The 55,684-nt window shown below is 68.2% G+C and carries 48 protein-coding genes and 1 pseudogene (2 of these 49 only partly in view); 29 read left to right on the top strand and 20 right to left on the bottom strand.

The features are described from left to right. Positions 1-361, bottom strand: the beginning of a protein-coding gene (locus AC1G9C_RS23390) for an ABC transporter ATP-binding protein (protein ID WP_480408940.1). The gene continues 425 nt to the left of window position 1, outside the view; the window shows 361 of its 786 coding nt (coding positions 1-361); the start codon lies at positions 359-361; its stop codon lies off the left edge, out of view. Next, a complete protein-coding gene (locus AC1G9C_RS23385; RefSeq protein WP_480408939.1) occupies positions 358-1,497 on the bottom strand; it encodes an MlaE family ABC transporter permease in 1,140 nt (379 codons plus the stop codon). The genes AC1G9C_RS23390 and AC1G9C_RS23385 overlap by 4 nt, the downstream gene beginning before the upstream one ends. Positions 1,498-1,646: 149 nt before the next feature. Between AC1G9C_RS23385 and AC1G9C_RS23380 the strand changes: the two genes are divergently transcribed. The 5 genes from AC1G9C_RS23380 to AC1G9C_RS23360 all read left to right on the top strand — a co-directional run bounded on the left by AC1G9C_RS23380 (position 1,647) and on the right by AC1G9C_RS23360 (position 6,352). After that, complete coding sequence (locus AC1G9C_RS23380; RefSeq protein ID WP_021444215.1) at positions 1,647-1,988, top strand: cupin domain-containing protein; 342 nt, start codon at positions 1,647-1,649, stop codon at positions 1,986-1,988. A 79-nt stretch (positions 1,989-2,067) separates the two neighbouring features. After that, the gene (locus tag AC1G9C_RS23375) at positions 2,068-3,555 is read left to right on the top strand and encodes a flavin-containing monooxygenase (protein WP_480408938.1); all 1,488 of its coding nucleotides are present in this window, start codon (positions 2,068-2,070) and stop codon (positions 3,553-3,555) included. Between the two features lie 161 nt (positions 3,556-3,716). Next, the gene (locus tag AC1G9C_RS23370; protein ID WP_480408937.1) at positions 3,717-3,884 is read left to right on the top strand and encodes a hypothetical protein; all 168 of its coding nucleotides are present in this window, start codon (positions 3,717-3,719) and stop codon (positions 3,882-3,884) included. 244 nt (positions 3,885-4,128) lie between these two features. Beyond that, positions 4,129-5,049: an aldo/keto reductase gene (locus tag AC1G9C_RS23365; protein WP_480408936.1), complete on the top strand. Its 921-nt coding sequence runs from the start codon at positions 4,129-4,131 to the stop codon at positions 5,047-5,049. A gap of 1 nt (position 5,050) precedes the next feature. Further along, positions 5,051-6,352, top strand: coding sequence for an NTP/NDP exchange transporter (locus tag AC1G9C_RS23360; RefSeq protein ID WP_480408935.1), 1,302 nt, complete (start codon positions 5,051-5,053; stop codon positions 6,350-6,352). A 45-nt stretch (positions 6,353-6,397) separates the two neighbouring features. Here AC1G9C_RS23360 and AC1G9C_RS23355 read toward each other — a convergent pair whose 3' ends face one another. Then, positions 6,398-7,297, bottom strand: coding sequence for a LysR family transcriptional regulator (locus AC1G9C_RS23355; protein WP_480408934.1), 900 nt, complete (start codon positions 7,295-7,297; stop codon positions 6,398-6,400). A 98-nt stretch (positions 7,298-7,395) separates the two neighbouring features. On the opposite strand from AC1G9C_RS23355, the gene AC1G9C_RS23350 reads away from it, so the two are divergent. From AC1G9C_RS23350 to AC1G9C_RS23325, 6 genes and pseudogenes are all read left to right on the top strand, one after another. Further along, positions 7,396-8,637 carry a 3-hydroxyacyl-CoA dehydrogenase gene (locus AC1G9C_RS23350; RefSeq protein ID WP_480408933.1) on the top strand — a complete coding sequence of 414 codons (1,242 nt, stop codon included), beginning with the start codon at positions 7,396-7,398 and terminating at the stop codon, positions 8,635-8,637. Next, complete coding sequence (locus AC1G9C_RS23345; RefSeq protein WP_480408932.1) at positions 8,634-10,424, top strand: acyl-CoA dehydrogenase C-terminal domain-containing protein; 1,791 nt, start codon at positions 8,634-8,636, stop codon at positions 10,422-10,424. The genes AC1G9C_RS23350 and AC1G9C_RS23345 overlap by 4 nt, the downstream gene beginning before the upstream one ends. A 59-nt stretch (positions 10,425-10,483) precedes the next feature. Next, on the top strand, positions 10,484-11,647 hold the full coding sequence (locus AC1G9C_RS23340) for an iron-containing alcohol dehydrogenase (protein ID WP_480408931.1): 1,164 nt from the start codon (positions 10,484-10,486) through the stop codon (positions 11,645-11,647). Between the two features lie 55 nt (positions 11,648-11,702). Then, the gene (locus AC1G9C_RS23335; protein WP_480408930.1) at positions 11,703-12,137 is read left to right on the top strand and encodes an acyl-CoA thioesterase; all 435 of its coding nucleotides are present in this window, start codon (positions 11,703-11,705) and stop codon (positions 12,135-12,137) included. A gap of 63 nt (positions 12,138-12,200) precedes the next feature. Beyond that, a pseudogene (locus AC1G9C_RS23330) lies at positions 12,201-13,275 on the top strand (DUF2157 domain-containing protein). Further along, on the top strand, positions 13,272-14,042 hold the full coding sequence (locus AC1G9C_RS23325; RefSeq protein ID WP_480408929.1) for a DUF4824 family protein: 771 nt from the start codon (positions 13,272-13,274) through the stop codon (positions 14,040-14,042). The pseudogene AC1G9C_RS23330 and the gene AC1G9C_RS23325 overlap by 4 nt, the downstream one beginning before the upstream one ends. On the opposite strand, the gene AC1G9C_RS23320 is transcribed toward AC1G9C_RS23325, so the two are convergent. Both AC1G9C_RS23320 and AC1G9C_RS23315 read right to left on the bottom strand, forming a co-directional pair. Next, complete coding sequence (locus AC1G9C_RS23320; protein ID WP_397495742.1) at positions 14,036-14,503, bottom strand: YMGG-like glycine zipper-containing protein; 468 nt, start codon at positions 14,501-14,503, stop codon at positions 14,036-14,038. The two genes, AC1G9C_RS23325 and AC1G9C_RS23320, sit on opposite strands and share 7 nt — an antisense overlap. A gap of 145 nt (positions 14,504-14,648) precedes the next feature. Next, the gene (locus AC1G9C_RS23315; protein ID WP_480408928.1) at positions 14,649-15,737 is read right to left on the bottom strand and encodes a substrate-binding domain-containing protein; all 1,089 of its coding nucleotides are present in this window, start codon (positions 15,735-15,737) and stop codon (positions 14,649-14,651) included. A 202-nt stretch (positions 15,738-15,939) separates the two neighbouring features. Here AC1G9C_RS23315 and AC1G9C_RS23310 point away from each other — a divergent pair, with 202 nt between their 5' ends. From AC1G9C_RS23310 to lysM, 6 genes are all read left to right on the top strand, one after another. Further along, entirely contained in the window at positions 15,940-16,434 is a 495-nt protein-coding gene (locus AC1G9C_RS23310) for a formate dehydrogenase subunit gamma (RefSeq protein ID WP_480408927.1), read from the top strand. Beyond that, complete coding sequence (locus AC1G9C_RS23305; protein WP_480408926.1) at positions 16,431-18,002, top strand: formate dehydrogenase beta subunit; 1,572 nt, start codon at positions 16,431-16,433, stop codon at positions 18,000-18,002. The genes AC1G9C_RS23310 and AC1G9C_RS23305 overlap by 4 nt, the downstream gene beginning before the upstream one ends. 15 nt (positions 18,003-18,017) lie before the next feature. Next, positions 18,018-20,861 carry a formate dehydrogenase subunit alpha gene (gene fdhF / locus AC1G9C_RS23300; RefSeq protein ID WP_480408925.1) on the top strand — a complete coding sequence of 948 codons (2,844 nt, stop codon included), beginning with the start codon at positions 18,018-18,020 and terminating at the stop codon, positions 20,859-20,861. A gap of 94 nt (positions 20,862-20,955) precedes the next feature. Then, positions 20,956-21,201 (top strand): formate dehydrogenase subunit delta, encoded by a 246-nt coding sequence (locus AC1G9C_RS23295; protein ID WP_397495746.1) that lies wholly within the window; start codon positions 20,956-20,958, stop codon positions 21,199-21,201. Between the two features lie 172 nt (positions 21,202-21,373). Then, on the top strand, positions 21,374-22,201 hold the full coding sequence (gene fdhD / locus AC1G9C_RS23290) for a formate dehydrogenase accessory sulfurtransferase FdhD (RefSeq protein ID WP_480408924.1): 828 nt from the start codon (positions 21,374-21,376) through the stop codon (positions 22,199-22,201). A gap of 93 nt (positions 22,202-22,294) precedes the next feature. Beyond that, positions 22,295-22,732 (top strand): peptidoglycan-binding protein LysM, encoded by a 438-nt coding sequence (gene lysM / locus AC1G9C_RS23285; protein WP_021443837.1) that lies wholly within the window; start codon positions 22,295-22,297, stop codon positions 22,730-22,732. Between the two features lie 35 nt (positions 22,733-22,767). Here lysM and yrfG read toward each other — a convergent pair whose 3' ends face one another. Continuing rightward, a complete protein-coding gene (gene yrfG, locus AC1G9C_RS23280; RefSeq protein WP_480408923.1) occupies positions 22,768-23,448 on the bottom strand; it encodes a GMP/IMP nucleotidase in 681 nt (226 codons plus the stop codon). 125 nt (positions 23,449-23,573) lie between these two features. Between yrfG and nudE the strand changes: the two genes are divergently transcribed. Both nudE and cysQ read left to right on the top strand, forming a co-directional pair. Beyond that, entirely contained in the window at positions 23,574-24,140 is a 567-nt protein-coding gene (gene nudE, locus AC1G9C_RS23275) for an ADP compounds hydrolase NudE (protein ID WP_021443835.1), read from the top strand. Continuing rightward, entirely contained in the window at positions 24,137-24,958 is an 822-nt protein-coding gene (cysQ, locus tag AC1G9C_RS23270) for a 3'(2'),5'-bisphosphate nucleotidase CysQ (protein WP_457788645.1), read from the top strand. The genes nudE and cysQ overlap by 4 nt, the downstream gene beginning before the upstream one ends. Positions 24,959-25,022: 64 nt before the next feature. On the opposite strand, the gene AC1G9C_RS23265 is transcribed toward cysQ, so the two are convergent. From AC1G9C_RS23265 to gshB, 8 genes are all read right to left on the bottom strand, one after another. Then, a complete protein-coding gene (locus AC1G9C_RS23265; RefSeq protein WP_480408922.1) occupies positions 25,023-26,930 on the bottom strand; it encodes a beta-ketoacyl synthase in 1,908 nt (635 codons plus the stop codon). A gap of 309 nt (positions 26,931-27,239) precedes the next feature. Then, positions 27,240-28,511 carry a dihydroorotase gene (locus AC1G9C_RS23260; RefSeq protein ID WP_480408921.1) on the bottom strand — a complete coding sequence of 424 codons (1,272 nt, stop codon included), beginning with the start codon at positions 28,509-28,511 and terminating at the stop codon, positions 27,240-27,242. Continuing rightward, a complete protein-coding gene (locus tag AC1G9C_RS23255) occupies positions 28,511-29,518 on the bottom strand; it encodes an aspartate carbamoyltransferase catalytic subunit (protein WP_021444027.1) in 1,008 nt (335 codons plus the stop codon). The genes AC1G9C_RS23260 and AC1G9C_RS23255 overlap by 1 nt, the downstream gene beginning before the upstream one ends. A gap of 10 nt (positions 29,519-29,528) precedes the next feature. Continuing rightward, positions 29,529-30,032: a bifunctional pyr operon transcriptional regulator/uracil phosphoribosyltransferase PyrR gene (pyrR, locus tag AC1G9C_RS23250; RefSeq protein WP_122109341.1), complete on the bottom strand. Its 504-nt coding sequence runs from the start codon at positions 30,030-30,032 to the stop codon at positions 29,529-29,531. 30 nt (positions 30,033-30,062) lie between these two features. After that, complete coding sequence (ruvX, locus tag AC1G9C_RS23245) at positions 30,063-30,500, bottom strand: Holliday junction resolvase RuvX (RefSeq protein ID WP_021444025.1); 438 nt, start codon at positions 30,498-30,500, stop codon at positions 30,063-30,065. After that, entirely contained in the window at positions 30,500-31,069 is a 570-nt protein-coding gene (locus tag AC1G9C_RS23240) for a YqgE/AlgH family protein (protein ID WP_397495753.1), read from the bottom strand. The genes ruvX and AC1G9C_RS23240 overlap by 1 nt, the downstream gene beginning before the upstream one ends. 175 nt (positions 31,070-31,244) lie before the next feature. Then, positions 31,245-32,141 carry a TonB family protein gene (locus AC1G9C_RS23235; RefSeq protein ID WP_480408920.1) on the bottom strand — a complete coding sequence of 299 codons (897 nt, stop codon included), beginning with the start codon at positions 32,139-32,141 and terminating at the stop codon, positions 31,245-31,247. An 87-nt stretch (positions 32,142-32,228) separates the two neighbouring features. Then, positions 32,229-33,185, bottom strand: a complete 957-nt coding sequence (gene gshB / locus AC1G9C_RS23230) for a glutathione synthase (protein WP_480408919.1) — start codon at positions 33,183-33,185, stop codon at positions 32,229-32,231. Between the two features lie 242 nt (positions 33,186-33,427). On the opposite strand from gshB, the gene pilG reads away from it, so the two are divergent. The 8 genes from pilG to AC1G9C_RS23190 all read left to right on the top strand — a co-directional run bounded on the left by pilG (position 33,428) and on the right by AC1G9C_RS23190 (position 46,645). Beyond that, positions 33,428-33,835, top strand: coding sequence for a twitching motility response regulator PilG (gene pilG, locus AC1G9C_RS23225; RefSeq protein WP_031302687.1), 408 nt, complete (start codon positions 33,428-33,430; stop codon positions 33,833-33,835). A 47-nt stretch (positions 33,836-33,882) separates the two neighbouring features. After that, entirely contained in the window at positions 33,883-34,248 is a 366-nt protein-coding gene (pilH, locus tag AC1G9C_RS23220) for a twitching motility response regulator PilH (protein ID WP_013713612.1), read from the top strand. 45 nt (positions 34,249-34,293) lie between these two features. Beyond that, positions 34,294-34,830 (top strand): chemotaxis protein CheW, encoded by a 537-nt coding sequence (locus AC1G9C_RS23215; protein ID WP_021442252.1) that lies wholly within the window; start codon positions 34,294-34,296, stop codon positions 34,828-34,830. An 84-nt stretch (positions 34,831-34,914) separates the two neighbouring features. Beyond that, positions 34,915-36,951: a methyl-accepting chemotaxis protein gene (locus AC1G9C_RS23210; protein ID WP_031302686.1), complete on the top strand. Its 2,037-nt coding sequence runs from the start codon at positions 34,915-34,917 to the stop codon at positions 36,949-36,951. A 60-nt stretch (positions 36,952-37,011) separates the two neighbouring features. Beyond that, positions 37,012-37,872, top strand: coding sequence for a protein-glutamate O-methyltransferase (locus tag AC1G9C_RS23205; RefSeq protein ID WP_031302685.1), 861 nt, complete (start codon positions 37,012-37,014; stop codon positions 37,870-37,872). A gap of 25 nt (positions 37,873-37,897) precedes the next feature. Continuing rightward, on the top strand, positions 37,898-45,148 hold the full coding sequence (locus AC1G9C_RS23200; protein ID WP_480408918.1) for an Hpt domain-containing protein: 7,251 nt from the start codon (positions 37,898-37,900) through the stop codon (positions 45,146-45,148). After that, on the top strand, positions 45,145-46,164 hold the full coding sequence (locus AC1G9C_RS23195; RefSeq protein WP_480408917.1) for a chemotaxis protein CheB: 1,020 nt from the start codon (positions 45,145-45,147) through the stop codon (positions 46,162-46,164). The genes AC1G9C_RS23200 and AC1G9C_RS23195 overlap by 4 nt, the downstream gene beginning before the upstream one ends. A gap of 10 nt (positions 46,165-46,174) precedes the next feature. Then, positions 46,175-46,645, top strand: coding sequence for a chemotaxis protein CheW (locus AC1G9C_RS23190; RefSeq protein ID WP_457788652.1), 471 nt, complete (start codon positions 46,175-46,177; stop codon positions 46,643-46,645). A 147-nt stretch (positions 46,646-46,792) separates the two neighbouring features. Here AC1G9C_RS23190 and AC1G9C_RS23185 read toward each other — a convergent pair whose 3' ends face one another. Further along, the gene (locus AC1G9C_RS23185; RefSeq protein WP_480408916.1) at positions 46,793-47,512 is read right to left on the bottom strand and encodes a 16S rRNA (uracil(1498)-N(3))-methyltransferase; all 720 of its coding nucleotides are present in this window, start codon (positions 47,510-47,512) and stop codon (positions 46,793-46,795) included. Between the two features lie 104 nt (positions 47,513-47,616). Further along, complete coding sequence (locus AC1G9C_RS23180; RefSeq protein WP_480408915.1) at positions 47,617-49,020, bottom strand: adenosylmethionine--8-amino-7-oxononanoate transaminase; 1,404 nt, start codon at positions 49,018-49,020, stop codon at positions 47,617-47,619. Between the two features lie 239 nt (positions 49,021-49,259). Here AC1G9C_RS23180 and AC1G9C_RS23175 point away from each other — a divergent pair, with 239 nt between their 5' ends. After that, a complete protein-coding gene (locus AC1G9C_RS23175) occupies positions 49,260-49,805 on the top strand; it encodes a cytochrome b (RefSeq protein ID WP_480408914.1) in 546 nt (181 codons plus the stop codon). Positions 49,806-49,872: 67 nt separating this feature from the next. Further along, entirely contained in the window at positions 49,873-50,448 is a 576-nt protein-coding gene (locus AC1G9C_RS23170; RefSeq protein ID WP_021443239.1) for a YceI family protein, read from the top strand. A gap of 127 nt (positions 50,449-50,575) precedes the next feature. On the opposite strand, the gene rhlE2 is transcribed toward AC1G9C_RS23170, so the two are convergent. From rhlE2 to metF, 4 genes are all read right to left on the bottom strand, one after another. Then, positions 50,576-52,459, bottom strand: coding sequence for an RNA helicase RhlE2 (gene rhlE2, locus AC1G9C_RS23165; RefSeq protein WP_480408913.1), 1,884 nt, complete (start codon positions 52,457-52,459; stop codon positions 50,576-50,578). Positions 52,460-52,647: 188 nt separating this feature from the next. After that, on the bottom strand, positions 52,648-53,406 hold the full coding sequence (locus AC1G9C_RS23160; protein ID WP_480408912.1) for a substrate-binding periplasmic protein: 759 nt from the start codon (positions 53,404-53,406) through the stop codon (positions 52,648-52,650). Between the two features lie 51 nt (positions 53,407-53,457). Further along, positions 53,458-54,831, bottom strand: a complete 1,374-nt coding sequence (gene ppnN, locus AC1G9C_RS23155; RefSeq protein WP_021444395.1) for a nucleotide 5'-monophosphate nucleosidase PpnN — start codon at positions 54,829-54,831, stop codon at positions 53,458-53,460. A 120-nt stretch (positions 54,832-54,951) separates the two neighbouring features. Then, positions 54,952-55,684, bottom strand: partial view of a methylenetetrahydrofolate reductase [NAD(P)H] gene (gene metF, locus AC1G9C_RS23150; protein WP_457788659.1) — the 3' portion only. 113 nt of this gene lie beyond the right edge of the window; only the last 733 of its 846 coding nucleotides appear in the window; its start codon lies off the right edge, out of view — the gene reads right to left on this strand; the stop codon is at positions 54,952-54,954.

Here is a 55,684-nt window from a genome sequence, read left to right as displayed (position 1 = left end):
GCTCGGCGGCGGCGCGCGACAGGCCGGCGTGCTCGATCAGCGGCAGGGCGATGTTTTCGCTGACGGTCAGCGAGGAGAACAGCGCGCCACGCTGGTAGAGCACGCCGAAGCGCCGCTCCAGCTGCGAGCGGCGCTCGGCTGGCAGGCTCAGCAGCTCTTCGCCGAACACCCGCACGGTGCCGGCATCGGGCTGGCGCAGGCCGACGATGCTGCGCAGCAGCACCGACTTGCCGGTGCCCGAGCCGCCGACCACGCCGAGGATCTCGCCGCGATAGAGGTCGAAATCCAGGTGCTGGTGCACCACCTGGCTGCCGAACCGGTTGCACAGCTCGCGCACTTCGATGACGGTCTCGCGGCTCACCAGCCCATCTCCATCAGAAACAGCGCGGCGAGGGCGTCAAGCAGGATCACCACGAAGATCGACTGAACCACCGCCGAGGTGGTGTGCTCGCCCACCGACTGCGCGCTGCCGCTGACCTTGAAGCCCTCCAGGCAACCGATCAGGGCGATCAGGAAGGCGAAGATCGGCGCCTTCAGCAGGCCGACCAGAAAGTGCCGCAGCAGGTCGCTGTCGTGCAGGATCGACAGGTACATGGTCGGCGAGATGTCCAGGCTCAGGGCGCAGACCAGGGCGCCGCCGAGCATGCCGCTGAGCATGGCGATAAAGGTCAGGATCGGCAGGGCGATGAGCATGGCGAACACCCGCGGCAGCACCAGCAGCTCCACCGGGCTCAGGCCCAGGGTGCGGATGGCGTCGATCTCCTCGTTGGCCTTCATCGAGCCGATCTGCGCGGTGAAGGCGCTGGCGGTGCGCCCGGCCATGAGGATGGCGGTAAGCAGCACGCCGAACTCGCGGAGGAAGGAGTAGGCCACCAGGTTGACCGTGTAGATGCTGGCGCCGAACTCGGCGAGGATGGTGGCGCCGAGAAAGGCCACCACGGCGCCGACCAGGAAGGTCAGCAGGGCGACTATGGGCACCGCGTTGAGCCCGCACTGCTCCAGGTGCGCGGCCAGCGAGGTCAGGCGCCAGCGCGTCGGGCGCAGGGCGATGGCGAGCATGCTGGCCAGGGTCAGGCCCATAAAGCCCAGCAGCGCCCGGCCCTGGTGCCACAGGCCCTCGACCACCTCGCCGATATGCCCGAGCACCTCGCGCAGCACCGAGGGCGCAGGCGGCGGTTGCGTCTGGCGGCTGCCGGCCATGGCATCGGCCACCGCCAGCAGCAGGGCGCGGCGCTGCGCGCTGAGTTCGGCCTGCTGCGCCAGCTGGCGCAGACGCGCGCTGCCGAGCAGCTCCAGCAGCAGCGCGGCGCCGGCGGTGTCCAGCGCCGCCAGCTCGCCCAGGTCGACGGGCGTCTCGGCCGCCAGGCGCTCGCGCAGCGCCAGCACCTGGGGTTCGAGGCGGCTGTAGTGGGCCAGCGTCCAGTCGCCGCCGATGCGCAGGCCGGTGGCGGCATCCGTGGGGCTGCTCTGGGACGGGGTCAGGTAGGGCCGGGTCATGGCCCACAGCTTAGCCTTGCCCGGGCTCGCCCGGCCAGTGGCGCGCGGCGAGCGCGCATACAGGCAGTTGCAGGTCGAGTTCAGACAATCGCGCTGCGGGTTGCGGCCCTAGGCTGGGCGGGCTTTGTCATCCGTCTCAAGGAGCTCCCATGCAACCTATCACCGTATTGCGCGACACCCAGCCCGTTCCCGTGCTCGACGCCTGCAAGTGGCAGCGTCTGGACGGCGAGCCGCACACCGTCAACCTCAACGCCTACACCTCGGAAGACGGCAAGAAGATCATGGGCACCTGGATCTGCACCCCGGGCAAGTGGCGGGTGGCCTACGACAAGTGGGAGTACTGCCACTTCCAGGAGGGCTACTGCATCATCACCCCGGACGGCCAGGAACCGATCCACCTGCGCGCCGGCGACATCTTCATCGTCGAGCCGGGCATGTGCGGCACCTGGGAGGTGGTGGAGACGGTGCGCAAGTATTTCGTCTTCGCCTGAGCCGGCAACACCAAAGATCGGCTGACAGCACGATGGGCTAAGGTAAAGCTCTGTCACCCATAGTGCAGGGCGAGCCCCCATGTCCATCGAACACCTGGATGTCCTGATCGTCGGCGCCGGCCTGTCCGGGGTCGGCGCCGCCTGTCACCTCAAGCGCCTGTGCCCGGGCAAGCGCGTCGCCGTCCTCGAAGGACGCGAGGCGCTGGGCGGCACCTGGGACCTGTTTCGCTACCCGGGCATCCGTTCCGACTCGGACATGTACACCCTGGGCTACAACTTCAAGCCCTGGAGCGACCCGCAGGCCATTGCCGACGGTCCGGCGATCCGCCGCTATATCGAGGACACCGCGCGCGAGCACGGCGTCGACCGGCTGATCCGCTACCGCCACCGCGTGCTCGAGGCCGACTGGTGCAGCGCCAGCGCCACCTGGCAACTGCTGGTGCAGCGCGGCGACGAGGCCGAACCGCTGCGTATGAGCTGCCAGTTCCTGATGATGTGTACTGGCTACTACCGTTACGAGGCCGGCTACACCCCGGATTTCGCCGGGCGCGAGGATTTCCAGGGCAGCTTCATCCACCCGCAGCTATGGCCGCAGGACTTCGATTACGCCGGCAAGCGCGTGCTGGTGATCGGCAGCGGCGCCACCGCGGTGACCCTGGTGCCGGCGCTGGCCGAGCGCGCCGCGCAGGTGACCATGTTGCAGCGCTCGCCCAGCTACGTGATCAACCTGCCGCAGCGCGATGGCCTGTCCAACGCCCTGCGCCGGGTGCTGCCGGAAACCTGGGTGTACCGTCTGGCGCGCGGGCGCAACGTGAGCCTGCAGCTGCTGTTCTACAAGCTGGCCAAGGCCTGCCCCAACCTGGTCCGCCGGCTGTTGCTGGGGCTGGTGCGGCGCCAGCTCGGCGCCGGTTTCGACATGCGCCATTTCAGCCCCTCGTACAAACCCTGGGATCAGCGCGTCTGCGCGGTGCCGGACGGCGACCTGTTCCGCGTGCTGCGTCAGGGCAGGGCGACGGTGGTCACCGCCGAGATCGAGCGCTTCACCGCCGGCGGCGTGCGGCTGAAGAGCGGTGAGGAGCTGCCCGCCGACGTCATCGTCAGCGCCACCGGCCTGCAGCTGCAGCTGTTCGGCGGCATCGCGGTGCGCGTCGACGGCGCGCCCTTCGAGGCGCCGCGCAGCATGGGCTATCGCGGCATCATGCTGCGCGACCTGCCCAACCTGGCGGTGATACTGGGTTACACCAACGCCAGCTGGACGCTCAAGGCGGACCTGTCCAGCGAATACTTCTGCCGCCTGATCCGCCACCTGGATGCCATCGGCATGCGCCAGGCGACCCCGCGCGATAGCACGGGCGACGTACGCCCGGCCCCCTTTCTCGACCTCAAGTCCGGCTATATCGAGCGCGCCGCCCACCTGCTGCCGGCGCAGGGCGACCGCGCGCCGTGGAAGCTGCACCAGAACTACGCTCTCGACTTGGCGCTGCTACGCTACGGCAAGCTGGAGGACGGCTACCTGCAGTTTTCCCAGCCGAGCGCCGCGCAGGACGAGGCGTTGGCGCCTTCCTGAACGGCGCCGTCCATGGCGATTTTCCTACAGCGACTGACGCCGTTTAGCGGCTTAACGGCCTGGCACTGCGCCACTACACTTTTGTCGACTGTGTCACGGATGAACCTAGCGGCGTCATAGCACTTTGCCTTGCGCCAAACCCGCCTGAGAAGGACCCGGCCATGAAGGAACAGCGTCACCTGCCCGCCCTGCGCGCCCATATCGAGCAACTGCTGAACAAGGGCTGGGTCATTGCCAGCCGCAGCCCGCTGACCCTGCAGAACGGTCACCGCTGCTACCTGGTATCCCACGGCATGCTGATCAGCGAGTCCGCCGGCCGGGCCGCCTGAGCCGTCCCGCGCATTTTTCCCAACCGCTGCGCCGCCTTCCCCCCTTGGCGCGGCGGGGCTTTTGGTTACCGGATATTGCATCCGCTGCCCGCCCGTTCGCCTCTGCGCCTCCCTGAACAGGGGCCTGTAGCCCTTTCGCCTCCCCCTGCACCTGCCCTTCCGCGCCCGGCAACGCCTTGGTCTGCGTGGCGTCTGTGCCTATAACGAACGGACTGCGTTCGTCCCGTCACAGAGGAGCCACGCCATGCCCAGTCGCCGCCGCTTTCTCCAGCACAGCGCCAGCCTCGCCGCGCTGACCGCGTTGACGCCCTGGCTGCCCGCCGGCGCATTCGCCGCCGCCAGCCTGTCGCAGCGCCAGATTCCCAGCAGCGGCGAGCTGCTGCCGGTGATCGGCCTGGGCACTTCGCGCACCCACGACGTGGCCCTGAGCGAGGCGGCGCTGGCGCCGCTGCGCGAGGTGCTGCGGACCCTGGTCAACGGCGGCGCCAGCCTGATCGACACCGCGCCCAGCTACGGCCGCGCCGAGGCGGTGTGCGGCGCGCTGGCGGCCGAGGACGGCCTGCGGCGCAAGCTGTTTCTCGCCACCAAGGTGTCCTCCACCGGGCGATCTGCCGGCGAGCGCCAGCTGGCGGCCAGCTTCGCCGCGCTCAAGACCGACACCCTCGACCTGGTGCAGGTGCACAACCTGCAGGACACCGCCACCCAGCTCGGCCTGCTGCGCGAGCTGAAGCAGCAGGGGCGGGTGCGCTATATCGGCATCACCCACTATCTCGACTCGGCCCACGAGCGCCTGCTCGAGGTGCTGCGCCGCGAACCGGTGGATTTCGTCCAGTTCAACTACTCCATCGGCGAGCGCAACGCCGAGCGCGAGCTGCTGCCTTACTGCGCCGACAAGGGCATCGCCACCCTGATCAACCGCCCCTTCCAGCGCGCCGCCCTGTTCGACCGGGTGCGCGGCCAGGCGCTGCCGGACTGGGCCGCGGTGGAGCTGGACGCCAGCTCCTGGGCGCAGCTGATGCTCAAGTACATCCTCGCCCACCCGGCGGTGACCGCGGTGATTCCGGCCACCTCCAACCCGCGCTACATGGCCGACAACCTGCTGGCCGGCCAGGGCCGCCTGCCCGACGCGGCGCAGCGTAAGCGCATCGCCGAGCTGTTCGCCTGAGATGACGGCGCTCGAGCGGCGCCTGGCGCGGGCGATCAATGCCGAGGCGCAGGAGCTGGTCGCGGTGCTGGCCGGCTTCGCCCTGTTCTTCTGCCTGTTCGCCGGCTACTTCATGTTGCGGCCGATTCGCGAAGCCATGGGCATCGCCGGCGGGGTAGAGAACCTGCAGTGGCTGTTCAGCGCCACCTTCGTCGCCATGCTGCTGGCGGTGCCGCTGCTGGCCTGGCTCAACTCCAGGGTGCCGCGCATCCATTTCATCGACTGGGTGTACGGCTTCTTCGGCCTCAATCTGCTGGTTTTCGTCCTGCTGTTTCGCCTCGATCACGACAGCGTCTGGCTGGCGCGGGTGTTCTATGTGTGGATCTCGGTCTACAACCTGTTCGTCATCTCGGTGGCCTGGAGCCTGATGGCCGACGTGTTCGACGGCGCCCAGGCGCGCCGGCTGTTCGCTTTTATCGCCGCCGGGGCCAGCGTCGGCGGGCTGTGCGGCCCTTTGCTGAGCGCGCTGCTGATCGGCGCGCTGGGCGAGGCCGGGCTGATGTTGCTGGCCGCCCTGCTGCTCGGCGCGGCCATGGCGCTCAAGCGCTACCTGATGGCCTGGCGCGCACGCGCCGGCGCCGGGCGCCCCGGCGCGACGCCCAGCGAAAGCCCGCGGCGGCCGGTGCCGGGCAATCCCTTCAGCGGTCTGACCCGGGTGCTGGGCTCGCGCTATCTGCTGGGCATCGCCGCTTTCGTCCTGCTGCTGACCTCGGTCAGCACCTTCCTCTACTTCGAGCAGGCGCGTCTGGTGGCCGAATTGTTCCCGGATCGCGCCGCCCAGGTGCGGGTGTTCGGCGTGATCGATTTCCTCGTGCAGGCCGGCGCGCTGACCGCGCAGCTGTTCGTCACCGGGCGGGTGGCGCAGCGGCTCGGCGTGCGCGCGCTGCTGTCCGCCGTGCCGGCGCTGGTGTGCCTGGGTTTTCTCGGCCTGGCGCTGGCGCCGACCTTCGCCGTGCTGGCGGCGCTGATGATAGTGCGGCGCATCGGCGAGTACGCCTTCGTCCGGCCGGGGCGCGAGATGCTCTTCGCCCCGCTGGACGCCGAGAGCAAATACAAGGCGAAGAACTTTATCGACACCGTGGTCTATCGCGGCGGCGATGCCCTGAGCGGCTGGGCCAAGGCCGGGCTGGACCTGCTCGGCCACGGCGCCTGGCTGGTGGCGCTGGTCGGCGCGCTGTGCGCCGCGCTATGGAGCGCGCTCGGCTGGTACCTGGGCAGCCGCGCGGATCGCCAGGTTGGTGCCGAGCGCAGCGGGCGGTGGTGATGGCGTCGGCGCCGTTGGGCTTGGTCGCGGGCTCCTCAGCCCAACCTACTCGGCCAGCGCGAGGATTTCCTCGATCAGCCACTGCAGCGCGGCGTCGCGCTGACGTTGCGCCAGGCTGACGATCTCCAGGTGGAAGGGGCCCAAGGCGAAGGGCAGGTCGAACAGCTCAAGCGGCAGCAAGGTGGCGAAATGCCGGGCCAGGGCGGTGGGCAGCACCACCGCCAGCTCGCTGCCGGCGACTATGTGCGCCGCCTGCAGGTAGTTCGGCGTGGTGTAGAAGATCTGCCGCGACAGGCCCTGTTCGCCCAGCCACTGATCGACCATGCCGCGGGTCTGCCCGCCATGCACCCAGAGGTGACGCAGGCGCAGGAAAGTCTCCAGATCCAGGCTGCCCTGGCGCAGCCGCGGATGCTCGCGGCGCACCGCCAGCTTGAGCGTCTCGCTCATCCAGTGACGGCGGGCGAAACGCGCCGGCATCTCGTCGAAACGGCCCAGCACCAGGTCCAGCTCGCCCTTGTCCAGCGCCTCCATCGGCAGGCTGGGGCTGAGGTGGCGGATGTCGATGCCGATGCCCGGCGCCTTCTGGCTGAGACGGTCGAGCAGGCGCGGCATGCACACCAGCTCGACGTAATCGGTGACGGCGATGCGAAAGCGCTGACGGCTCTCGCCCGGCTCGAAGGCCTCGCCGGCGCTCAGGCTCTGCTCCAGCTGACGCAGCGCGCTGCGGATCGGCGCCTCCAGCGCCAGCGCCCGCGGCGTCGGCTGCATGCGCCGGCCGACGCGCACCAGCAGCGGATCGCCGAGCAGTTCGCGCAGACGCCCCAGGGCATTGCTCACCGCCGGCTGGCTCAGCGCCAGGCGTTCGGCGGCGCGCGAGACGTTCTGTTCGCGCAGCAGGGCGTCGAGCACGCGCAGCAGGTTGAGATCGAAGTTGGTGAAATTCATCTACTGAATACGTCGTATCACAAGACTAAATTTCAAAAATAGTAGCGGCTTGCTTATGGTGACCCAAGCTTTTTCCTGCGTACCCGAGAGGAACAACAATGACTCAAGTCGTCTCGCCGCTTCGCTGTGCCGCCGTGATCGGCGCCGGCACCATGGGCCGCGGCATCGTCATCAGCCTGGCCAACGCCGGCCTGCGCGTGCTGTGGCTGGACAACAACCCGCAGATGGTCGAGCAGGGCCTGGCGATGGCCGCAGACACCTGGGCGCACAACGTCGCCAAGGGCCGCATCGATGCGGCCGAGGCCGCAGCGCGGCGGGCGCGTGTCGAGGCGGTGGACGGCTACGCGGCGCTGGCCGATGCCGACCTGGTGATCGAGGCGGTGTACGAGAATCTCGAGCTCAAGCAACGCATCTTCCGCGAGCTGGACGGGCTGATGAAGCCCCGCGCCATCCTCGCCAGCAACACCTCGGCGCTGGATATCGACGCCATCGCCGCCGTCACCGCGCGGCCGGAGGCGGTGCTGGGCCTGCATTTCTTCAGCCCGGCGCACATCATGAAGCTGCTGGAGATCGTGCGCGGCGGCAAGACCGCGCCGGTCGTGCTGCAGGCCGCGCAGGAGCTGGGCGCGCGTATGGGCAAGGTGGCGGTGGTGGCCGGCAACTGCCACGGCTTTATCGGCAACCGCATGCTGCACACCTACGTGCGCGAGGCGCGCCTGCTGCTGCTCGAGGGCGCCTGGCCGCAGCAGGTGGATGCGGCGCTGCAGGGCTTCGGCTTCGCCATGGGGCCGTTTCGCATGTACGACGTGGTCGGCATCGACCTGGAATGGCGCGCCCGCGAGCTGGCCGGCCGGGGCCAGGACGACCCGGCGGTGCAGGTGGACAACCGCCTGTGCGAGCTGGGCCGCTTCGGCCAGAAGAGCGGCCAGGGCTATTACCGCTACGCACCCGGCAGCCGGCAGGCCGAGCACGATCCGCAAGTGGACGCGCTGGTGCAGGCCGAGGCCGAACGCCTGGGCTTCACCCGCCGCGATATCGGCACCGAGGAAATTCTCGAGCGCTGCCTGCTGGCGCTGGTCAACGAGGGGGCGAAGATTCTCGAAGAGAACATCGCCGCCAACAGCCGCGACATCGATCTGGTCTATCTGAACGGCTACGGCTTTCCTGCCGAGCGCGGCGGACCAATGGCCTGGGCCGACGGCGAGGGTGTCGCGGCGATTCATCGGCGCCTGCTGCAACTGACCGAGCGTTTCGGCGCGCACTGGCAGCCGGCGGCGCTGATCGAGCGGCTGGTCAGTCAGAACAAGCGATTCTCCGACGTACAGGAGGGCCGGGTATGAGCTATCAGGCGCCATTGCGCGATATGCGCTTCGTGCTGCACGAACTGTTCGACGCCGCCGGCCACTGCGAGCGCCTGGGCAACGGCCTGGATCGCGAGCTGATCGACGGCGTGCTGGAAGAGGCCGCGGCCTTCGCCGCGGGCGAGGTCGCGCCGCTCAATCGCAACAGCGACGAGGAGGGCTGCCGCCTGGAGAATGGTCAGGTCAGCACGCCCAAGGGCTTTGCCGAGGCCTACCGGCAATACGTGGACAACGGCTGGGCGAGCATGACCGGGCCGGTGGAGTACGGCGGCCAGGGCTTTCCGCAACTGGTGGCCTTCGCCTTCCACGAGATGCTGATGGGTGCCTCGCTGTCCTTCCGCGTCTACTCCGGGCTGACCGAGGGCGCCGTGCTGGCGTTGCACAAGCATGGCAGCGAAACGCTGAAGCAGCAGTACCTCGGCAAGCTGGTCAGCGGCCAGTGGACCGGCACCATGTGCCTGACCGAGCCGCAGGCCGGCACCGACCTGGCCCTGCTGCGCACCCGCGCCGAGCCGCAGGCCGACGGCAGCTACAAGGTCAGCGGCAGCAAGATCTTTATCAGCGGCGGCGAGCAGGATTTCTCCGAGAACATCGTCCACCTGGTGCTGGCGCGCCTGCCCGATGCGCCTGCTGGCGTGAAGGGCATTTCGCTGCTGCTGGTGCCGAAATTTATCGCCGCCGCCGATGGTACGCCTGGCGAACGCAATAGCCTGTCGTGCGGGGCCATCGAGCACAAGATGGGCATCAAGGGGGCCTCCACCTGCGTGATGAACTTCGACGGCGCCACCGGCTGGCTGGTGGGCGAGGCCAACCAGGGCCTGGCCTGCATGTTCACCATGATGAACGACGCGCGCTTTCAGGTCGGCCTGCAGGGCCTCGGCATTGGCGAGGCGGCCTACCAGGGTGCGTTGCGCTACGCCCGTGAACGCCTGCAGTCGCGTGGTCTGGCGGGCGTGCAAGCGCCGGACAAGGCGGCCGATCCGATCATCGTTCATCCCGACGTGCGGCGCATGCTGCTGACGCAGAAGACCCTGGTCGAGGGCTGCCGCATGCTCGCCGCCTACACCGCGCGCCAGCTCGACCTGGAGCACGGCGCCGAGTCGGCCGAGGCGCGTAAGGCCGCCGGCAAGCGCGCGGCGCTGCTAATCCCCATGGTCAAGGCGTTCTTCACCGACATGGGCCAGGAAGTGGCCAGCCATGGCGTGCAGGTCTACGGCGGGCACGGCTTTATCCGCGAGTGGGGCATGGAGCAGCTGATGCGCGATAGCCGCATCACACAGCTCTACGAAGGCACCAACGGCATCCAGGCGCTGGACTATATCCGCCGCAAGCTGCTGGGCGACGGCGGTGCCGAATTGAGCGCGCTGCAGGCCGAATTTAGCGCGCTGTGCGATGCCCAGGCCACGCGCCCGGCGCTGAAGGGAATGGCGACCGTCGTGCAGGGCCGTCTGGGCGAATGGCGCGAGCTGAGCACGGAAGTGCTAGCCGCCTGCCAGCGCGACCCACAGGAGATCGGTGCCACTTCGGTGGATTTTCTCCAGTACTCGGCCTACGTGCTGCTCGCCGGTTTCTGGCTGCAGGCCGCGGCGCGGGCGCAGGATGCGCTGGAGGCAGGTAGCGGCGAGGCGGCGTTCTACCAGGCCAAGCTGCACAGTGCCGAGTTCTACCTGCGCCGCGTGCTGCCGCGCGCCAGTGCGCACCGCGAAGCCCTGCTGGGCGGCGCGCAGTGCCTGATGGCCATGGATGAGGACAGTTTCGCGTTCTAACGCGGGTTATTGGTGTGCCGTGCGCACCGAAGGAAACCAGATAACAAGAGGAGCACCCCATGCATCCCTTCAGCTTCGCCACCACCGCACAGATCCTCTGCGAATCCGGCGCCAGTCTGCGTCTGGCCGAACTCTGTCGCGAGCGCGGCGCCCGGCGCGTGTTGATCGTCACCGACCCCGGTATCACCCGTCTCGGCCTGCTGGAGCCCTTGCTGCCGGGCTTCACCCGCGCCGGCCTGGGCGTGCAGGTGTTCGACCAGGTGCTGGCCGACCCGCCTGAGGCCGTGGTACTGGCCGCCGTGGCCCAGGCCCGTGAGCTGCAGGCGGAGCTGGTGGTCGGTTTCGGTGGCGGCAGCTCGATGGACGTGGCCAAGCTGGTGGCCTTGTTGGCCCATCCCGACTGCGGTCAGGCGTTGAACGAGATCTATGGCGTGGGCAATGCCCGCGGTCGGCGCCTGCCGCTGATCCAGGTGCCGACCACCGCTGGAACCGGCTCGGAGGTGACGCCGATCGCCATCGTCACCACCGGCGAGACCACCAAGCTGGGCGTGGTTTCGCCGCTGCTGCTGCCGGATCTGGCCTTGCTCGATGCCGACCTGACCCTCGGCCTGCCCCCTGCGGTCACCGCCGCCACCGGCATCGACGCCATGGTGCATGCCATCGAGGCCTACACCAGCGCGCTGAAGAAAAACCCGCTCTCCGATCTGCTGGCGCGCGAAGCCCTGCGTCTGCTGGCAGCCAATCTCGATGAGGTGGTGCACAACGGCGGCAACCGCGAGGCGCGCCAGGCCATGCTTCTCGGCGCCTGCCTGGCCGGACAGGCCTTCGCCAACGCGCCGGTGGCGGCGGTGCATGCGCTGGCCTACCCGCTGGGCGGGCATTTCCATATTCCTCATGGGCTGTCCAACGCCCTGGTGCTGCCGCAGGTGCTGGCGTTCAACGCACCAGCGGCTGCGCCGCTGTACGCCGAGCTGGCGCCGCTGGTATTGGACGAGCAGTTGCGGGCGGGCAGTGCGGCGGCGCAGACCGAGCAGCTGATCGAGGCCCTGGCCGGCTTCAGCCAGCGCAGCGGCCTGCCGACGCGGCTGCGCGATGCCGGGGTGAGCGAGGCCATGTTGCCGACGCTGGCGGCGGACGCCATGCTGCAGCAGCGCCTGCTGGTGAACAATCCGCGCGAAATGAACGAGCAGCAGGCGCTGGCCATCTATCAGGCGGCCTATTGAGACGAGATTGCCGTAGGGTGCGCCACGCGCACCGAAGCCACCCCAAGGATTATCGATGAGCCAACCCCAACACCTGCGTGGCGACTACCGCCACTTTCAGCCGATCACCACGCGCTGGCACGACAACGACCTCTACGGCCACGTCAACAACGTGACCTATTACAGCTACTTCGACAGCGCGGTGAATGCCTACCTGATCGCGGCAGGCGGCCTGGACATCCATGCCGGCGAGGTGGTCGGCTTCGTGGTCAGCTCCAGCTGCGACTACTTCGCCTCTATCGCCTTCCCCGACGCCATCGAGGTCGGCCTGCGCGTCGGCAAGCTGGGCAACAGCTCGGTGCAGTACGAGCTGGCGGTGTTCAAGGCCGGCGAGCAGCAGGCCTGCGCCGCCGGGCGCTTCGTCCATGTGTTCGTCGACCGTGCGAGCAATCGCCCAGTACCGATTCCGCCGGCCCTGCGCGCGGCGCTGGAACGCCTGCTGGTGGCCTAGTCCGGGTTCGCCAGGATCGAGCAGCCTGCTAGGCTGTGGGCAGTCATCTGCCAGGTAGTGTCCATGTCCGATCTCGAGCGCGAGCAGGCGCAGCAACGCGCCGCGCGCATCGCCGCCTTCGCCGAGGAGCTGGCCGAGCTGCGTCGCGAGCAAGTGCTGCAGCTGAGCGAGGTGCAGGAACAGGCGGTCGCCGCCCATCATCGGCAATTGCTGACGCATTACCGGCAGACCCTGGATATCGACGCCGATGTCCGCGCCCGCCAGCTGTCGCTGGGCATGCGCCTGGCCTCGCTGTTCGGCGCGCTGGCTCTGGCGGCCGGATTGTTCTTTTTGTTCTACCAGTTCTGGGGCCTGTTCGACGCCGCGGCCCAGGTCGCCATCCTGCTCGGCAGCAGCCTCGGCAGCCTGGCGCTGTGCTTCTGGCTGCAGCGCCGCGACGCCTCCGGTTACTACGCCAAACTGGCGGCCGTGCTGGCCTTCGTCTGCTTCGTGCTCAACCTGACGCTGCTCGGGCAGATCTTCAATATCACCCCCTCGCCCAATGCCCTGCTGCCCTGGGCTGCCCTGGGCTGCGCTGGCCCTGCTGTTGGCCTACTCGGTGCGCCAGCGTCTGCTGCTGGTGGCGGCGCTGCTGTGCCTGGGGCTGTTCGTCGCCGCGCGGCTGAGCGACTGGGCCGGCTGGCACTGGTGGGCGCTGGGCCAGCGGCCGGAGCATTTCATGCCGCTGGCGCTGCTGCTGTTGCTGCCGCAATGGCTCGACCAGCGCCGCTACCCGGGGTTTGCCGCCTGTTATCGGGCGCTGGGCCTGCTTTACCTGCTCGGCCCGGTATTGCTGCTGTCCTACTGGGGCGAGTCCAGCTACCTCGACTGGCCGGTGCGTGGCGTCGAGGCCTTCTACCAGGTGCTGGGCTTCGTCCTGGCGGGCCTGGCGGTCTGGCTCGGCATCCGCCGCGGCTGGGGCGAGGTGGTCAACGGCGGCCTGGTCTTCGCCCTGCTCATGCTGTTCACCAAGCTGTTCGACTGGTGGTGGCAGTTGCTGCCGCGCTACCTGTTCTTCCTCCTGCTCGGGCTGATCGCCCTGCTGTTGCTGGTGCTGCTGCAACGCTGGCGGCGCAGCGCCCAGGACGGTGCGGCATGAACCGCGCGCTGTGGCTGGGCCTGGGCTTGATCCTGCTGAGCAATGCGGTCGCCCTCGGCGGCGTCTGGTACAACCGCAGCGGCGAGCCCGAGGCGCGCCTGACGCTGAGCCCGCGCGAGCTGGAGCGGGTGTCCGATGCCCTGTTGCGCGGCGAGGAGAACAGCGGGCTGCGTCTGCGGCTGAGCTGGCGCCATGCGGCCGGCAATGCGCGGCTGCCCTGGCTGGACGCGGCCAAGCTGGACGAACTGGGCTTCAGCGCCGAGGGCCTCGAGCGGCCGCTAAGCCGTCAGTTGCCGCGCAGGGTCTGGCTGGTGCTGGAGTTGGACGGTCCGGGTTATCGCCGCCAGCTGGACGGCGCGCGCCAGGCCCTGCAGGCCGCCGAAAGCGCCCTGCAGGCGGCGCCGGACAATCAGGAGCTGCAGCGCCAGCGCGACGAACGCCGCCGCCAGCTGCAATACGAGGAGCAGCAGGCCAGTCGGCTGATGCTGGTGGATGCGGGCGTGGATGCCGAGGCGCTGCGTCGGCGCTGGCCGGATCGGCGACGCCAGGTGCTGCTGTCCGGGCGGATCGAGCCCTATCGGCACGGCGCGCAGGCGGATTACGGTGCCAGTATCCGCCTGGACGGCGCTCGCTTGAGCCTGCCCCGCGCCTACCGCGAGTTGTTTCGCGGTTGGCCGCGGGGCCATGACGAAACAGGGCCCAAGGTGCAGGTCGAAGTCGCCTTCGGCCGTCGCCATGAGCCCTGGGTGCTCAGCGTTCGTCAGTGATGACGATGCCAGTGCTTCTTGTGCTTCCGCTTGCCGTGGTAGTGGTGGTGATGCACGTCGCGGCGGTAACGACGGTCGTCGCGGTGGTAATGGCGATCGTCGTAGCTGGCGTTGCCCATATGGTTGCCCAGCGCGCCGCCGGCGCCGCCGCCCACCGCCGCGCCGACCAGGCCGCCGGTGTTGCCGCCGACCTGCTGGCCGATCACGTTGCCGCCGGCCGCGCCCAGGGCGCCGCCGATGGCGGCTTCGGTGCGGCTGCGCCGATCCGCGCCGACCGCGCTGCCGGCCGCGCCGCCGATACCGGCGCCGATGGCCGCGCCGGTATTGCCGCCGACCTGTTTGCCGACCGCAGCGCCCAGCACTCCGCCCAGAGCGCCGCCAATACCGGCTTCGGTATTGCCGGCCAGGGCGGCGCCACTGGTCAGGCTAAGGGAGAGGAACAGCAGTTGCAGTGACTTCATGAACACCTCGATGACAGAGCCGCCTTGCGGCGAGAGTTGCTCCATTGACCTGCGGCGCCCATGCCGGGTTCCCGACCTCCCGTCGGCCACTGGTCTGGTTGTGGAACTGGTTCACGGTTTCGCCAAACGGGCGTAGGGGTGGCGCTCACAGCAGGCTCTCGCGGCCCCACTGCTCCAGCGCCTGGGTCAGCGGCAGCACCTCGCCGGGGCGGCTGAGGGCGTAGCCGGGCAGTTGGCCGATACGTGCCTGGAACTCCGGGTTCTGCAGCACCCGCAGCAGGGCGGCCATGGCCGGCAGCTCGAGGCTGTCCTCGCGGCACAGCAGGCAATAGTGCTCGCGGGCCATTGGGATGAAATCCAGGCCGAAGCGGCGCGCCGCCGCCTCGACGCCGAAGCCGGCGTCGGCCATGCCGCTGGCGACGTAGGCGGCCACCGCCGCGTGGGTGAACTCCTCGTTGTGAAAACCGCTGATCGCCGCACTGTCCAGGCTGTCGCGCTGCAGCAGGTCCTGCAGCAGCAGGCGGGTGCCCGAACCGGGCTCGCGGTTGACGAAGCGCAGCTCGCCGCGCGCCAGGTCCGCCAGGCCGCGCACGCCGTGCGGGTTGCCGGGGGCGAGCATCAGCCCCTGGGTGCGCACGACGAAGGTGATCACCCGCTGGTCGGGGCGCAGCCAGGGCTGGATGCGGGCCATGCTCAGTGCGCCGAGCGGCCCGGCCGGCACGTGCAGGCCGGCCACCTCGCAGTCGTGGCGATGCAGGGCGATGATCGCCTCGCTGCCGCTGCGAAACTGCACCTCCCACTGCCAGCCGGGGTCGCGCTCCAGCCACTCGCGCAGCGCCGCCACGGCGAAACCGTGGCTGGCGTGGATGCGCAGGCCGGGATTGCTGGCCTGCAGCACCCGGTTCAGCTCCAGCTCCAGCTCGCCGGCCAGGTTGTCCAGCTGCGGCGACAGCCGCGCGCGGATGCGTTGGTCGGCCCACAGCAGCTTCTCGCCCAGCGGCGCCAGGCGCGCGCCCTTGCCGCGCTCCAGCTCGATCAGCGGACTGCCGAAGAACGCCTGCCACTTGCCCAAGAGGTTCCAGGCATGGCGGTAGGAATAGCCGACGCGGGCGGCGGCCTCGGTGAGCTTGCCGGTGTCGTGTACCGCCTGCAGCAGTTCCAGCCCCTGCGGGTCGAGGCTGCTGCCGTCGCGCTGGTGGAAACGCCAGCGCGGCTGGATATCGATACGGATCATATGTTCAAGGCTTCATATTTGTGTGGCCAATTTCCCATGTTAGTTTGCCGTGCATGGGCGCTTTGCGTCCGAGTATAAGAACTTTACTTCATATATGGCGAGCCCAATGGCTTCGCTTGGGATAAGCCGACCAGCAGCCGTGACTGGCGCGGATTATCTCCCCCGACAGTACCGGCGACCTCCGCCGGCTGGAGTATCGAATATGGCTGTTCTTCCCCAGCGCTTTGCCCCCGAGCAGTGCCAGGCCGTCGCCCGCGAGGTGCTGGCCGCCCACCGCGGCCAGCCCGGCGCCCTGCTGCCGATCCTCCACGACATCCAGGACCGCCTCGGCGCGGTGCCGCCCGAGCTGCTGCCGCTGATCGCCGAGGACCTCTGCCTGTCGCGCGCCGAGGTGCACGGGGTGGTCAGCTTCTATCACGATTTTCGTGCCACGCCGCCCGGTCGCCAGGTGCTCAAGCTGTGCCAGGCCGAGGCCTGCCAGTCGATGGGGGGCAAGGCGCTGACCGCCGAGCTCGAGGAGAAACTCGGCCTGCCGCTGGGCGAGACCCGTGCGGACGGCAGCCTCAGCTTCGAGCCGGTGTACTGCCTGGGCAACTGCGCCTGTGCGCCGAACGCCATGCTCAACGGCGAGCTGCACGGCCGTGTCGATGCCGATGAACTGCTGGCGCTGCTGGCCGAACAGGAGGCACGCGCATGAGCGAGTCGATCAAGGTCTTCGTCCCGCGCGACGCCACCGCGCTCAGCCTGGGCGCCGACAAGGTGGCCCAGGCCATCGTCGCCGAGGCTGCGGCGCGCGGTATCGAGGTGCAACTGGTGCGCAACGGCTCGCGCGGGCTGTTCTGGCTCGAACCGCTGGTCGAGGTCGCCACGCCGGCCGGCCGCGTCGCCTACGGTCCGGTCAAGGCGCGCGACGTCGCCGGGCTGTTCGATGCCGGTTTCCTCGAAGGCAAGGCGCATGCGTTGGGCCAGGGCCTGACCGAGGAAATCGACTACCTCAAGCGCCAGGAGCGCCTGACCTTCGCCCGCGTCGGCATCACCGACCCGCTGTCGCTGGAGGACTACATTGCTCACGATGGCTACCGTGGCCTCAAGCGCGCCCTCGGCATGGCGCCCGAGGCGATAGTCGCCGAGGTTACCGAGTCCGGCCTGCGCGGCCGTGGCGGCGCGGCCTTCCCCACCGGCATCAAGTGGCGCACCGTGCTCGGCTGCCAGGCCCAGCAGAAGTACATCGTCTGCAACGCCGACGAAGGCGACTCGGGCACCTTTTCCGACCGCATGGTGATGGAAGACGACCCCTACGTGCTGATCGAGGGCATGTGCATCGCCGGCCTGGCCGTTGGGGCGACCAAGGGCTACATCTACCTGCGCTCGGAATACCCGCACGCCGAGGCGACACTGCTCGAGGCCATCGCCCGCGCCACGGCCGCCGGCTACCTGGGCGATGATGTGCTCGGCAGCGGCAAGGCCTTCCATCTGGAGCTGCGCCGCGGCGCCGGCGCCTATATCTGCGGCGAGGAAACCGCGCTGCTGGAAAGCATCGAGGGCAAGCGCGGCACCGTGCGGCCGAAGCCGCCGCTGCCAGCCATCGAGGGCCTGTTCGGCCAGCCGACGGTGATCAACAACGTGATCTCGCTGGCTTCGGTGCCGATCATCCTCGACAAGGGCGGCGCCTACTACAAGGACTACGGCATGGGCCGCTCGCTCGGCACCCTGCCGATCCAGCTGACCGGCAACATCGCCCGCGGCGGCCTGATCGAGAAGGCCTTCGGCATCACCCTGCGCGAGCTGCTCTACGAGTACGGCGGCGGTTCGGCCAGCGGCCGGCCGATCCGCGCTGTGCAGGTCGGCGGCCCGCTCGGCGCCTACCTGCCCGAGTCGCAGTTCGACACGCCGCTGGACTACGAGGCCTTCGCCGCCCTCGGCGCGGTGCTCGGCCACGGCGGCATCGTGGTATTCGACGACAGCGTCGACATGGCCGACATGGCCCGTTACGCCATGGAGTTCTGCGCGGTGGAGTCCTGCGGCAAGTGCACGCCCTGCCGCATCGGCTCGACCCGCGGCGAGGAGCTGCTGGCGCAGATCATAGTCGCTCGCTCCGAAGGCCCGCAGCCGGGGCGCATCGAGCTGCTCAAGAGCCTCTGCGACACCATGCTCGGCGCCTCGCTCTGCGCCCTTGGCGGCATGACCCCCTATCCGGTGATGAGCGCCATCAACCACTTTCCCGAGGACTTCGGCATGGCGCAAGACGCCGCCGAAGCCCGCTGATCCGGAGGCGTCCCCATGGCCCTGTATCGTGAACTCGACTATGGCACCCCTGCTCGCAGCGGTGCTCCGGTAACCCTGGAAATCGACGGCAACGCCATCACCGTGCCGGCCGGCACCTCGCTGATGCGCGCGGCCCAGGAGGCCGGCATCGCCGTGCCCAAGCTGTGCGCCAGCGACAGCCTGGAACCCTTCGGCTCGTGCCGCCTGTGCATGGTGGAAATCGAAGGCCGCCGCGGCTTCCCCGCCTCCTGCACCACCCCGGTGGAGGCGGGCATGGTGGTGCGCACGCAGAGCCCGAAACTGGCCGAACTGCGTCGCGGCACCATGGAGCTGTACATCTCCGACCACCCGCTGGACTGCCTGACCTGCTCGGCCAACGGCAACTGCGAGCTGCAGGACATGGCCGGCGTGGTCGGCCTGCGCGAGGTGCGCTACGACCCGGTGAAGACCCACCTGGCCGAGGCCAAGGACGAGTCCAACCCCTATTTCAGCTACGACCCGTCCAAGTGCATCGTCTGCAACCGCTGCGTGCGCGCCTGCGAGGAAGTGCAGGGCACCTTCGCCCTGACCATCGACGGCCGTGGCTTCGATTCGCGCGTGGCTGCCGGCCAGGACGAGGACTTCCTCGACTCCGAGTGCGTGTCCTGCGGCGCCTGCGTCAACGCTTGCCCGACCGCCACGCTGATGGAAAAGTCGGTGATCGAGCTGGGCCAGGCCGAGCGCAGCGTCACCACCACCTGCGCCTACTGCGGCGTCGGCTGCTCGTTCAACGCCGAGGTCAAGGGCAACACCGTGGTGCGCATGGTGCCGAACAAGAATGGCCACGCCAACCACGGCCACGCCTGCGTCAAGGGCCGCTTCGCCTGGGGTTACGCCACCCACCCGGACCGCATCAAGACGCCGATGATCCGCGACAGCATCCATGAGCCCTGGCGCCCGGTGAGCTGGGACGAGGCCATCGGCCATGCCGCCCGGCGCTTCAAGGAGATCCAGGCGCAGTACGGCAGCCACGCGGTCGGCGGGCTGACCTCCTCGCGCTGCACCAACGAGGAAACCTACCTGGTGCAGAAACTGGTGCGCGCCGCCTTCGGCAACAACAACGTCGACACCTGCGCGCGGGTCTGCCATTCGCCGACCGGCTACGGCCTCAAGGTGGCCCTCGGCGAGTCCGCCGGTACCCAGGACTTCGACTCGGTGCTGGCCGCCGACGTGGTGCTGGTGATCGGTGCCAACCCCACCGACGGTCACCCGGTGTTCGGCTCGCAGCTCAAGCGCCGCCTGCGCGAGGGCGCCAAGCTGATCGTCGCCGACCCGCGCGGCATCGACCTGGTGCGCAGCCCGCACATCCGGGCCGAGCATCACCTGCAGCTGCGTCCGGGCAGCAACGTCGCCCTGCTCAATAGCCTGGGCCATGTGATAGTCACGGAGAAACTGGTGGACGAGGCCTTTGTCGCTGAGCGCTGCGAGGCCGAAGCCTTCGCGCAGTGGCGCGCCTTCGTCAGCGAACCGCGCAACAGCCCCGAGGCCATGGAAGCCCTGACCGGCGTGCCGGCCGCCTCGGTGCGCGCGGCCGCCCGCCTGTACGCCACTGGCGGCAACGCGGCGATCTACTACGGCCTGGGCGTCACCGAGCACAGCCAGGGCTCGTCCACCGTGATGGCGATCGCCAACCTGGCCATGGCCACCGGCAATATCGGCCGGCCCGGGGTGGGGGTGAACCCGCTGCGCGGACAGAACAACGTGCAGGGCTCCTGCGACATGGGTTCCTTCCCTCACGAACTGCCGGGCTACCGCCACGTCTCCGACCCGGTGGCGCGGCCGCAGTTCGAGGCGGCCTGGGGCGTCAAGCTGCTCGACGAGCCGGGCCTGCGCATCCCCAACATGTTCGCTGCGGCCCATGCCGGCACCTTCAAGGGCATTTACATCCAGGGCGAGGACCCGGCGCAGTCCGACCCCGACACCCAGCACGTCACCGATGCGCTCAAGGCCATGGAGTGCGTGGTGGTGCAGGACCTGTTCCTCAACGAAACCGCCAAGTACGCCCACGTGTTCCTGCCCGGCGCCTCCTTCCTGGAGAAGAACGGCACCTTCACCAACGCCGAGCGGCGCATCTCGCCGGTGCGCAAGGTGATGCCGGCGCTGGCCGGCAAGGAAGACTGGGAAGTGACAGTGGCGCTGTCCAACGCCCTCGGCTACCCGATGCACTACCGCCATCCGTCCGAGATCATGGACGAGATCGCCGCGCTGACGCCGACCTTCAGCGGCGTCAGCTATGCCAAGCTCGAGCGCCTGGGCAGCATCCAGTGGCCGTGCAACGACGAGGCGCCGCAAGGCACGCCGATCATGCACGAGGACGCCTTCGTGCGCGGCAAGGGGCGCTTCATGGTCACCGAGTACATCCCCACCGACGAGCGCACCTCGCGCAAGCGGCCGCTGGTGCTGACCACCGGGCGCATCCTCTCGCAGTACAACGTCGGCGCGCAGACCCGGCGCACCGCCAACACGGCCTGGCACCCCGAGGACGTGCTGGAACTGCACCCGGTGGACGCCGAGGACCGCGGCATCAAGGACGGCGACTGGGTCGGCATCGACAGCCGCGCCGGCGAGACGGTGCTGCGCGCCAGGGTCACCGAGCGCATGCAGCCGGGCGTGGTGTACACCACCTTCCACCACCCGGAATCCGGCGCCAACGTGATCACCACCGACAACTCCGACTGGGCCACCAACTGCCCGGAGTACAAGGTCACCGCGGTACAGGTGCGCAAGGTCGAGGCGCCGTCAGACTGGCAGCAGGAGTTCGATACCTTCACCCGCGAGCAGGTCAACCTGCTGCCGCAGATCAAGGTGGTGCAGCTATGACCGGCGTGCGGGGCACCTGCCCGGCGGCCCGGGTATCGCTGCGCTCGACCTACGCGGCCCGACCCATCCTACCCAGGGGGACCTTTCGATGGGCATGAACGCCACGCAACTGATCAAGATGGCCAACCAGATCGGCGCCTTCTTCGCCTCCCAGCCCGATCCCGCCCAGGCGCGCACGGAGTACGCCCAGCACCTCAAGCGGCAGTGGGACCCGCAGATGCGCACGGCGCTCTACGCTCACCTGGACGCCAGCGGCGGTGAGGGCTTGAGCGAGTTCGTGCTGCAGGTGCTGCGCGATTTGCGCGGGCAGATCGAGCCGCAGGCCGCGCGAGCCCTGTAGGGTGTCGCGGGGCCGCCCAGGCCGTGCGCAGCAGACAGCCGCAAGTGTCGGATAACCTAAAGTCTCGGTTCGGCGTAGGGTGGATGACGCTCTTTTCATCCACCATTGCGGCACCACGGTGGATCGGTAAAGCGTGATCCACCCTACGATCCTCGCGAGGAGCCAGCATCCCATGTCACGCCGTACCGCCGACCCGCTCGCCGATGATCGCACCGCCCACCCGGCGCCGGACGGCTACGCCTATGTCGAGCTGGACCAGGCGGCGCGCAGCGGCCATGCGGTGTTGGCCGAGGAGTGCGCCCTGGCCATCGCCTACAACGGCATCAGTCATGCGGTGATGATGGTCTCGCCCAGCGCGCTGGAGGATTTCGTGGTCGGCTTCAGCCTGAGCGGCGCGCTGGTCGAGGGCGTCGAGGAAATCTACGACATCCAGATCGGCCGTCAGGGCGAGGCCTTTCACGCCGAGGTGCAGATCGCCAACCGCGCCTTCTGGGCGCTCAAGCAGCAGCGGCGCAATCTGGCCGGCACCAGCGGCTGCGGCCTGTGCGGGGTGGCGGCGCTGGAGCAGGCGCTGCCGCAACTGACCGAGCTGGCCGACAGCCCCCTGCCGCCGGCCGCGCACCTGCATGAGCTGCGCGCACGCATCGCCGCGGTGCAGCGCCTGGCGCGCCACAGCGGCGCGCTGCACGCCGCGCTGTTCGTCGACGAACAGGGCGAGATCGTCCTGTGCCGCGAGGATATCGGCCGCCACAACGCCCTGGACAAGCTGATCGGCGCGCTGCGCCGCGAGGGCCGCGACGGCCGCCGCGGTTTCGCCGTGGTCACCAGCCGCTGCAGCCTGGAGCTGATCCACAAGGCGGTGCGCGCCGGCTTCGCCAGCCTGGTCAGCCTCTCGGCGCCCACCGACCTGTGCGTGCGCTGGGCGCGCCAGCACCGCCTCAACCTGATCCACCTGCCGCACCATAGCGCGCCGAGGGTCTACAGCCCGGCGCCACTCTGAGACCAACGGCGCGCCCACCCGCCCTGCAGCATCTAGACTTGCGCTTCCGGGCGCTGCCTGCCCGGCCATCCACAAGGCACGAGAGGAATCGCCATGAGTATCTTCGCCTTTGTCAAAGAAGCCGGGGTCAAGCTGTGGGAGTCGCTGGTGGGTCAGGAGGCGCAGGCCGCCGAATCGCTCAAGGAGCACGTGGCCAAGGTCGGCCTGGGCAACCCGAATATCGAGGTCAGCGTCGAGGGCGACAAGGTAACCGCCCGCGGCGAGGTGGCCAGCCAGGAAGAGAAGGAGAAGATCCTCCTGGTCCTGGGCAACGTCGCCGGGGTCGGCGAGGTGGACGACCAGATCGGCGTCGTCACGCCGGCGCTGGCGGCGCGCTTCGTCACGGTGAAGAAGGGCGACACCCTGAGCGCCATCGCCAAGATCGAATACGGCAACGCCAATGCCTATATGAAGATCTTCGAGGCCAACAAACCGATGCTCGGCCACCCGGACAAGATCTACCCGGGGCAGGTATTGCGCATTCCCGAATAAACACGCCTCCCCTGCAGGGGGCGGTCAGCCGGCGCCTACGACAAGCGCATCCCGGCTAGCCCCTGCAACAACGCCCGATAATCCTCCACCGCGGCGAACTCCTCGGTGTCCTTGGGCCCGGCCTGGCTGTCCGGCTGGCGTACGGCGAGCAGCTGGGCGACGCCGAAGCGCCCGGCGCTGCGCAGGATTGGCAGGCTGTCGTCGATGAACAGGCTGCGCGCCGGGTCGAACTCGACGTCCTGGCGCAGGGCGAACCAGAACTGCTGGTCCTCCTTGGGAAAGCCGTAGTCGTGGGAGCTGATCAGGCGTTCGAACCAGGGCGCCAGCTCCACGCGTTCGAGCTTCAGCGACAGCGAGTCGCGGTGCGCATTGGTGATCAGCACCACGCGCTTGCCGGCCTCGCGCAGGGCGCGCAGGAACAGCTCGGCATCCGCACGCAGGGCGATCAGGTGAGCGACCTCGCGCTTGAGATCGCGGATCGAGAGGTTCAGCTCGCGGCTCCAGAAATCCGTGCAGTACCAGTTCAGCGTGCCGGCGTGCTGGCGAAACAGTGGCAGCAGCTCGGCCTCGGCCAGCGCTAGGCTGAGGCCGTGGTGCTCGGCGTAGCGCTGCGGCAGGTGCTTGAGCCAGAAGTGGTTGTCGAAGTGCAGGTCGAGCAGGGTGCCGTCCATATCCAGCAGGACGGTGTCGATCTGGTGCCAGGGCAGTGGAAGCATGGGGACGTCTTGCGCTCGAAGGTCGTGAATCTGCCGGCCTGCGTCGCGAACGTGCAATCTGCGCCGGGGATAATCGGAAAAGCCGCGGTATGATAACCCGCCAGGTCACGCCAAGGAGTCGTCCCATGCGTCAGAAGCCCACGGTACTCGCCCGTGAAATAGTCGCCAGCAGCCGTCTGTTCCGCGTCGAGGAGCTGCAGCTGCGCTTTTCCAATGGCGTCGAGCGGACCTACGAGCGTCTGGTGGGCAAGGGCGTCGGCTACGGCGCGGTGATGGTGGTGGCGATGCTCGATGCCGAGCATGCGGTGCTGGTCGAGGAATACTGCGGTGGCACCGACGACTACCAGCTGTCGCTGCCCAAGGGCCTGATCGAGCCGGGCGAAGACGTGCTGGTGGCGGCCAACCGCGAACTCAAGGAGGAGGCAGGTTTTGGGGCGCACGAGCTGGAATACATCACCGAGCTGAGCCTGTCGCCGGGCTATATGAGCCAGAAGATCCAGGTGGTGCTGGCGCGCGATCTGTACGAGGAGCGCCTGCCGGGCGACGAGCCGGAGCCGATGCGGGTCGACCGGATCAACCTGCGCGAGCTGTCCAGCCTGGCCCAGCACGCCCAGTTCAGCGAGGGCCGCGCCCTGGCCGCGCTGTACCTGGTGCGCGACCTGCTGAGTCAGCGTGGGGAGTTCGTGCAGTGAGTCATCCCTATATTTCCCAGGTGATCGAACTGGTACGCGCCGCCGGCGCGGCGACCCTGCCGTACTGGCGCAGCGACGTGGCGGTGACGGAGAAGGCCGATGCCTCGCCGGTCACCGCCGCCGACCTGGCCGCCCACCATATCCTGCTCGATGGCCTGCGCGCGCTGGCGCCGGCGGTGCCGGTGCTGTCCGAGGAGGCCGCCGACATTCCCCTGGCCGAGCGCGCCGCCTGGACGCGCTGGTGGCTGGTCGACCCGCTCGATGGCACCAAGGAATTTATCGCCGGCTCCGAGGAGTTCACCGTCAATGTCGCGCTGATCGAGCACGGCCGCGTGGTGTTCGGCGTGGTCGGCATTCCGGCCAATGGGCGCTGCTATTACGGTGGCGCTGGTCTGGGTGCCTGGCGCAGCGAAGTGCCGGGTGACGAGCAGCCGATCGGCGTGCGTCTGGCGCCGGCGCAGGGCTTTACCCTGGTGGCCAGCAAGCGCCATTCGAGCCCGGCCCAGGAGCGCCTGCTCGGCGGCCTGGCCGCGCGCTTCGGCGAGCCGGCGCTGGCCAATATCGGCAGTTCGCTGAAATTTTGCCTGCTGGCCGAGGGCAATGCCGACTGCTACCCGCGCCTGGCGCCTACGTCGCAGTGGGACACCGCGGCGGCGCAGGGCGTGCTGGAAGGGGCGGGCGGCGAAGTGCTGGATCTGGCCGGCGCGCCGCTGGCTTACCAGGCGCGCGAATCCTTTCTCAATCCGTCGTTCCTGGCCTTGCCGGCCGCCGCCGAATGGCGTGGCGAGCTGATCGAGCTGGCGCGCGGGTTGGCATAGGCGAGGTGGGAGGGGCTTCAGCGGCGATTGTCGCGGCTGAAGCCCCTCCCACAGCGCAACACGCTCAATCGAGCATATCGCGGTAGCGCTCGTCCTTCTTGAACACCAGCGGCTGGTCGAAGCCGGGCACCTTCACTTCTTCGGTGGTGATGGAGATCGCCTGGTCGTCGATCATGTCGTTGCCGAAGTTGTAGATGATGTCCAGCTGGCCCAGCAGCGCCTGGCTGTCGTAGGCCGCGGCCGCGGTGCGGGTGGCTTCGCGGCGGGCCAGGTAGGCGTCGAAGGCGGCCTGGCCGTGGCGCTTGCGCAGCATGCGCTCGACCACGTGCGGGGCCAGCACCAGGGCGCTGGCGTTGTTGCCGCCGAAGCCCTTGGAGTTGATGAAGGCCACGTCCATTGCCTGCTCACCCAGCTTGCGATCGACGGTGGACAGGCTCAGGTGCTGCTGGTGCACGTCGCCGGCCACCGCGTCGATGGTCTTCAGGCCGGGCAGGATGCCGTACTTGAAGGCGCCGAGGGCGGCGATCACCTGGTCGCCGCTGGCGGTGGCCAGGGAATGGCCGACGAAGGCCTTGACCGCGGTGATCGGCCACTGCTCGATGCCGAAGGCGCTGGCGACGCGGTCGAGAATCTCCGACTCGGTGACCCGGTTGGCCGGGGTGCTGGAGCCGTGGGCGTGGACGAAGCTGCGGCTGCGCACGGCGTCCAGGCCGAGCAGCTGCACGGCGCTGGCCACGGCCTTGGCCACGGTCAGGTAGTTGCCGGGACCGGGGGCGGAGATGGATTTCTTGAAGCCGTCGGCGTTGATGAACACGTCCGGCACCGCGCCGTGGATGTCGGCGCCCAGCTCTAGGGCCAGCTCGTCGTCCATCAGCACCACGAACTGGCAGGCCTCGGCCAGGGTGAAGCCGCAGTTGTCGCCGAACGGGCGGCTGGCGCGGCGGAAATCCACGTCCTGCTTGCCCTCGATCTGGCGCAGGCCTTCTTCGGTGGCCAGCGCGCCCATGGCGCCGTAGCCCTCGATGCACTCCTGGTTGATCGGCGCCTCGCTGCTGCCGACGATGACCACGCGCGCCTTGCCCGAGGCGATCTGCTCGATGCCCTTCTGCAGGTTGTAGAGGAAGGTGGCGCAGGCGCCGGTGATGCTGCCGGTGGTGCCGACGCTGCCGAGCACGTAGGCGTTGATGAAGTCGGCCGGCATGGTGTTCAGGCCCAGGGCCAGCTGCTTGGCGGTGACCCGGCCGCCTTTCAGGCGCGACTGCATCATGCCGCCGAAGCCGTTCTCGTCGAGCTGGCTCATGATGCAGCTGGCGAACACGGCGATCTCGTCCGGCGCCACGTGCTGGACGATGCGCTGCCAGTCGATGCCCACCGAGCGCAGCGCGTCGGTGACGCCGACCACGGTCATGGCCAGGCCGCGCGGGTGGAAGCGCGAGTTGTACAGCTCGCTCGGTTCGAAGCCGGTGGGCAGCTGGCCGGCGGACTTCACCGCCAGCGGGCGGTAGCTGTCGACCTTGAACTCGCAGCTGTCGTGCAGGGTGACCTGCACCTCGCTGGCATTGAGCTCCTGCACCGACCAGTTGGCCGGCAGCGGTTCGGGCAGCTGCTTGCGCAGGGTGAGGAAGCTGAGGCTGCCGCTATGGCCGGGGGCCAGGCCGATGCTCTTCTGCCAGTGGGCGGCGTCCGGGTCGAGATGCTGCTTCTCGATGCGGCGCACCAGGGTGCCGGCGAGAATCTGCTCGGCGTAGCGGCTTTCGATGTCGGCCAGGCTTAGCGGCTGGCCGTCCTGATCGCGGTACTGGCCGTCGACCACGCGCACCAGTTTCATCATCTGCGCCAGCCCGGCCAGCGTCTCCTGGCGCGCGCGGGCGTCCAGGGTCTCGATCACGGTGCGGCGAAAGCCATGGTGGAAGGAGCTGCGCCCGGCTGCGTTGTACCCCCCAAAACCCACGATCACAGGTAAGCGCGACATAACTCAAAAGCTCCTGAACTGGGCCAGCGCGACGCCGAGCCGGCGCCTTGCGGCGCGGGCGCGGATCCCAAAGCGGTGGCGTATGCAAAGATTCGGCTGCCTATCCTGACGTGGATCATGACTGTCGAGTCACTCATCCGACCAATGTCGTGGCGAGCGAAAAGCATGCCGCGGGCAGGACAGCTCGTCGTGGGCGTCGTTAATCCCAGGGCGGATCCGGGGGGGCGCCGCGCGCAGCAAGGGTTTTCCAGGTGGATGCGCACTAACAACAAGCCCGCCGGATGGCGGGCTCGTTCGCTGCTGGTCGCATCAGGCCTGGTAGCTGATATGACCGTCGACCAGGGTGTAGCGCACCGCGCCGGGCAGGCAATGGTCGATAAAGGGGCAGTTGCCGCCCTTGGAGTACCAGCGTTCGCCGGCCAGGGTGGAGGCCTGCGGATCGAACAGCACCAGGTCGGCTGCGGCGCCGACGGCCAGACGACCGGCCGGCAGGCGCAGCGCGTCGGCCGGGCCGCTGGACAGACGCGCCAGCAGCGTCGGCAGGTCCAGCAGGCCGTCCTGCACCAGGCTCAGGGCCAGCGGCAGCAGCAGCTGCACGCTGCTGATGCCCGGCTCGGTGGCGGCGAAGGGCGCCAGCTTGGCGTCGCGCTCGTGCGGCTGGTGGTGGCTGGCGATGGCCGCGATCACCCCGGCCTTCACCGCCTCGCGCAGGCCGTCGCGGTCGGCCCGCGAGCGCAGCGGCGGCTGCACGTGGTAGAGGCTGGAGAAGTCGATCAGCGCCTCGTCGGTGAGGATCAGCTGGTACAGCGCCACGTCCGCCGTCACCGGCAAACCGCGTGCCTGGGCGGCGGCGATCAGCTCGGCGCCGCGGGCGCTGGTGATCTGGCTGAAGTGCGCGCGCACGCCACTCTGTTCCACCAGCAGCAGGTCACGGGCCAGGGCCACGGTCTCGGCGGTTTCCGGAATGCCGGCCAGGCCGAGGAAGCTGGCGGTCGGGCCTTCATGGGCCAGGCCGCCTTCGGCCAGATCGGCGTCCTGCGAGTGGAAGATCACCTGCAGGTCGAAGGTGGCCGCGTATTCCAGCGCGCGGCGCAGGGTGCGGCTGCTGCGGAAGTTGTCCAGGCCGTTGCCGAAGGCGACGCAGCCGGCATCGCGCAGCGCGACGAGTTCTGCAAGCTGCTCGCCGGCCAGGCCCTTGCTCAGTGCGCCGATGGGGAAGACCTTGGTGTGCCCGGCCTCGCGCGCGCGGTCGAGGATCAGCTCGGCCACCGCCGGGGTGTCCAGCACTGGCTTGGTAATTGGCGGGCAGCACAGGCTGGTGACGCCGCCGGCCGCGGCGGCCAGGGTTTCGCTGGCGATGCTGCCCTTGCGGCTGTAGCCCGGCTCGCGCAGGGCCACCGACAGGTCGACCAGGCCGGGGGCGGCGATCAGGCCCTGGGCGGCGAGCGTCTGCTCGGCGATGAAGCCGGCCGGCGCCTGGCCGATGGCGACCAGCTTGCCGCCGTCGATATAGAGGTCGCCGACCCGATCCAGGCCGCTGGCCGGATCGATCACGCGGGCGCCGAGGATTGCGGTACGCATCAGTTGGCCTCCTCGGCGTTGAGTTGACGTTGGGCGTTCTGCCCGCTCATGGCCATCGACAACACTGCCATGCGGATGGCGATGCCGTAGGTGACCTGGTTGAGGATCACCGACTGCGGGCCGTCGGCCACCGCCGACTCGATCTCCACGCCGCGGTTGATCGGCCCCGGGTGCATCACCAGGGCATCGGGCTTGGCCAGCGCCAGGCGCTGCTCGCTGAGGCCGAACAGGCGGTAGAACTCACCTTCGCTGGGCAGCAGGCCACCCTGCATGCGCTCGCGCTGCAGGCGCAGCATGATCACCACGTCGACGTCCTTGAGGCCCTCGTTGGCGTCGCTGAACACGCGCACGCCGTAGCTTTGCTCGAGGCCGATGGGCAGCAGGGTCTTCGGCGCGATCACGCGGATGTCCGGGCAGCCCAGGGTCTTCAACGCCAGCATGTTGGAGCGCGCTACCCGCGAGTGCAGGATGTCGCCGACTATGGCCACCGACAGATTCTCGAAGTCGCCCTTGTGGCGGCGGATGGTGAGCATGTCGAGCATGCCCTGGGTCGGGTGGGCGTGGCGGCCGTCGCCACCGTTGATGATCGCCAGGTTCGGGCAGACGTGCTCGGCGATGAAGTGCGCGGCGCCGGAGTCGGCATGACGCACGACGAAGATGTCGGCAGCCATGGCTTCGAGGTTGCGCAGGGTGTCGAACAGGGTCTCGCCCTTGCTGGTGGAGCTGGTCGAGACATTCAGGCTGATGACGTCGGCCGACAGCCGCTGGGCGGCCAGCTCGAAGGTGGTGCGGGTGCGTGTGGAGTTCTCGAAGAACACGTTGCACACGGTCTTGCCGCGCAGCAGCGGCACCTTCTTCACCGCGCGCGCACCGACCTCGAGGAAGGAGTCGGCGGTGTCGAGGATTTCGGTCAACAGCTCGCGGGGCAGGCCGTCGAGGGAGAGGAAATGGCGCAGCTGGCCTTGGTCGTTCAGCTGCAGCGGGCGCTTGGCGGCGAGTGGCGTCATCGCGGGAGTCTCAGTTGGCGAGCGTCTGGAGTTCGAGGGTCAGCGGCGTGGGGCCGGACAATTTTACCCGCTCGTTGGCTGCCAGCGACAGGCTGGCGCCGACCACGTCGGGGCGGATCGGCAGCTCTCGGGCACCCAGGTCGAGCAGGCTGACCAGGGTCACGCTGGCCGGACGGCCGTAGTCGAACAGCTCGTTCAGCGCGGCGCGGATGGTGCGCCCGCTCATCAGCACGTCGTCGATCAGCACCAGGTGTTGGCCTTCGATCTCGAACGGCAGCTCGGACGGCTGCACCTGCGGGTGCAGGCCGTTCTGGGTGAAGTCGTCGCGGTAGAAGGACACGTCGAGCACGCCCAGCGCGTCATCGCGCCCCAGGGCGGCAAGCAGAGCCTGGGCGACCCAGACGCCGCCGGTGCGGATGCCGATAAAGCGCGGCTCGGCGATCTGGCGCTGGTTGAGGTGCTGGGTCAGGGCGCTGGCCATGGCCGGCAGCAGGTCGTTGGGGTTCGGTAGCATGGCGAAACTCCATGTGGCGGGCCGAGTCGCTCAGCCCGGACAGTTTTCCTCGAGCCAGCCCTGTAACAGCAGGGCGGCGGCAATAGCATCCACCGGGCGCTCGCGGTAGCCGCCGCTCTGGCCTTCGCGCAGGCGCTGGCCCTTGGCCTCGAAGGTGGTCAGGCGTTCGTCGTGGGTATAGGCGGGCAGGTTGAAGCGGCCATTGAGGCGGCGGGCGAATTTCTCCGCGCGGGCGCTCATCTCGCTGGGCGTGCCGTCCATGTTCAGCGGCAGGCCGACCACCACGGCGTCCGGCTGCCACTCCTTGATCAAGGCTTCGACCCGGCTCCAGTCCGGCACGCCGTTCTGCGCCTTGAGCACGCACAGCTCGCGGGCCTGGCCGGTGATCACCTGGCCGACGGCGACGCCGATCTGCTTGGTGCCGTAGTCGAAGCCCAGCAGCAGGCGCAGCGGCTTGCCCTCGGCCATCAGGCGTGCCCGGCTTGCGAGGTGAGCAGGCTGAGGTTGACCCCCAGGCGTGCGGCGGCGGCATTGAGGCGCTGGTCGAAGGGCAGGTCGAAGAGAATGGCGCTGTCGGCCGGGCAGGTCAGCCAGGCGTTGTCGGCCAGCTCCGCTTCCAGTTGCCCGGCCTCCCAGCCGGCGTAGCCGAGGGTGATCAGGTACTTGTCCGGGCCCGTGCCGTCGGCGATGGCGAACAGCACGTCCTGCGAGGTGGACAGGCCCAGCTCGCCCAGCTCCAGGGTGGCCTGGAACTGCGGGCCGGCCGGGTGCAGGACGAAGCCGCGGTCGGTCTGCACCGGGCCGCCGGCGAAGATCGGCAGGCTGTGGCACAGCGCCGCCGGCTCCTCCTCGGGGCGCAGCTGTTCCAGCACGTCGGCCAGGTTGAGGCCGTTGGGCTTGTTGATCACCAGGCCCATGGCGCCCTGTTCGTTGTGTTCGACCAGGTAGGTGACGGTGTGCGCGAAATGCGGATCGGCCATGTGCGGCATGGCGATCAGGAAGTGGTGCTTGAGTGAGGTGGGGGCTGAAATCTTCATGGCGCTAGTTTCGGCCTTAAGCGGGCAGGCTTCAAGCTGTAGGGCGGACCGGATCGCCGGCCGCTCGTAGTGAGGCTAGCTGTCCGCCATCGGCGTTGACTACAAGATCGCCCGGCCTACTGCTCCGCGAGTGCGCCCTACCTGTGACTGCGCTTACCGCGTGTACGCCGATCTGTCAGTTGCTCGACAGCCGGTCGCCGCGCTCAAAGCGCCAGGTGCGGATGATTTCCAGGCGGTCGATATCGGCCAGGTCGCCGGTGAAGGGGGCGTAGGGCGCGGCCAGGCGCACGATGCGCTGCGCCGCCTGGTCGAGCACGGCCTGGCCGGAGGATTCCAGCACCTGCACCTCGTACAGCGAGCCGTCGCGGTTGATCGAGACCAGCAGGCGCAGGCTGCCGTAGATGCGCTGGCGGCGTGCATCGTCGGGGTAGTTGAGGTTGCCGATGCGCTCGACCTTCTTGCGCCACTCGTCCTTGTACCAGGCGCCCTTGTCGCGCATGGTCGAGGCGGCGTTGAGGCGGTGGATCTTCGGCCGTTTGGCATAGGCCTGGACTTCCTGGGCCAGCTCGGCCTCCAGGCTGGCGATTTCCGCCGACAGCTGGGCGGCATCGAATACCCGCGCCGGGCGGGTCTGCGGCACCGGCTTGGCTTCCTCGCGTTTGACCGGGGTCTTCTGCTGCTGCGGGGCGCGGGTGGCGACCGCGGCCTTGGGCGCTTTCTGGCGGGTAGCCGGCTGCTGCGGGGTGGCCGGCGGGGTGACCTTGCGCACCTCGCTGTCCTGGAACGGCGCCTGTTCGGTGGTCTTCGGCGCGGCGGCGTGTTCCAGGGTGCCGCTGCCCTGCTGGTTGTCCTGGGCGAGGAAGTCGGCCTGCTTGGGCTTCTCCTCGCTCTTGAAGGTGGACAGGGTGATTTCCAGGGTCTTGCTGATCTGGCTCGGTGGCTCCAGGCCGAAGCCGACGCCGAGGATCAGCGCCACGTGCAGGGCCGCGGCGAGGAACAGGGTGAACCCCAGGCGATCCGCCGGACGGACGGCGGCGGTGGAAACGGCGGGTGGGGTGGCTGCTGCGTTCATCGCATATCGGGTCTGCTGGCGGATGTCGCGCAGTCTGCGGCGCGACGCTTCAGGCTGCAAGCCTGAAGCGCCAGGCTGCCACCTGCGTCAAGCTTTTGCCGCGCGCTTGGCCGCGATGCAGTCCATCAGGCGCTCGCCGATGCGGGTGTCGAAGGCGGCGTCGATCTCGCGGATGCAGGTGGGGCTGGTGACGTTGATCTCGGTGAGGTGCTCGCCGATCACGTCCAGGCCGACGAACAGCAGCCCCTTCTCGCGCAGGGTCGGGCCGACCGCGGCGGCGATCTCGTGGTCGCGTGCGGTCAGCGGGCGCGCCTCGCCGCGACCGCCGGCGGCCAGGTTGCCGCGGGTCTCGCCGGCGGCCGGGATGCGCGCCAGGCAGTAGGGCACCGCTTCGCCATCGATCATCAGGATGCGCTTGTCGCCGTCCTTGATCGCCGACAGGTAGCCTTGCGCCATGATCTGCTGCTGGCCATGCCGGGTCAGCGCCTCGAGGATCACCGAGAGGTTGGGGTCGCCTTCGCGGTGGCGGAATATCTGCGAACCGCCCATGCCGTCCAGGGGTTTGAGAATGATGTCACGGTGCTCATCGGCAAACTGGCGCAGAATGTCAGGGCGCCGACTGACCAGGGTCGGCGGCGTGTATTGGGAGAACTGGGTGGCGAACAGCTTTTCATTGCAGTCGCGCAGGCTCTGCGGCCGATTGACCACCAGTACGCCGTCGCGTTCCGCCTGCTCCAGCAGGTGGGTGGAATAGAGGAATTCGTTATCGAAGGGCGGGTCCTTGCGCATCAGGATCACGTCCAGTTCGGCGAGGGCGGCATCCTGTTCGGCGCCCAGGGCGAACCAGCGCTGGGCGTCGTTGAACACTTCCAGGGGGCGCAGGCGGGCACGGGCCTGGCCGCGGGCCTGGTAGAGATCCTGCTGTTCCATATAGAACAGCGACCAGCCGCGCGCCTGAGCGGCCAGCAGCATGGCCAGCGAGCTGTCCTTCTTGAAGGAAATGCTGGCAATCGGATCCATGACGATCCCGAGACGAAGGCTCATGGGGGTAACTCTCCGCGAGAAATGGGGCGGCGGCCGGGTTGGCCGCGCCGAGCACAGGCTGTCAGGGTGGCGTCGGCCGGGGCCCTGGTCAAGGGCAGGAACCGCCCCGGCGGGCTTATAGCTTGCATGGGGAGAGTGTGCTAAAAAGGCCCGACGATTGGGTCAAGCCCCATCGGTGACAGGGCCTCAGGCACACTGATAACGCGAATATAACGACTCACCGAGGCGATGGTAGGGCGAAAATGGAACAGCATTCCGAGGGTTTGAAAGTAATGGTGATCGACGATTCGAAAACGATTCGTCGCACCGCGGAAACTCTGCTGAAAAAGGTGGGTTGCGAGGTCATCACCGCGGTCGATGGCTTCGATGCCCTGGCCAAGATTGCCGACACCCATCCCAGCATCATCTTTGTCGACATCATGATGCCGCGTCTCGATGGGTATCAGACCTGTGCCCTGATCAAGAACAACAGTGCTTTCAAATCCACCCCGGTGATCATGCTGTCCTCCAAGGACGGCCTGTTCGACAAGGCCAAGGGGCGCATCGTCGGCTCCGATCAGTACCTGACCAAGCCCTTCAGCAAGGAAGAGCTGCTCGGGGCGATCAAGGCCCACGTGCCGGACTTCATCCCGGTGGAACAAGCCTCCTGACGCCGCGGCCTGCAGGGCCGTACGCCTCTTCTGTATTGGGAAACACCATGGCTCGAATTCTGATTGTTGATGACTCCCCGACCGAGATGTACAAGCTGACCGCCATGCTGGAAAAGCACGGCCATCAGGTGCTCAAGGCGGAAAACGGCGCCGACGGCGTCGCCCTGGCGCGCCAGGAGAAGCCCGACGCCGTACTGATGGACATCGTCATGCCGGGCCTCAACGGCTTCCAGGCCACCCGTCAGCTGACCAAGGACGCCGAGACCAGCCATATTCCGGTGATCATCGTCACCACCAAGGACCAGGAGACCGACAAGGTCTGGGGCAAGCGCCAGGGCGCCAAGGACTACCTGACCAAGCCGGTCGACGAAGACACCTTGCTGAAAACCCTCAATGCGGTGCTGGCCGGCTGATGCCGTGTCGTCCGCGTATTAAATAAGAAGAAGGCCAAGGCTGGCATGTCGGACGTGCAGACCCCTTTCCAGATTCTCCTCGACATCGACCAGCGTTGCCGCGCCCTGGCGGCCGGCCTGCCGTCGCAGCAGGCGGCCGTGCAGACCTGGAGCGGTATCGGCTTTCGCATGGGCGAACGGCTGTTCGTCGCGCCGATGGGGGAAGTCGGCGAGGTGTTGCACGAGCCGCGTCACACCCTGCTGCCGGGCGTGAAGAGCTGGGTCAAGGGCGTCGCCAACGTGCGCGGTCGCCTGCTGCCGGTGATGGACCTGTGCGGCTTCTTCGGCAACGAACTGTCGCCGCTGCGCAAGCTGCGGCGGGTGCTGGTGGTCGATCACCAGGAAATCTTCGCCGGCCTTACGGTCGACGAGGTGTTCGGCATGCAACATTTTCCCGTGGATGCCTTCTCCGAGCAGTTGCCGCCCCTCGAGGCGAGCATCGCGCCCTTTATCCACGGTGTCTTTCAACGGGAACAGCCCTGGTTGGTGTTCAGCCCTCACGCGCTGGCCACCGATCCGGGCTTTCTCGATGTCGCTTATTAGAAAAAAATCGGTTGGGTCGGTTCTGCCGACCCTTTGGCGTTACATGGGAACCGTAGTGCGGTCGGTCCAGGCGGGGGCCAGATAATGAAAAAACTCAATGCAGGCAATTTGTTGGTCGGGGCACGCAGCAGCACGCTGATCGCGGCGCTGTTCGTCGTGCTGATCGTCTCCATCGTGCTGTTGTTCGCGAACTTCGCCTACATCAACACCCAGTCCAACTACGATACCGAGTACATCAGCCACTCCGGTGAGCTGCGCGTACTGTCCCAGCGTATCGCCAAGAACGCCACGGAAGCGGCGGCGGGTACCGCCGAGGCCTTCGGCCTGCTGCGCGACGCGCGCAACGACTTCCAGCAGCGCTGGGGGTATCTGACCGACGGCGACGCCAGCACCGGCCTGCCGCCGGCACCGGAAGCGGTGCAGGCGCAGATGGCCGCGGTGCAGCAGGACTGGGACAGCCTGCGGCAGAATACCGACGCCATTCTCGCCAGCGAGCAGACCGTACTGTCGCTGCACCAGGTAGCCGCCACCCTGGCGGAAACCATTCCGCAGCTGCAGGTCGAGTACGAGGAAGTGGTCGACATCCTGCTGGAAAGCGGCGCGCCGGCGGCCCAGGTCTCGGTGGCTCAGCGCCAGTCGCTGCTGGCCGAACGTATCCTCGGCTCGGTGAACAAGGTGCTGGCCGGTGACGAAGACTCGGTGCAGGCCGCCGACATGTTCGGTCGCGACGCCAGCCTGTTCGGCCGGGTACTGGCCGCCATGCTCGAAGGCAACGCGGCGATGGAAATCAGCCAGGTGACCGACGAGGAAGCCCTCGAGCGTCTGGCGGAGATTTCCGAGCTGTTCGAATTCGTTTCCGGTTCGGTGGACGAGATTCTCGAGACCTCGCCGGAACTGTTCCAGGTGCGTGAGTCGGCGAACGCCATCTTCAGCGTGTCGCAGACCCTGCTGGACAAGGCGTCCGAGCTGGCCGGCGGCTTCGAAGACCTGGCCTCGGGCCGTGCCATCAACACCCTGTTCGGCTATGTGCTGGGCGCCCTGGCGCTGGGTTCGATCATCCTCATCGGCCTGGTGATGGTGCGCGAGACCAACCGCCGACTGGCCGAGACCGCGGAGAAGAACGAACGTAACCAGGCGGCGATTCTGCGTCTGCTCGACGAAATCGCCGACCTCGCCGACGGTGACCTGACCGTGGCCGCGACGGTAACCGAGGACTTCACCGGTGCCATCGCCGACTCCATCAACTACTCCATCGACCAGCTGCGCGACCTGGTGGCCACCATCAACCTGACCGCCGTTCAGGTCGCCGGTGCGGCCCAGGAAACCCAGGCCACGGCGATGCACCTGGCCGAGGCGTCCGAGCACCAGGCCCAGGAAATCGCCGGCGCCTCCGCGGCGATCAACGAAATGGCCGTGTCGATCGACCAGGTATCGGCGAACGCCTCGGAATCCTCCGCGGTAGCGGAACGTTCCGTAGCCATCGCCAACAAGGGCAACGAGGTCGTACACAACACCATCACCGGCATGGATAACATCCGTGAGCAGATCCAGGACACCTCGAAGCGGATCAAGCGCCTCGGTGAATCGTCCCAGGAGATCGGTGACATCGTCAGCCTGATCAACGACATTGCCGACCAGACCAACATCCTCGCCCTGAACGCCGCGATCCAGGCGTCCATGGCCGGTGATGCGGGCCGCGGCTTCGCCGTGGTAGCGGACGAGGTACAACGCCTCGCGGAACGTTCCTCGGCGGCGACCAAGCAGATCGAGGCGCTGGTCAAGACCATTCAGACCGACACCAACGAGGCCGTTATCTCCATGGAGCAGACGACCTCCGAAGTGGTGCGCGGTGCTCGCCTGGCGCAGGACGCCGGGGTGGCCCTGGAAGAGATCGAGAAGGTATCCAAGACCCTCGCGGCGCTGATCCAGAACATCTCCAACGCCGCTCGTCAGCAGGCCTCTTCGGCCGGCCATATTTCCAACACCATGAACGTGATCCAGGAAATCACCTCGCAGACGTCCTCGGGTACCACCGCCACCGCCAAGAGCATCGGTAACCTGGCCAAGATGGCCAGTGAGATGCGCAAGTCGGTGTCCGGCTTCACCCTCCCGGACGCCTGATAAAGGAGGGCGGCGGCTGCTTGCAGTCGCCGCACGACAGCCATGACTCAGGGCGAAGGTATGCAGTCAAGCGGCGTGTGGGCCTTGCGCCCGGTGGCCGATATGTCGCAAGCCGACTTCCACGACTGGCAGGCGCTGCTCGAAGCGCGCACCGGCGTGGTGATCAGCGAGCAGCGGCGCGCCTTCCTGCAAACCAACCTGAGTGCGCGCATGCGCGAACTGGGCGTCACGGACTACGCCAGCTATTACCGCCAGGTCACCGACGGCCCGCGTGGCGCGGTGGAGTGGTCGACCCTGCTGGATCGTCTGACCGTGCAGGAAACCCGCTTCTTCCGCCACCCGCCGTCCTTCGAGGTGCTGGCGCAATACCTGCAGGAGCGACTGGCCGCCGGCCTGACGCGGCCCTGGGAGCTGTGGAGCGTGGGTTGTTCCAGCGGCGAGGAGCCTTATTCGCTGGCGATCCTGGCGGCCGAAGCGCTGCAGGGCAGCGAGTCGCCCGAGCATTTTGCCGTGACCGGCACGGATATCAGCCAGGGCGCGCTGAGCAAGGCCCGCGAGGGCAGTTACTCGGCGCGGCGTCTGGAACAGGTGAACGGCGACCTGCGCGAGCGTTATTTCCTCGCCCAGGCCGACGGACGTTTCAAGGTGGTGCCGAGTCTGGCGGCGCGCGTGTGCTGCGCCAAGCTCAATGTGCTGGAACTGGCCAAGGCGCCGATGTCCGGCATGGACGTGATTTTCTGTCAGAACTTGCTGATCTATTTCCGCCGCTGGCGTCGCCGCGACATCCTCAACCGCCTGGCCGAGAGCCTGGCACCTGGGGGGCTGCTGGTGGTGGGCGTGGGCGAAGTAGCCGGTTGGCAGCATCCGGCGCTGGTGCCGGTGGCCGACGAGCGAGTCCTGGCGTTTACCCGCAAGGGATAAGGCCAAGTTTATGAGTGGAGTGGCTATGGGTGATCGGCATGACTATGTCGCCCTGGAGTGGGTCAAAGGCGAGATCGCGGAAACCCTGAAGCAGGCGCGGCAGGCCCTGGAGGCGTTCGTCGAGAACCCGCAGGACCCCACGCGCATGCGTTTCTGCCTGACCTATGTGCACCAGGTCCACGGCACCTTGCAGATGGTCGAGTTCTACGGCGCCGCGCTGCTCGCCGAGGAAATGGAGCAGCTGGCCAAGGCGCTGATGGAAGGCCGCGTGGCCAACCAGGGCGAAGCCCTGGAAGTGCTGATGCAGGCCATCCTGCAGTTGCCGGTGTACCTCGACCGTATCCAGACCGCCCGCCGCGACCTGCCGATGGTGGTGTTGCCGCTGCTCAACGACCTGCGCGCCGCGCGTGGCGAGAAGCTGCTGTCGGAAACCAGCCTGTTCGCCCCGGACATGTCGGTGCGTCAGCCGGCGCTGCCATCCGACAGCCTGGCGCGGCTGCGCACCGCCGAGCTGCCGGTGCTGCTGCGCAAGCTGCGGCAGATGCTGCAGATGGCCCTGGTCGGGGTGATCCGCGGCCAGGACCTGGCCACCAACCTCGGCTACATGGCGCGGGTGTTCGCCCGCCTGGAAACCCTGTGCAAGGACGCCCCGCTGGGCGGCCTGTGGCAGATCGCCTCCGGCATGGTCGAGGGCCTGGCCAACGGCAGCGTGGTCAACGGCACCTCGGTGCGCACCCTGTTGCGTCAGGTCGACAAGGAACTCAAGCGCCTGGTCGAGCAGGGCGCCGACGGCATCAACCAGGCCGCGCCGGACGAGCTGACCAAGAACCTGCTGTTCTACGTGGCCAAGGCGCCGGCGCAGTCGCCGCGCATCCGCGCGCTCAAGGAACAGTACCGCCTCGACGAAGCCCTGCCCGACAACGAGGTGGTGGACGAGGAACGCGCCCGCCTGGCCGGCCCCGACCGCGACGCCATGCGCTCGGTGGTCGCCGCCCTGTGCGAGGAGCTGGTGCGGGTCAAGGACAGCCTCGACCTGTTCGTGCGCAGCGACCGCAGCCAGGCCGGCGAGCTGGACGGCCTGCTGGCGCCGCTCAAGCAGATCGCTGACACCCTGGCGGTGCTCGGCTTCGGCCAGCCGCGCAAGGTCATCCTCGATCAGATTGACGTGATCCACGGCCTCTCCCTCGGCCAGCGCGAGCCCAGCGACGCGGTGCTGATGGACGTCGCCGGCGCCCTGCTGTACGTCGAGGCGACCCTGGCCGGCATGGTCGGCCCGAGCGACGACGGGCAGAGCGAACAGAGCCACCTGCCCACCACCGACGTGGCGCAGATCCATCAGCTTGTCATTAAAGAGGCGCGCAACGGCCTGGAACAGGCCAAGGACGCGATCATCGAGTTCATCGCCTCGCAGTGGAACCACGAGCACCTGGCGCGCGTGCCCGAGCTGCTCACCCAGGTCCGTGGCGGCCTGGCGATGATCCCGCTGCAGCGCGCCGCCGACCTGCTCAACGCCTGCAACCGCTATATCCAGGAACAGCTGCTGGCGCGCAAGGCCGTGCCCAACTGGCAGAGCCTGGATACCCTGGCCGACGCCATCACCAGCGTCGAGTACTACCTCGAGCGCCTGTCCGAGGACCACGGCAGCCAGGGCGATCTGATTCTCGACGTGGCCGAGGAGAGCCTGGAAGCGCTGGGCTATCCGCTCAAGGAAAAGCCGTCGATCCTCGATCGTGTCGAGCCGCAGGAGGAGTCGCTGGCGCCGCTGGCCGACCCGCTGCAGGAAATCGAGCTGCTCGGCGCCGAGGACAGCCAGCTGGAGCAACCCCTGGCCGATAGCGAGCCGGTCGCCGCCGCGCAGGAGTCGTCCTTCGCGCCGGGGTTCGACCTGGCCGAGCAGGCCGACGCCGACCAGCAGCCCTTCGAGGCCGCGGCCGAGGCGCAACTGGAGGAGCTGCAGCCGCTCAACGATTTCGCCTTCGAGCTGGACGACGGCCCGCAGGGCCTCGCCGCCGAGCCCGAGCTGGAACTGGAAGAGCTGAGCCTGGAGCAGCTGTCCGCCCCGCAGCAGTGGGACGAGCTGGAACTGGCCGAACTGGAACTGCCCGAGGTCGAGCTGCCCAGCGCCCCCGCGCCGGCGCCGCTGATCGAGGTGGAGGACCTTGCCAAGCCGCTGTCGATGGCCGACGTGATGGCCGCGCCGGTGCAGGTGATCAACCCGCCGGCCGCCGAGGTACCGCCGAGCCTGCTGCCGCCGCCGGCCGACGAGGAGCCGGTGGACGAAGAGCTGCTGGAAGTCTTTACCGAAGAAGTCGGCGAGGTGCTGGAAACCATCGCCGAATACCTGCCGCAGTGGCAGGCCGATACCGAGAACAAGGACGCCCTGATCGAAGTGCGGCGTGCCTTCCACACCCTCAAGGGCAGCGGGCGCATGGTCCGCGCGCTGATCATCGGCGAGCTGGGCTGGTCCATCGAGAACCTGCTCAACCGTGTGCTGGATCGCAGCATTGCGCCGAGCGAGCCGGTGCAGCAGGTGGTGCTCGACGTGGTGGCGCTGATGCCGGCGCTGGTCGAGGAGTTCGCCGCCAAGGCGCAGCGCCAGCGCGACGACGTCGACCGGCTGGCCGCCACCGCGCATGCCCTGGCCAGGGGCCACAGCCTCCCAAAATCTGACGCCCCGGCCGCCGAGCAGGTAGCCGAGTCCGCGGGCGCTGTCGAGGCTACCGCCGCCGTGGAGGAGAGCGAGCCCCTCGATGGCGAGCCCCTCGACCCGCAGTTGCTGGAAATCTTCCGCAACGAGGCAGAAACCCATCTGGACACCCTGGTCGGCTTTCTCGCCGACTGCGCGCAGGAGCTGCCGCAGCCGGTGACCGACGACCTGCAGCGCGCCCTGCACACCCTCAAGGGCAGCGCCTATATGGCCGGCATCCTGCCGGTGGCGGAGATCGCCGCGCCGCTGGAGAAGCTGGTCAAGGAATTCAAGACCAACCTGATCCGCGTCGACATGGCCGAGGCCGAGCTGCTCAGCCGCGCCGAGAAGCTGTTCCGCGCCGCCCTGGAGCAGCTGGAAAGCCAGCCGCTGGCGCCGATTGCCGGTGCCGAGGACTTCCTCGCCCGGGTCCACAAGCTGCATCAGGAGCGCCTCGACGCCGCCGAAGGCGAGCGCCTCGGGCAGAGTGGCGAGAGTCGCGACCCGCAGCTGATCGGCATCTTCCTCGCCGAGGGCATGGACATCCTGCTGGATGCCGAGGACCTGCTGCGCAAGTGGCGCGAGCACCCCTCCGAGCGCCAGGAGCTGTCCGCCCTGCTGGAAGAGCTGACCACTCTCGGCCGCGGCGCCGAGATGGCCGAGCTGCCGCAGATCGATGAGCTGTGCGAGGCCCTGCTGGACCTCTACGGCGCGGTCGAAGATGGCAGCCTGGCGGTCAGCGAACGCTTCTTCGACGAGGCGGAAAAGGCCCACGAAGCGCTGATCGGCATGATGGATCAGGTTGCCGCGGCGCTGCAGGTCAGCGCCCAACCCGAGCGTGTGCAGGCGCTGCGCGACCTGCTCGGCGAAGCCATCGACCCGGCCACCCTGGCCCTGCTCGCCCCCGGCGCCGAGGGTTTCGAAGTCATCGAGCTGGACCAGGCCACGGCCGAACTGCTGCAGGCTGAGGAACAGCCGGGGCCGCAGGCGTCGGGCGCGGAGTTCGCCGCGTTCGAGCTGCCCGAGGACAGCATTGCCGAGCCCGAGCCCGAGCCCGAGCCCGAAGCCAGCTTCAGCCCGGCCGATGCCGACCTCGACGAGGAGATGGTGGAAATCTTCCTCGAAGAGGCGGTGGATATCCTCGAAAGCGCCGGCCAAGCCCTGGAGCGCTGGCTCGGCGAACCGGACAACACCCTGCCGCTGTCGTCCCTGCAGCGCGACCTGCACACCCTCAAGGGCGGCGCGCGGATGGCCGCGATCCGCCCGATCGGCGACCTCGGCCACGAGCTGGAATCGCTTTACGAAGGCCTGGTCGACCGCCGCTACAACTACGGCGCGGCCCTGGGCGGCCTGCTGCAGCAGAGCCACGACCGCCTGGCGCTGATGCTCGATCAGCTGCAGGCGCGCCAGCCGCTGGCGGCCGGCGAAGACCTGATCCAGGCCATCCGCCAGTTCCGCCAGGGCGGCGCGCAGAGCCTGTCGGCCGCGGCGACCCTGGTCGATCCGGCCCTGGACGAGGAGGCGGCTCAGGCCGCCGAACCGCTCGAACTGGATCTGGATGCCGGCGAGCTGCCGCCGCTGGCCCTGGTCGAAGACGAAGACCTGCTGGTGCTTGACGATCCCACCGAAGCGCCGCTCGATCAGGCGCCGCCGGCAGTCGACGAGCCCACGCTGGAGCTGCCGGTGGCGGCCGACCCCGAGCCGCAGGCGGCGGCGCCCACCAGCTGGCACGAGGAGCGCGACCCGGAGCTGGTGGAAATCTTCCTCGAGGAAGGCTTCGACATCATCGACAGCGCCAGCGCCGCCCTGCAGCGCTGGATGGCCGACGTCGACAACAGCCTGGAGCTGGAAGCCCTGCAGCGCGACCTGCACACCCTCAAGGGCGGTGCGCGCATGGCCGAGATCCGCGAGATCGGCGACCTGGCCCACGAACTGGAATTTCTCTACGAAGGCTTGGGCGGCGGTCGTCTGCGTGCCAGCCCCGAGCTGTTCGGCCTGCTGCAGGCCTGTCACGACCGCCTGGCCGAGATGCTCGAGGCGGTGCGCGGCCAGCGTGCGGTGCCGCCGGGCGACGCCCTGATCGAGACCATCAAGCGCTTTCGCGCCAACCCCGACGAGCAGCTGAGCATGCCGTCTGCGGTCCAGCTCAAGGCCTTCGTCGAGAGCGACGACGGCGAGGAGGCCGACAGCGACATCCTCGACATCTTCCTCGAAGAGGGCGACGACCTGCTCGAGGCGATGGAGGCGGCCATCGGCCGCTGGGAAGAACAGCGCGACGACGGCGCCGCCATCGACGAGATGCTGCGCATCCTGCACACCCTCAAGGGCGGTGCGCGGCTGGCCGGGCAGAAGCGCCTGGGCGACATGAGCCACGATCTCGAGCAGCACCTGAGCGAGGCGCTGCAGCAGGGCGCACCCTGGCCCGAGAGCCTGCTGATCGACCTGCAGTCCGGTTTCGAGGGGCTGCAGAAGGAACTCGATCTGTTGCGCCAGCGCCTTAGCGCCAGCCTGGCCGAGCCGCCGCTGGTCGCCCAGCCCGAGCCGGCAGCGCCGAGCCCGGGCGCGCCGCAACCGGCCGCCCAACTGGTCGTCCCTAAGCTGGGCGCCCAACTGGTCGTCCCGATAGTCGCCGCCAGCGAGCTGCCGAGCCAGGTGCAGGCGCCCAAGGTGCTGCCGTTCGTGCGCCGCGCCGCCGAGGCGGCGGCCGAGGCCGCGTCCCGTCGCGCCCCGCAGGAACTGGTCAAGGTGCCGGCCGACCTGCTCGAAGGCCTGGTCAACCTGGCCGGCGAGACCTCGATCTTCCGCGGTCGGGTCGAACAGCAGGTCAGCGACGTCAGTTTCACCCTGAGCGAGATGGAAGCCACCATCGACCGCGTGCGCGACCAGCTGCGCCGCCTCGATACCGAGACCCAGGCGCAAATCCTCAGCCGTTACCAGGCCGAGGCCGAGCGTGCCGGTTACGAGGACTTCGATCCGCTGGAGATGGACCGCCACTCGCAGCTGCAACAGCTGTCGCGGGCGCTGTTCGAGTCGGCCTCCGACCTGCTCGACCTGAAGGAAACCCTGGCGGCGAAGAACCGCGACGCGGAAACCCTGCTGCTGCAGCAGGCGCGGGTCAACACCGAGCTGCAGGAAGGCCTGATGCGCACCCGCATGGTGCCGTTCGACCGCCTGGTGCCGCGACTGCGCCGTATCGTCCGCCAGGTCGCCGGCGAGCTGGGCAAGCAGGTCGAGTTCGTCGTCGGCAACGCCGAAGGGGAAATGGACCGCACCGTGCTCGAACGCATCGTCGCGCCGCTGGAGCACATGCTGCGCAACGCCGTCGACCATGGCATCGAGCCCACTGCCGTGCGCCGCGACGTCGGCAAGCCGGAAACCGGCACCATCCGCCTCAACCTCGGCCGCGAGGGCGGCGACATCGTCCTCACCCTCGACGACGACGGCGGCGGCATCCGCCTCGACGCGGTGCGGCGCAAGGCCATCGAACGCGGCATGATGGATGCCGACAGCGACCTGACCGACCACGAGATCCTCCAGTTCATCCTCGAGGCCGGTTTCTCCACCGCCGAGAAGGTCACCCAGATTTCCGGCCGCGGCGTCGGCATGGACGTGGTGCATTCGGAGGTCAAGCAGCTCGGCGGCTCGATGAGCATCGACTCGGTCGTCGGCCAGGGCACCCGTTTCACCATCCGCCTGCCGTTCACCGTGTCGGTCAACCGCGCGCTGATGGTGCTCTCCGGCGAGGACCTGTACGCCATCCCGCTGAACACCATCGAAGGCATCGTGCGGGTTTCGCCCTACGAGCTGGAGGCCTACTACGCGCCGGATGCGCCGCGCTTCGAGTACGCCGGGCAGGCCTACGAACTGAAGTACCTGGGCGACCTGCTGAACAACGGTCAGCAGCCCAAACTGGTGGGCCAGAGCCTGCCGCTGCCGGTGATCCTGGTGCGCTCCAGCGAGCACGCCGTGGCGGTGCAGGTGGACAGCCTGGCCGGCTCGCGCGAAATCGTGGTGAAGAGCCTCGGCCCGCAGTTCGCCGGGGTGCACGGCATCTCCGGCGCGACCATCCTCGGCGACGGCCGGGTGGTGGTGATTCTCGACCTGCTGGCGACCATCCGCGTGCTGCATGCGCATCTGCAGAGCCAGCTGACCCCGCGTCTGGCCTCGCGCCAGGTGGCGATCAGCGAGGAAGTGGAAGTCGACCGGCCGCCGTTGGTGATGGTGGTGGACGATTCGGTCACCGTGCGCAAGGTCACCAGCCGCCTGCTCGAGCGCAACGGCATGAACGTGATGACCGCCAAGGACGGTGTGGACGCCATCGCCCAGCTGCAGGAGCACAAGCCCGACATCATGCTGCTGGACATCGAGATGCCGCGCATGGACGGCTTCGAGGTGGCCACCCTGGTGCGCCACGACGAGCGCCTGAAGGACCTGCCGATCATCATGATCACCTCGCGTACCGGCGAGAAGCACCGCGAGCGGGCCATGGCCATCGGCGTCAACCAGTACCTCGGCAAGCCCTATCAGGAGTCCTTGCTGCTCGACACCATCGCTCAGTTGGTGGATAGCCACCGGATCAAACGGACATGACAGACAAATCCGCGGCACGTATTGCAGTGATCGCCGACACCTCCTTGCAGCGCCACGTGCTGCAGCAGGCGCTGGCCGGTGGCGGCTACCAGGTGGTGCTCAACAGCGACCCGGCACGCCTCGACGAGGCGGCGCTGGCCGCCTGCGACACCGACCTGTGGCTGGTGGACCTGGCCCAGTCGGAAGACTCGCCGCTGGTCGACAGTCTGCTGGAGCGCGCCAGCGCACCGGTGCTGTTCGGCGAGGGGCACGCCCCCGAACGCCATTCGGAGAACTACCCGCGCTGGGAGCGCAGCCTGTTCGGCAAGCTCAAGCGCCTGGTCGGTGATCCGACCCAGGCGGTGGGCCCGAGCCTGCAGGCGCTGCTCGACGAAACGCAGCGTCCTGCGCGCCTGGAATTGCCGCAGGCCTTGGCCGACACGCTGTTCAAGGCTGGCGAGCCGGCGCGCCAGGTCTGGCTGCTGGCGGCCTCGCTGGGCGGCCCGGCGGCGGTCAAGGCGTTCCTCGATGCGTTGCCCGGCGGCCTGCCGATCGGCTTCGTCTATGCCCAGCATATCGATGCCAGCTTCGAAACCGCGTTGCCGCAGGCGGTCGGCCGGCACAGCCAGTGGCACGTCAACCCGGCGCGCCAGGGCGACCCGGTACGTTGCGGCGAGGTGGTGGTGGCGCCGATCCAGCACGAGCTGGGTTTCGCCGAGGACGGCGCGATGCAGATCGCCGAACGCGGCTGGCCCGAGCCCTACAGCCCGTCCATCGACCAGATGATGCTCAACCTGGCGCAGCAGTTCGGCGCCCAGTGCGGGGTGATCGCCTTCAGCGGCATGGGCAGCGACGGCAGCGCCGCGGCGGCCTACGTCAAGCGCCAGGGCGGCCTGATCTGGACCCAGCGCGGCGACAGCTGCGCCAGCCCGAGCATGCCCGACAGCCTGCGCGAGGGCGGCTACAGCAGCTTCAGCGCCGACCCGCGCGAGCTGGCCGTGGCGCTGGTCAACCACCTCGCCGAACACTGCAGTTGAGGACGTTTCAATGAGCCAAGCCGTCGCCGCCCAGAACAGCGCCGCCAACCTGACCGGTCTGCTGGTGCCCCTGGCCGACCGCACCCTGCTGCTGCCCAACGTGGCGGTGGCCGAGTTGATTCCCTATCGCGCGCCGCAGGTCAGCGAAGGCATGCCGGCCTGGTTCCTCGGCCAGATCGCCTGGCGCGACCTGCGCCTGCCGCTGCTGTCCTTCGAGGCCGCCAGCGGCGGTCAGGCGCAGATTGCCGGCGGCGCGCGGGTGGCGGTGCTCAACGCCCTGGGCGGCCGGCCCAAGGTCAAGTTCATCGCCCTGCTGGTGCAGGGCATCCCGCGCTCGCTGAAGGTCGCCAGCGACCTGGCGGCCGCCGATGTCGTGCTGGCGCCGCTTGAACTGGGCGCGGCGCGGGTCGGCGAGGACGTGGTGCGCATCCCCGATCTGATCGGCCTGGAGCAACTGCTGGAAGACGCCGGGCTGCTGTAGGTTGGGTTGAGGAGCGTGCGACGAAGCCCAACGGTGGATTGTGGGACGCCAGGGATTGCCGAGCGCAGCCTTTCGGGTTTCCTGTTGGGCTTCGCTGCGCTCAGCGCCAACCTACCTAGCCTGGGGCTGGTGTGCCATTGATCCGGGCTACAGATCCCCCCACAGCTGCTGCGCCACGGCCAGCGCCACCACGGGTGCGGTCTCGGTGCGCAGCACCCGTGGTCCGAGGCGTGCGGCGTGGAAGTCGGCCGCCTTGGCCTGGGCCACCTCCGCCTCGCCGAGGCCGCCTTCCGGACCGATCAGAAACGCCAGCGAGCGCGGTGGCGCATGGCCGGCCCAGGGCTCGGCCACCGGGTGCAGCACCAGCTTGAGTTCGGCTTCGACCGCGCCGAGCCAGGCGCCCAGCTCCTGCGGCGCATGAATCACCGGCAGCACCGAGCGGCCGCACTGCTCGCAAGCGCTGATCGCCACCTGGCGCCAGTGGGCCAGGCGCTTGTCGGCGCGTTCGTCCTTCAGGCGCACCTCGCAGCGCTCCGAGACGATCGGGGTGATCTCCGTCGCGCCCAGTTCGGTGGCCTTCTGGATCGCCCAGTCCATGCGTTCGCCGCGCGACAGACCCTGGCCCAGGTGGATGCGCAGCGGCGATTCGGCCAGGCCGTCGAACGCCTCGCGCAGCTCCACGCGCACCGCCTTCTTGCCCACCTCGATCAGTTCGCCCTGGTACTCGCGGCCGCTGCCGTCGAACAGCTGCACCGCGTCGCCCGCGGTATGCCGCAGCACGCGGGCGATATAGTGGGCCTGGGCCTCGGGCAGCTCGTGCTGGCCGAGGGACAGGGGGGCATCGATAAAGAAACGGGATAGGCGCATAGGGGCAGCTGCAGGCGACAAGTGGAAAGCTGCAAGCTTAAAGCACCGGTCCTTGCCCTCGCAGCTTTTAGTTGTGGCTCGTCGCGTGCAGCTTGCCGCCGCTATCAGCCCGGATCGCGATGCCCGGGATAGCGGTTGTCCACCGCCACGCTGACGGTTTCGCGGGTGGCGATATCGATGCCCTCGCTGGCCACCTCGGCGAGAAAGTCGATCTGTTCCGGGCTGATCACGTAGGGCGGCAGGAAGTACACCACGCTGCCCAGCGGGCGCAGCAGGGCGCCGCGACTCAGGGCGTGCTGGTACACCGCCAGGCCGCGGCGCTGCTGCCAGGGGTAGGCGGTCTTGCTCGCCTTGTCGGCGACCATCTCGATGGCCAGGGCCATGCCGGTCTGGCGCACCTCGGCGACGTGCGGATGATCCTTCAGGTGTTCGGTGGCGCTGGCCATGCGCGCGGCCAGGGCCTTGTTCTTCTCGATGACATCGTCATCGCGGAAGATGTCCAGGGTCGCCAGGGCCGCGGCACAGGCCAGCGGGTTGCCGGTGTAGGTGTGCGAGTGGAGGAAGGCGCGCAGGGTGGCGTAGTCGTCGTAGAAGGCGGCGTAGACCTCGTTGCTGGTGAGCACCGCGGCCATCGGCAGGTAGCCGCCGGTCAGCGCCTTGGACAGCACCAGGAAGTCCGGGGTGATGCCGGCCTGTTCGCAGGCGAACATCGTGCCGGTGCGGCCGAAGCCGACGGCGATCTCGTCGTGGATCAGGTGCACGCCGTAACGGTCGCAGGCCTCGCGCAGCAGCTTGACGTAGGCCGGGTGGTACATGCGCATGCCGCCGGCGCCCTGGATCAGCGGCTCGACTATCACCGCCGCGACTTCGTGGGCATGCTCGGCCAGGGTCTGCTCCATGGCGGCGAACATAGTCCGCGAATGTTCTTCCCAGCCCATGCCCTCCGGGCGCAGGTAGCAGTCCGGGCTGGGCACCTTGAGGGTGTCGAGCAGCAGCGCCTTGTAGGTGTCGGTGAACAGCGCCACGTCGCCCACCGACATCGCCGCCACCGTCTCGCCGTGGTAGCTGTTGGTCAGGGTGACGAAGCGTTTCTTGCCGGGCTGGCCGTTGTTGATCCAGTAGTGGTGGCTCATCTTCAGCGCCACCTCGATGCCCGAGGAGCCGTTGTCGGCGTAGAACACCTTGGCCAGGCCGGGCGGGGTGATCTGCACCAGGCGCTCGGACAGCTCGACCGCAGGCTGGTGGGTGAAACCGGCGAGCATCACGTGTTCGAGGCTGTCCAGCTGCTCGCGGATGCGCGCATTGATCCGCGGGTTGCGGTGGCCGAACACGTTGACCCACCAGGAGCTGACCGCGTCCAGGTAGCGTTTGCCGTCGAAATCCTCCAGCCAGACCCCGGAGCCAGAGCGGATCGGAATCAGCGGCAGGCGCTCGTGGTCCTTCATCTGGGTGCAGGGGTGCCACAGCACGTTAAGGTCGCGCTGCATCCACTGGTCGTTCAAGCTCATGGCGCATCTCCCAATCTTCAGCGGCACAGCCTACCAGAAGGCGCAGCCGTCGATCCGCCCCCAGCTGCCGCTTGGCGCCTGCCGACAACTTCAGGGTGGCGGTGTTGGACTAAGCTGGCTGGTCGGAAATCCACCGTGCAAATATCGTATTTCTCGATATTTCATAGCGAAATTTTTCGCTTTAAATCGATAGTTTTGTCGCTAGTCTTGCTCAACCTCTCGTCTACGGAAGCCTTCCCATGCAGTGGCGCAACACCCCCTCCCGTTACGGCCTGGTCAGCGTGCTGCTGCACTGGCTGGTGGCCCTGGCCGTCTTCGGCCTGTTCGGCCTGGGCCTGTGGATGATGGAGCTGGGTTACTACGACCCCTGGCGCCAGCGCGCCCCCGAGCTGCACAAGAGCATCGGCATCACGCTGTTCGCGCTGATGCTGCTGCGCATGCTGTGGCGTTGGCTGAGCCCGCCGCCGGCGGCCCTGGCCAGCCACGACCGGGCCACCCGCCTGGCCTCCAAGCTGGGTCACCGCCTGCTCTACCTCGGCCTGTTCGTGCTGATGCTTTCCGGCTACCTGATTTCCACCGCCGACGGTCGCGCCATCGAGGTGTTCGGCCTGTTCGCGGTGCCGGCGACGCTTACCGGCCTGCCGCAGCAGGAGGACGTCGCCGGCCTGGTGCACGAGTACCTGGCCTGGGGCCTGGTGCTATTCGCCGGGGTGCATGCCCTGGCCGCGCTGAAACACCATTTCATCGACCGCGACAGCACCTTGCTGCGCATGTTCGGCCGTTGATTCGTCGTTCCTTCCGGCGTGGGCCTCGAGCCGCGCCCTTCGCTCAACCTCAGCAGGAGATTCACCCATGTTGAAGAAAACCCTCGTCGCCCTGGCCCTGGGCAGCGCCCTGATCGGTGGCCAGGCCCTGGCCGCCGACTACGCCATCGACAAGAAAGGCCAGCACGCCTTCGTCAACTTCAAGATCAGCCACCTGGGCTACAGCTGGCTGTACGGCACCTTCAAGGATTTCGACGGCAAGTTCAGCTTCGACGCCGCCAATCCCGAGGCGAGCACCGTCAGCGTCACTCTCAACACCGCCAGCGTCGACACCAACCATGCCGAGCGCGACAAGCATATCCGCAGCGACGACTTCCTCAGTGTCGGCAAGCACCCGACCGCGACCTTCGAGTCCACCTCGGTGAAGTCCACCGGCGAAGGCACCGCCGACATCAGCGGCAACCTGACCCTCAACGGCGTGACCAAGCCGGTGGTGATCGCCGCCAAGTTCATCGGCGAAGGCTCCGACCCCTGGGGCGGCTACCGTGCCGGTTTCGAGGGCAGCACCACGCTGAAGCTGAAGGACTTCGATATCGCCATGGACCTCGGCCCGGCGTCCGAGACCGTCGAGCTGATCCTCTCCATCGAAGGTATCCGCCAGTAACCGCAGGGTGTAGCCCGGATGTAATCCGGGGCCTGCCATTCCCTGCCCCCGGCTTGCATCCGGGGTACGTTCTGGCAGAAACAAAAACGCCGCCCCATGGGGCGGCGTTTTCGTTGGCGGCCTTGGCCTACTCTTCGCGGTTGCGCGTCAGCAGGGCTGGCTTCTCGCCGCGCGGGCGGCTGCTGTTGGCCAGCTCGTCGAGTTGCTCCGGGGTCGGGAAGCGATCCAGGCGCGAGCCCTTGTGCACTATCACCGGTTGCTTCTCGCGCGGGTTGCGCACCAGGGCTTCCGAACGCGGCAGCTCGTCGCGATCGAGCGAGGTGATGCGGCCGTCGTGCGCCGGGCGACCACGGCCCGCACCATTGCGGCCCTGTGCCGCCTGACCGCCGCCCTGGCGACGGCCCTTGCCGGCGCCGCCGGCGCCATTGGCGTTGCTGCGCGGGCCCTTGTTGGCCGGACGCTGGCCCTGGGGCGCGCCGTTGCCGGGAGCGCCGCCGCCGGAGCGACGGCCGCGGCCCTGGGGTTTGTTCTGGATCGGGCTGACGTAGTCGACGCGGTTGCCGAAGTTGTCGATCTCGTCGTCGCGGAACTCGTCCGGCGCGCGGTCCGGAGGCAACGGCGGAATGGCCGGGGCGGCGGCCGCCTGGCTGCTGCCGCGCGGCGCCTGGCTGCGACGGTTCTGGCCCTGTTGCTGCGGCTTGCTCTTGTGCTCCTTGCCGCTGTCCTTGCCCTTGTCCTTGCGGCCGACGCCATGGCGCTCGCCCTTGGGCTTGTCGCCGCCCTGGGCGTTCTGCGCCTTGGGCTGCTTCTGCCCGCGCGGCTGGCGCGGTTCGCGGGTTTCCGGGCGCTCGGCCTCGACGGTGCTGGCATCGAAGCCCATCAGGTCGCCGTCGGGGATCTTCTGCTTGGTCATCCGCTCGATGCTCTTGAGCAGCTTCTCCTCGTCCGGCGCCACCAGCGAGATCGCCTCGCCGCTACGCCCGGCGCGGCCGGTGCGGCCGATGCGGTGCACGTAATCTTCCTCGACGTTGGGCAGCTCGAAGTTGACCACGTGCGGCAGTTGGTCGATATCCAGGCCGCGGGCGGCGATATCGGTGGCCACCAGGATGCGCACCTGGTTGGCCTTGAAGTCGGCCAGGGCCTTGGTGCGCGCGTTCTGGCTCTTGTTGCCGTGGATCGCGGCGGCCGGCAGGCCGTGCTTGTCGAGGTACTCGGCCAGGCGGTTGGCGCCGTGCTTGGTGCGGGTGAACACCAGCACCTGTTCCCAGGCGCCCTGGGTGATCAGGTGGGCGAGCAGGGCGCGCTTGTGGCTGGAGGGTAGATGGAACACGCGCTGTTCGATGCGCTCGACCGTGGTGTTCGGCGGCGTTACCTCGATGCGCTCGGGGTTGTGCAGCAGCTTGCCGGCCAGGTCGGTGATGTCCTTGGAGAAGGTCGCCGAGAACAGCAGGTTCTGGCGCTGCGCCGGCAGCTTGGCCAGCACCTTCTTCACATCGTGGATGAAACCCATGTCGAGCATGCGGTCGGCTTCGTCGAGCACGAGGATTTCGACATGAGACAGGTCGATGGCTTTCTGATTGGCCAGGTCGAGCAGGCGACCGGGGCAGGCCACCAGCACGTCGACACCCTTGGCCAGGGCCTGGACCTGCGGGTTCATGCCAACGCCGCCGAAGATGCAGGCGCTGACGAATTTCAAATCGCGGGCATAGACCTTGAAGCTGTCATGCACCTGGGCGGCCAGTTCGCGAGTGGGGGTCAGCACCAGCACGCGCGGCTGTTTCGGGCCGTGACGTTGTTCGCGATCCGGATGACCGCCCGGAAACAGGCGTTCGAGGATCGGCAGGGCGAAACCGCCCGTCTTACCTGTACCCGTCTGGGCCGCCACCATGAGATCGCGACCTTGCAACACGGCGGGAATGGCCCGCTGTTGCACCGGAGTGGGCTGGGTGTAGCCGGCGGACTCGACCGCACGGACTAGAGCCTCGGAGAGACCGAGGGAGGCAAAGGACATGAGCAATCCTGTACTAAGTGAGGGCGTGGCCCTGGGGGTGTAGAGCCTGGCTTGAATCACGCGTGGGAAGCATGATCCCGTCCGGTACTGCTGGCCTCTAGGGGACTAGCATCCGGGCGCAAGCCTGGCGGGAAGGCCCGAGTATAACAGAGCGAGCGGTTCGCGTAGTCACCAGCCTGTCGGTTGGTTCACGGCCTGGACGGTGTGGGGGTGGCGTAGCGTGCCTGCAGGCGGGCGTAGGCGGGCTCGCGCTTGAAGCGGCGCAGTTCGCTGGCGAACTCGGCGGCCAGACGCTGCAGCGCCGGGTCGCGGCGCAGGGCCAGGTACAGGCGGTCGTGGCCGATGGGCTTGCGGTGGTAGTCGACCTGCTCCTGCAGGCCCAGCTGGGCGGTCAGGTAGAGGCCGGCGCGGCGGTCATTAACCACCAGATCGACGCGCTGGCGCACCAGCTTGCCGAGGTTGGCCTCGTGGGTCGGTGCCTCTTCGCGGCTGAACAGCGGCGAGCTGCGAAAGGCCTCGTCGTTGTACCAGTAGCCTGGCGAGATGCCGATCACCAGGTCCTGCAGATCCTCCAGACGCCGGTAGGGGTAGGGGCGTTTGCGGGCGAAGAACAGCACCAGCTCGACCTCGCTCAGCGTCTCGTCGACGAACAGCATCTGCGCCTCGCGCTCGGGCAGATGGAAGATGTCGAGGATGCCGTCGGCCTGGCCCTGCTCCAGCGCCAGCAGGCAGCGCTTCCAGGGCATGAACTGCAGCTCCAGCTCGACGCCCAGGCGGCGCAGCACCTCGCGGCTGATCTCGTAGTCGAGGCCGGCGGGCTGGTCGTCGTCCTGGTAGACGTAGGGCGCCCAGGCCTCGGTGACCAGGCGCAGCGTCTCGCCGCGAGCCTCGAAGGCGAGGCCGCACAGCAGGAGAATGGCGAGAATCTGGCGCTGGAATAATGGCATTGCGCCATATTAACGATTTTGCCGGCGCCGCGAAAGCGCCGGCGGCGCGGGTCAGTCGACCACCCGGTAGCAGGGCTCATAGGCGCTGCCGCCCGGCAGCTTCATCCGGTGCTGCTCGACGAAGGCCTGCAGCAGGCGATCCAGCGGGCGCATGATGCTCGTCTCGCCACGGATCTCGTAGGGGCCGTGCTGCTCGATCAGGCGGATGCCGTTCTCCTTGACGTTGCCGGCGACTATGCCGGAGAAGGCGCGGCGCAGGTTGGCCGCCAGTTCGTGCAGCGGCTGCTGGCGGGTCAGCTTGAGTCCGGCCATGTTGGCGTGGGTCGGTTCGAACGGGCGCTGGAAGCTTTCGTCGATCTTCAGCAGCCAGTTGAAGTGGAAGGCGTCGTTGCGCTCGCGGCGGAACTGGCGCACCGCCTTGATCCCGGCGGCCATCTCGCGGGCCACCTCGGCGGGGTCGTTGAAGATCATCCGATAGCGCTGCTGGGCGGCTTCGCCGAGGGTCTCGCCGATGAACTCGTGCAGCTGCTGCAGATAGGTGGCGGCGGTCTTCGGCCCGGTGATGATCACCGGGAAGGGCAGGTCGCGGTTGTCCGGGTGGGTGAGGATGCCGAGCAGATAGAGAAGCTCTTCGGCGGTGCCGGCGCCGCCGGGGAAGATGATGATGCCGTGGCCGACGCGGACGAAGGCCTCCAGGCGCTTCTCGATGTCCGGCAGGATCACCAGTTCGTTGACGATGGGGTTGGGTGCCTCGGCGGCGATGATCCCCGGCTCGGTCAGGCCCAGATAGCGCCCGCCCAGGTTGCGCTGCTTGGCGTGGCTGATGGTGGCGCCCTTCATCGGCCCCTTCATCACCCCCGGGCCGCAGCCGGTGCAGATGTCCAGGCCGCGCAGGCCCAGCTCGTGGCCGACCTTCTTGGTGTACTTGTACTCGTCGGTGCTGATCGAGTGGCCGCCCCAGCACACCACCATCTTCGGCTCGACGCCGCTGCGCAGGGTGCGTGCGTTGCGCAGCAGGTGGAAGACGTAGTCGGTGATGCCTTCGGAGCTGTCCAGGTCGATGCGCTTGTTCTCCAGCTCGCTCTGCGTGTAGACGATGTCGCGCAGGGCGCTGAACAGCATCTCGCGGGTGCTGGCGATCATCTCGCCGTCGACGAAGGCGTCCGCCGGGGCGTTGACCAGTTCCAGGCGGATGCCGCGATCCTGCTGGTGGATATGCACCTCGAAGTCCGGGTAGGCCTCGAGGATGGTCTTGGCGTTGTCGCTGTGCGAGCCGGTGTTGAGGATCGCCAGCGCGCACTGGCGGAACAGGCGGTAGACACTGCCGGAGCCGGTCTCGCGCAGCTGCTGCACTTCGCGCTGCGACAGGGTTTCCAGGCTGCCCTTGGGGCTGACGGAGGCGTTGATTCTCGGGCGTTTCTGCATGGCGGGGCGGTCCTTCGGAAAGCGGGGTGTGGCGCGCAAAGAGCGTCGTGGAGGCGCCGGCGAACGGCGTATCGCCGGCAAGCCGGCGCCCAGCAACGGCGCCGGCTCGGGCGGCGGGCCTCAGCGTGGCAGCTTGAGGTTGTTCCAGATCGCCAGGCTGGGGTCGGCCTGGTTCAGGGTGTAGAAGTGCAGCCCCGGTGCGCCGCCTTGCAGCAGGCGTTCGCACATCTCGCTGATCACCTGTTCGCCGAAGGCCTGGATGCTCTCGATGTCGTCGCCGTAGGCTTCCAGCTGCTTGCGCACCCAGCGTGGGATCTCCGCGCCGCAGGCGTCGGAGAAGCGCGCCAGCTTGCTGTAGTTGGTGATCGGCATGATGCCCGGCACCACCGGGATATCCACGCCCAGTTTCTGCACGCGCTCGACGAAGTAGAAGTAGCTGTCGGCGTTGAAGAAGTACTGGGTGATCGCGCTGTCGGCGCCGGCCTTGGCCTTGCGCACGAAGTTGGCGATATCGTCCTCGAAATTGCGCGCCTGCGGGTGCATCTCCGGGTAGGCGGCGATCTCGATATGGAAGTGCTCGCCGGTTTCCTCGCGGATGAAGCCGACCAGCTCGTTGGCGTAGCGCAGCTCGCCGCTGGCCATGCCCATGCCCGACGGCAGATCGCCGCGCAGGGCGACGATGCGCTTGATCCCGGCGGTCTTGTACAGGGTCAGCAGCTCGCGCAGCTCGGCCTTGCTGTCGCCGACGCAGGACAGGTGCGGCGCGGTGGGCACCTTCACCTCGCCGTCGAGCTGCAGCACGGTGTTCAGCGTGCGGTCGCGGGTGGAGCCGCCGGCGCCGTAGGTGCAGGAG

It is taken from the genome of Pseudomonas sp. ABa2, assembly GCF_056676075.1.
The sequence above is the reverse complement of the archived record's forward strand: the minus strand, read 5'-3'. Positions and strand labels throughout refer to the sequence as shown.

What these genes read in the sequence shown, in the direction of transcription:
- AC1G9C_RS23385 (WP_480408939.1), bottom strand. Translation starts at nt 1,497, where the DNA reads ATGACCCGGCCCTACCTGACCCCGTCCCAGAGCAGCCCCACGGATGCC.
- lysM (WP_021443837.1), top strand. Translation starts at nt 22,295, where the DNA reads ATGAGTATCTTCGCCTTTGTCAAAGAAGCCGGGGTCAAGCTGTGGGAG.
- AC1G9C_RS23255 (WP_021444027.1), bottom strand. Translation starts at nt 29,518, where the DNA reads ATGACGCCACTCGCCGCCAAGCGCCCGCTGCAGCTGAACGACCAAGGC.
- fdhD (WP_480408924.1), top strand. Translation starts at nt 21,374, where the DNA reads ATGTCACGCCGTACCGCCGACCCGCTCGCCGATGATCGCACCGCCCAC.
- AC1G9C_RS23340 (WP_480408931.1), top strand. Translation starts at nt 10,484, where the DNA reads ATGCATCCCTTCAGCTTCGCCACCACCGCACAGATCCTCTGCGAATCC.
- ruvX (WP_021444025.1), bottom strand. Translation starts at nt 30,500, where the DNA reads ATGGCCGAGGGCAAGCCGCTGCGCCTGCTGCTGGGCTTCGACTACGGC.
- AC1G9C_RS23365 (WP_480408936.1), top strand. Translation starts at nt 4,129, where the DNA reads ATGCCCAGTCGCCGCCGCTTTCTCCAGCACAGCGCCAGCCTCGCCGCG.
- AC1G9C_RS23295 (WP_397495746.1), top strand. Translation starts at nt 20,956, where the DNA reads ATGAACGCCACGCAACTGATCAAGATGGCCAACCAGATCGGCGCCTTC.
- fdhF (WP_480408925.1), top strand. Translation starts at nt 18,018, where the DNA reads ATGGCCCTGTATCGTGAACTCGACTATGGCACCCCTGCTCGCAGCGGT.
- pyrR (WP_122109341.1), bottom strand. Translation starts at nt 30,032, where the DNA reads ATGCTACCGAACCCCAACGACCTGCTGCCGGCCATGGCCAGCGCCCTG.
- AC1G9C_RS23310 (WP_480408927.1), top strand. Translation starts at nt 15,940, where the DNA reads ATGGCTGTTCTTCCCCAGCGCTTTGCCCCCGAGCAGTGCCAGGCCGTC.
- rhlE2 (WP_480408913.1), bottom strand. Translation starts at nt 52,459, where the DNA reads ATGTCCTTTGCCTCCCTCGGTCTCTCCGAGGCTCTAGTCCGTGCGGTC.
- pilG (WP_031302687.1), top strand. Translation starts at nt 33,428, where the DNA reads ATGGAACAGCATTCCGAGGGTTTGAAAGTAATGGTGATCGACGATTCG.
- AC1G9C_RS23205 (WP_031302685.1), top strand. Translation starts at nt 37,012, where the DNA reads ATGCAGTCAAGCGGCGTGTGGGCCTTGCGCCCGGTGGCCGATATGTCG.
- AC1G9C_RS23305 (WP_480408926.1), top strand. Translation starts at nt 16,431, where the DNA reads ATGAGCGAGTCGATCAAGGTCTTCGTCCCGCGCGACGCCACCGCGCTC.
- yrfG (WP_480408923.1), bottom strand. Translation starts at nt 23,448, where the DNA reads ATGCTTCCACTGCCCTGGCACCAGATCGACACCGTCCTGCTGGATATG.
- AC1G9C_RS23375 (WP_480408938.1), top strand. Translation starts at nt 2,068, where the DNA reads ATGTCCATCGAACACCTGGATGTCCTGATCGTCGGCGCCGGCCTGTCC.
- gshB (WP_480408919.1), bottom strand. Translation starts at nt 33,185, where the DNA reads ATGAGCCTTCGTCTCGGGATCGTCATGGATCCGATTGCCAGCATTTCC.
- AC1G9C_RS23200 (WP_480408918.1), top strand. Translation starts at nt 37,898, where the DNA reads ATGGGTGATCGGCATGACTATGTCGCCCTGGAGTGGGTCAAAGGCGAG.
- AC1G9C_RS23215 (WP_021442252.1), top strand. Translation starts at nt 34,294, where the DNA reads ATGTCGGACGTGCAGACCCCTTTCCAGATTCTCCTCGACATCGACCAG.
- AC1G9C_RS23380 (WP_021444215.1), top strand. Translation starts at nt 1,647, where the DNA reads ATGCAACCTATCACCGTATTGCGCGACACCCAGCCCGTTCCCGTGCTC.
- AC1G9C_RS23350 (WP_480408933.1), top strand. Translation starts at nt 7,396, where the DNA reads ATGACTCAAGTCGTCTCGCCGCTTCGCTGTGCCGCCGTGATCGGCGCC.
- AC1G9C_RS23355 (WP_480408934.1), bottom strand. Translation starts at nt 7,297, where the DNA reads ATGAATTTCACCAACTTCGATCTCAACCTGCTGCGCGTGCTCGACGCC.
- AC1G9C_RS23190 (WP_457788652.1), top strand. Translation starts at nt 46,175, where the DNA reads ATGAGCCAAGCCGTCGCCGCCCAGAACAGCGCCGCCAACCTGACCGGT.
- AC1G9C_RS23160 (WP_480408912.1), bottom strand. Translation starts at nt 53,406, where the DNA reads ATGCCATTATTCCAGCGCCAGATTCTCGCCATTCTCCTGCTGTGCGGC.
- ppnN (WP_021444395.1), bottom strand. Translation starts at nt 54,831, where the DNA reads ATGCAGAAACGCCCGAGAATCAACGCCTCCGTCAGCCCCAAGGGCAGC.
- AC1G9C_RS23260 (WP_480408921.1), bottom strand. Translation starts at nt 28,511, where the DNA reads ATGCGTACCGCAATCCTCGGCGCCCGCGTGATCGATCCGGCCAGCGGC.
- AC1G9C_RS23185 (WP_480408916.1), bottom strand. Translation starts at nt 47,512, where the DNA reads ATGCGCCTATCCCGTTTCTTTATCGATGCCCCCCTGTCCCTCGGCCAG.
- AC1G9C_RS23335 (WP_480408930.1), top strand. Translation starts at nt 11,703, where the DNA reads ATGAGCCAACCCCAACACCTGCGTGGCGACTACCGCCACTTTCAGCCG.
- pilH (WP_013713612.1), top strand. Translation starts at nt 33,883, where the DNA reads ATGGCTCGAATTCTGATTGTTGATGACTCCCCGACCGAGATGTACAAG.
- AC1G9C_RS23265 (WP_480408922.1), bottom strand. Translation starts at nt 26,930, where the DNA reads ATGTCGCGCTTACCTGTGATCGTGGGTTTTGGGGGGTACAACGCAGCC.
- AC1G9C_RS23315 (WP_480408928.1), bottom strand. Translation starts at nt 15,737, where the DNA reads ATGATCCGTATCGATATCCAGCCGCGCTGGCGTTTCCACCAGCGCGAC.
- AC1G9C_RS23175 (WP_480408914.1), top strand. Translation starts at nt 49,260, where the DNA reads ATGCAGTGGCGCAACACCCCCTCCCGTTACGGCCTGGTCAGCGTGCTG.
- AC1G9C_RS23345 (WP_480408932.1), top strand. Translation starts at nt 8,634, where the DNA reads ATGAGCTATCAGGCGCCATTGCGCGATATGCGCTTCGTGCTGCACGAA.
- AC1G9C_RS23360 (WP_480408935.1), top strand. Translation starts at nt 5,051, where the DNA reads ATGACGGCGCTCGAGCGGCGCCTGGCGCGGGCGATCAATGCCGAGGCG.
- nudE (WP_021443835.1), top strand. Translation starts at nt 23,574, where the DNA reads ATGCGTCAGAAGCCCACGGTACTCGCCCGTGAAATAGTCGCCAGCAGC.
- AC1G9C_RS23240 (WP_397495753.1), bottom strand. Translation starts at nt 31,069, where the DNA reads ATGAAGATTTCAGCCCCCACCTCACTCAAGCACCACTTCCTGATCGCC.
- AC1G9C_RS23170 (WP_021443239.1), top strand. Translation starts at nt 49,873, where the DNA reads ATGTTGAAGAAAACCCTCGTCGCCCTGGCCCTGGGCAGCGCCCTGATC.
- AC1G9C_RS23320 (WP_397495742.1), bottom strand. Translation starts at nt 14,503, where the DNA reads ATGAAGTCACTGCAACTGCTGTTCCTCTCCCTTAGCCTGACCAGTGGC.
- AC1G9C_RS23210 (WP_031302686.1), top strand. Translation starts at nt 34,915, where the DNA reads ATGAAAAAACTCAATGCAGGCAATTTGTTGGTCGGGGCACGCAGCAGC.
- AC1G9C_RS23370 (WP_480408937.1), top strand. Translation starts at nt 3,717, where the DNA reads ATGAAGGAACAGCGTCACCTGCCCGCCCTGCGCGCCCATATCGAGCAA.
- AC1G9C_RS23325 (WP_480408929.1), top strand. Translation starts at nt 13,272, where the DNA reads ATGAACCGCGCGCTGTGGCTGGGCCTGGGCTTGATCCTGCTGAGCAAT.
- AC1G9C_RS23195 (WP_480408917.1), top strand. Translation starts at nt 45,145, where the DNA reads ATGACAGACAAATCCGCGGCACGTATTGCAGTGATCGCCGACACCTCC.
- AC1G9C_RS23180 (WP_480408915.1), bottom strand. Translation starts at nt 49,020, where the DNA reads ATGAGCTTGAACGACCAGTGGATGCAGCGCGACCTTAACGTGCTGTGG.
- AC1G9C_RS23235 (WP_480408920.1), bottom strand. Translation starts at nt 32,141, where the DNA reads ATGAACGCAGCAGCCACCCCACCCGCCGTTTCCACCGCCGCCGTCCGT.